This window comes from Streptomyces sp. NPDC007971 (genome assembly GCF_042958635.1).
In the GTDB taxonomy this organism is placed as follows: Bacteria; Actinomycetota; Actinomycetes; order Streptomycetales; family Streptomycetaceae; genus Streptomyces.
This window is the reverse complement of record NZ_JBIBJK010000009.1, coordinates 113,434-168,808: the sequence shown is the minus strand read 5'-3', so window position 1 is coordinate 168,808 and position 55,375 is coordinate 113,434. Positions and strand designations below refer to the sequence as shown.

The 55,375-nt window shown below is 72.0% G+C and carries 53 protein-coding genes and 3 pseudogenes (1 of these 56 cut by a window edge); 30 read left to right on the top strand and 26 right to left on the bottom strand.

The genetic code is table 11. The features are described from left to right. The first annotated feature begins 96 nt into the window (after nt 1-96). From ACFZCP_RS20625 to ACFZCP_RS20615, 3 genes are all read left to right on the top strand, one after another. Nucleotides 97-1,899, top strand: coding sequence for an alkaline phosphatase family protein (locus ACFZCP_RS20625; RefSeq protein WP_391428587.1), 1,803 nt, complete (start codon nt 97-99; stop codon nt 1,897-1,899). Between the two features lie 119 nt (nt 1,900-2,018). Continuing rightward, entirely contained in the window at nt 2,019-3,020 is a 1,002-nt protein-coding gene (locus tag ACFZCP_RS20620; RefSeq protein ID WP_391428585.1) for a phosphotransferase, read from the top strand. A gap of 249 nt (nt 3,021-3,269) precedes the next feature. Next, the gene (locus ACFZCP_RS20615; RefSeq protein ID WP_391428583.1) at nt 3,270-4,841 is read left to right on the top strand and encodes a N,N-dimethylformamidase beta subunit family domain-containing protein; all 1,572 of its coding nucleotides are present in this window, start codon (nt 3,270-3,272) and stop codon (nt 4,839-4,841) included. A 52-nt stretch (nt 4,842-4,893) separates the two neighbouring features. Here the strand turns inward: ACFZCP_RS20615 and ACFZCP_RS20610 are convergent, their stop codons facing one another. From ACFZCP_RS20610 to ACFZCP_RS20600, 3 genes are all read right to left on the bottom strand, one after another. Continuing rightward, a complete protein-coding gene (locus ACFZCP_RS20610; protein WP_362696176.1) occupies nt 4,894-5,082 on the bottom strand; it encodes a hypothetical protein in 189 nt (62 codons plus the stop codon). 182 nt (nt 5,083-5,264) lie between these two features. Next, a complete protein-coding gene (locus ACFZCP_RS20605; protein WP_391428579.1) occupies nt 5,265-5,867 on the bottom strand; it encodes a hypothetical protein in 603 nt (200 codons plus the stop codon). Between the two features lie 145 nt (nt 5,868-6,012). Next, on the bottom strand, nt 6,013-6,633 hold the full coding sequence (locus ACFZCP_RS20600; RefSeq protein WP_391428577.1) for a TetR/AcrR family transcriptional regulator C-terminal domain-containing protein: 621 nt from the start codon (nt 6,631-6,633) through the stop codon (nt 6,013-6,015). 222 nt (nt 6,634-6,855) lie between these two features. Between ACFZCP_RS20600 and ACFZCP_RS20595 the strand changes: the two genes are divergently transcribed. The 6 genes and pseudogenes from ACFZCP_RS20595 to ACFZCP_RS20570 all read left to right on the top strand — a co-directional run bounded on the left by ACFZCP_RS20595 (nt 6,856) and on the right by ACFZCP_RS20570 (nt 14,285). Continuing rightward, nucleotides 6,856-8,373 carry an amino acid permease gene (locus ACFZCP_RS20595; protein ID WP_391428575.1) on the top strand — a complete coding sequence of 506 codons (1,518 nt, stop codon included), beginning with the start codon at nt 6,856-6,858 and terminating at the stop codon, nt 8,371-8,373. A gap of 26 nt (nt 8,374-8,399) precedes the next feature. Next, nucleotides 8,400-9,971, top strand: a complete 1,572-nt coding sequence (locus tag ACFZCP_RS20590) for an amidohydrolase family protein (protein WP_391428573.1) — start codon at nt 8,400-8,402, stop codon at nt 9,969-9,971. 102 nt (nt 9,972-10,073) lie between these two features. Beyond that, nucleotides 10,074-10,167, top strand: a pseudogene (locus ACFZCP_RS20585). Between the two features lie 564 nt (nt 10,168-10,731). After that, nucleotides 10,732-11,535 carry a polyphosphate kinase 2 gene (gene ppk2 / locus ACFZCP_RS20580; protein WP_391428570.1) on the top strand — a complete coding sequence of 268 codons (804 nt, stop codon included), beginning with the start codon at nt 10,732-10,734 and terminating at the stop codon, nt 11,533-11,535. Nucleotides 11,536-11,716: 181 nt separating this feature from the next. Further along, nucleotides 11,717-13,669 carry a PAS domain S-box protein gene (locus ACFZCP_RS20575; protein WP_391428568.1) on the top strand — a complete coding sequence of 651 codons (1,953 nt, stop codon included), beginning with the start codon at nt 11,717-11,719 and terminating at the stop codon, nt 13,667-13,669. 196 nt (nt 13,670-13,865) lie between these two features. Then, nucleotides 13,866-14,285, top strand: a complete 420-nt coding sequence (locus ACFZCP_RS20570) for a pyridoxamine 5'-phosphate oxidase family protein (protein WP_391428566.1) — start codon at nt 13,866-13,868, stop codon at nt 14,283-14,285. A gap of 158 nt (nt 14,286-14,443) precedes the next feature. On the opposite strand, the gene bla is transcribed toward ACFZCP_RS20570, so the two are convergent. Further along, a complete protein-coding gene (gene bla, locus ACFZCP_RS20565) occupies nt 14,444-15,364 on the bottom strand; it encodes a class A beta-lactamase (protein WP_391428564.1) in 921 nt (306 codons plus the stop codon). A gap of 420 nt (nt 15,365-15,784) precedes the next feature. Here bla and ACFZCP_RS20560 point away from each other — a divergent pair, with 420 nt between their 5' ends. Then, complete coding sequence (locus ACFZCP_RS20560) at nt 15,785-16,177, top strand: hypothetical protein (protein ID WP_391428958.1); 393 nt, start codon at nt 15,785-15,787, stop codon at nt 16,175-16,177. Nucleotides 16,178-16,514: 337 nt separating this feature from the next. Here ACFZCP_RS20560 and ACFZCP_RS20555 read toward each other — a convergent pair. Further along, nucleotides 16,515-16,803: pseudogene (locus tag ACFZCP_RS20555) on the bottom strand (ImmA/IrrE family metallo-endopeptidase); the annotation flags it as partial. Nucleotides 16,804-17,178: 375 nt separating this feature from the next. On the opposite strand from ACFZCP_RS20555, the gene ACFZCP_RS20550 reads away from it, so the two are divergent. Continuing rightward, a complete protein-coding gene (locus tag ACFZCP_RS20550) occupies nt 17,179-17,661 on the top strand; it encodes a hypothetical protein (RefSeq protein WP_391428562.1) in 483 nt (160 codons plus the stop codon). A 372-nt stretch (nt 17,662-18,033) separates the two neighbouring features. On the opposite strand, the gene ACFZCP_RS20545 is transcribed toward ACFZCP_RS20550, so the two are convergent. Further along, nucleotides 18,034-18,309 (bottom strand): hypothetical protein, encoded by a 276-nt coding sequence (locus ACFZCP_RS20545; protein ID WP_391428560.1) that lies wholly within the window; start codon nt 18,307-18,309, stop codon nt 18,034-18,036. Nucleotides 18,310-18,392: 83 nt separating this feature from the next. Between ACFZCP_RS20545 and ACFZCP_RS20540 the strand changes: the two genes are divergently transcribed. The 3 genes from ACFZCP_RS20540 to ACFZCP_RS20530 all read left to right on the top strand — a co-directional run bounded on the left by ACFZCP_RS20540 (nt 18,393) and on the right by ACFZCP_RS20530 (nt 21,015). Continuing rightward, on the top strand, nt 18,393-18,950 hold the full coding sequence (locus tag ACFZCP_RS20540) for a hemerythrin domain-containing protein (RefSeq protein ID WP_391428558.1): 558 nt from the start codon (nt 18,393-18,395) through the stop codon (nt 18,948-18,950). Nucleotides 18,951-19,498: 548 nt separating this feature from the next. Further along, a complete protein-coding gene (locus ACFZCP_RS20535; protein WP_362696150.1) occupies nt 19,499-19,663 on the top strand; it encodes a hypothetical protein in 165 nt (54 codons plus the stop codon). Between the two features lie 368 nt (nt 19,664-20,031). Beyond that, nucleotides 20,032-21,015 carry an SRPBCC family protein gene (locus tag ACFZCP_RS20530; protein WP_391428555.1) on the top strand — a complete coding sequence of 328 codons (984 nt, stop codon included), beginning with the start codon at nt 20,032-20,034 and terminating at the stop codon, nt 21,013-21,015. A 218-nt stretch (nt 21,016-21,233) separates the two neighbouring features. On the opposite strand, the gene ACFZCP_RS20525 is transcribed toward ACFZCP_RS20530, so the two are convergent. The 3 genes from ACFZCP_RS20525 to ACFZCP_RS20515 are packed head-to-tail and all read right to left on the bottom strand — an operon-like array spanning nt 21,234 to nt 22,869. Next, nucleotides 21,234-21,599 carry a hypothetical protein gene (locus ACFZCP_RS20525; protein ID WP_391428553.1) on the bottom strand — a complete coding sequence of 122 codons (366 nt, stop codon included), beginning with the start codon at nt 21,597-21,599 and terminating at the stop codon, nt 21,234-21,236. Continuing rightward, nucleotides 21,599-22,273: a hypothetical protein gene (locus ACFZCP_RS20520; protein ID WP_391428551.1), complete on the bottom strand. Its 675-nt coding sequence runs from the start codon at nt 22,271-22,273 to the stop codon at nt 21,599-21,601. The genes ACFZCP_RS20525 and ACFZCP_RS20520 overlap by 1 nt, the downstream gene beginning before the upstream one ends. Further along, nucleotides 22,264-22,869 (bottom strand): sigma-70 family RNA polymerase sigma factor, encoded by a 606-nt coding sequence (locus ACFZCP_RS20515; RefSeq protein WP_391428549.1) that lies wholly within the window; start codon nt 22,867-22,869, stop codon nt 22,264-22,266. The genes ACFZCP_RS20520 and ACFZCP_RS20515 overlap by 10 nt, the downstream gene beginning before the upstream one ends. Before the next feature lie 156 nt (nt 22,870-23,025). Here ACFZCP_RS20515 and ACFZCP_RS20510 point away from each other — a divergent pair, with 156 nt between their 5' ends. The 8 genes and pseudogenes from ACFZCP_RS20510 to ACFZCP_RS20475 all read left to right on the top strand — a co-directional run bounded on the left by ACFZCP_RS20510 (nt 23,026) and on the right by ACFZCP_RS20475 (nt 26,791). Continuing rightward, the gene (locus ACFZCP_RS20510) at nt 23,026-23,517 is read left to right on the top strand and encodes an Asp23/Gls24 family envelope stress response protein (protein WP_391428956.1); all 492 of its coding nucleotides are present in this window, start codon (nt 23,026-23,028) and stop codon (nt 23,515-23,517) included. 80 nt (nt 23,518-23,597) lie between these two features. Further along, complete coding sequence (locus tag ACFZCP_RS20505) at nt 23,598-23,768, top strand: hypothetical protein (RefSeq protein WP_391428547.1); 171 nt, start codon at nt 23,598-23,600, stop codon at nt 23,766-23,768. Further along, nucleotides 23,765-24,172, top strand: a complete 408-nt coding sequence (locus tag ACFZCP_RS20500; RefSeq protein WP_391428545.1) for an Asp23/Gls24 family envelope stress response protein — start codon at nt 23,765-23,767, stop codon at nt 24,170-24,172. The genes ACFZCP_RS20505 and ACFZCP_RS20500 overlap by 4 nt, the downstream gene beginning before the upstream one ends. A gap of 52 nt (nt 24,173-24,224) precedes the next feature. After that, complete coding sequence (locus ACFZCP_RS20495; RefSeq protein WP_391428543.1) at nt 24,225-24,923, top strand: DUF6286 domain-containing protein; 699 nt, start codon at nt 24,225-24,227, stop codon at nt 24,921-24,923. A gap of 29 nt (nt 24,924-24,952) precedes the next feature. Continuing rightward, nucleotides 24,953-25,561 carry an alkaline shock response membrane anchor protein AmaP gene (locus tag ACFZCP_RS20490; protein ID WP_391428541.1) on the top strand — a complete coding sequence of 203 codons (609 nt, stop codon included), beginning with the start codon at nt 24,953-24,955 and terminating at the stop codon, nt 25,559-25,561. Nucleotides 25,562-25,649: 88 nt separating this feature from the next. Next, complete coding sequence (locus ACFZCP_RS20485) at nt 25,650-25,805, top strand: DUF6131 family protein (RefSeq protein ID WP_391428539.1); 156 nt, start codon at nt 25,650-25,652, stop codon at nt 25,803-25,805. 342 nt (nt 25,806-26,147) lie between these two features. Beyond that, nucleotides 26,148-26,426 (top strand): annotated as a pseudogene (locus tag ACFZCP_RS20480) (SpoIIE family protein phosphatase); the annotation flags it as partial. Between the two features lie 20 nt (nt 26,427-26,446). Beyond that, nucleotides 26,447-26,791, top strand: a complete 345-nt coding sequence (locus ACFZCP_RS20475) for a hypothetical protein (protein ID WP_391428982.1) — start codon at nt 26,447-26,449, stop codon at nt 26,789-26,791. A 152-nt stretch (nt 26,792-26,943) separates the two neighbouring features. On the opposite strand, the gene ACFZCP_RS20470 is transcribed toward ACFZCP_RS20475, so the two are convergent. Next, nucleotides 26,944-27,846 (bottom strand): HAD hydrolase family protein, encoded by a 903-nt coding sequence (locus ACFZCP_RS20470; RefSeq protein WP_391428537.1) that lies wholly within the window; start codon nt 27,844-27,846, stop codon nt 26,944-26,946. A 119-nt stretch (nt 27,847-27,965) separates the two neighbouring features. On the opposite strand from ACFZCP_RS20470, the gene ACFZCP_RS20465 reads away from it, so the two are divergent. The 3 genes from ACFZCP_RS20465 (at nt 27,966) to ACFZCP_RS20455 (ending at nt 30,678) form a co-directional block, all read left to right on the top strand. Then, nucleotides 27,966-28,436 carry a flavodoxin domain-containing protein gene (locus tag ACFZCP_RS20465; protein ID WP_391428535.1) on the top strand — a complete coding sequence of 157 codons (471 nt, stop codon included), beginning with the start codon at nt 27,966-27,968 and terminating at the stop codon, nt 28,434-28,436. A gap of 296 nt (nt 28,437-28,732) precedes the next feature. Further along, entirely contained in the window at nt 28,733-29,746 is a 1,014-nt protein-coding gene (locus ACFZCP_RS20460; protein ID WP_391428533.1) for a LysR family transcriptional regulator, read from the top strand. After that, complete coding sequence (locus ACFZCP_RS20455; protein WP_391428531.1) at nt 29,743-30,678, top strand: serine hydrolase; 936 nt, start codon at nt 29,743-29,745, stop codon at nt 30,676-30,678. The genes ACFZCP_RS20460 and ACFZCP_RS20455 overlap by 4 nt, the downstream gene beginning before the upstream one ends. Nucleotides 30,679-30,859: 181 nt before the next feature. On the opposite strand, the gene ACFZCP_RS20450 is transcribed toward ACFZCP_RS20455, so the two are convergent. From ACFZCP_RS20450 to ACFZCP_RS20440, 3 genes are all read right to left on the bottom strand, one after another. Then, entirely contained in the window at nt 30,860-31,366 is a 507-nt protein-coding gene (locus tag ACFZCP_RS20450) for a CBS domain-containing protein (protein ID WP_391428529.1), read from the bottom strand. Nucleotides 31,367-31,699: 333 nt separating this feature from the next. Next, the gene (locus ACFZCP_RS20445; protein WP_391428527.1) at nt 31,700-32,302 is read right to left on the bottom strand and encodes a hypothetical protein; all 603 of its coding nucleotides are present in this window, start codon (nt 32,300-32,302) and stop codon (nt 31,700-31,702) included. A gap of 483 nt (nt 32,303-32,785) precedes the next feature. After that, complete coding sequence (locus ACFZCP_RS20440; RefSeq protein WP_391428525.1) at nt 32,786-33,229, bottom strand: universal stress protein; 444 nt, start codon at nt 33,227-33,229, stop codon at nt 32,786-32,788. A 320-nt stretch (nt 33,230-33,549) separates the two neighbouring features. Between ACFZCP_RS20440 and ACFZCP_RS20435 the strand changes: the two genes are divergently transcribed. Then, nucleotides 33,550-33,762, top strand: coding sequence for a hypothetical protein (locus tag ACFZCP_RS20435; protein ID WP_391428523.1), 213 nt, complete (start codon nt 33,550-33,552; stop codon nt 33,760-33,762). Nucleotides 33,763-33,944: 182 nt separating this feature from the next. Here ACFZCP_RS20435 and ACFZCP_RS20430 read toward each other — a convergent pair whose 3' ends face one another. Then, nucleotides 33,945-34,598 carry a response regulator transcription factor gene (locus ACFZCP_RS20430; protein ID WP_362700196.1) on the bottom strand — a complete coding sequence of 218 codons (654 nt, stop codon included), beginning with the start codon at nt 34,596-34,598 and terminating at the stop codon, nt 33,945-33,947. Continuing rightward, nucleotides 34,595-35,785 (bottom strand): histidine kinase, encoded by a 1,191-nt coding sequence (locus ACFZCP_RS20425; RefSeq protein ID WP_391428520.1) that lies wholly within the window; start codon nt 35,783-35,785, stop codon nt 34,595-34,597. The genes ACFZCP_RS20430 and ACFZCP_RS20425 overlap by 4 nt, the downstream gene beginning before the upstream one ends. 192 nt (nt 35,786-35,977) lie before the next feature. Here ACFZCP_RS20425 and ACFZCP_RS20420 point away from each other — a divergent pair, with 192 nt between their 5' ends. After that, nucleotides 35,978-36,541: a heme-binding protein gene (locus tag ACFZCP_RS20420; protein WP_391428518.1), complete on the top strand. Its 564-nt coding sequence runs from the start codon at nt 35,978-35,980 to the stop codon at nt 36,539-36,541. 192 nt (nt 36,542-36,733) lie between these two features. On the opposite strand, the gene katG is transcribed toward ACFZCP_RS20420, so the two are convergent. From katG to ACFZCP_RS20400, 4 genes are all read right to left on the bottom strand, one after another. Further along, nucleotides 36,734-38,959: a catalase/peroxidase HPI gene (gene katG, locus ACFZCP_RS20415; protein ID WP_391428516.1), complete on the bottom strand. Its 2,226-nt coding sequence runs from the start codon at nt 38,957-38,959 to the stop codon at nt 36,734-36,736. A gap of 47 nt (nt 38,960-39,006) precedes the next feature. After that, entirely contained in the window at nt 39,007-39,444 is a 438-nt protein-coding gene (locus tag ACFZCP_RS20410; RefSeq protein WP_391428514.1) for a transcriptional repressor, read from the bottom strand. A 273-nt stretch (nt 39,445-39,717) separates the two neighbouring features. Then, a complete protein-coding gene (locus ACFZCP_RS20405; protein ID WP_391428512.1) occupies nt 39,718-40,863 on the bottom strand; it encodes an abortive phage infection protein in 1,146 nt (381 codons plus the stop codon). A 161-nt stretch (nt 40,864-41,024) separates the two neighbouring features. Further along, complete coding sequence (locus ACFZCP_RS20400) at nt 41,025-41,504, bottom strand: GNAT family N-acetyltransferase (protein ID WP_391428510.1); 480 nt, start codon at nt 41,502-41,504, stop codon at nt 41,025-41,027. A gap of 347 nt (nt 41,505-41,851) precedes the next feature. On the opposite strand from ACFZCP_RS20400, the gene ACFZCP_RS20395 reads away from it, so the two are divergent. Continuing rightward, nucleotides 41,852-43,066, top strand: coding sequence for an acyltransferase family protein (locus tag ACFZCP_RS20395; RefSeq protein ID WP_391428508.1), 1,215 nt, complete (start codon nt 41,852-41,854; stop codon nt 43,064-43,066). 192 nt (nt 43,067-43,258) lie between these two features. On the opposite strand, the gene ACFZCP_RS20390 is transcribed toward ACFZCP_RS20395, so the two are convergent. From ACFZCP_RS20390 to ACFZCP_RS20370, 5 genes are all read right to left on the bottom strand, one after another. Beyond that, on the bottom strand, nt 43,259-44,173 hold the full coding sequence (locus ACFZCP_RS20390) for an NAD(P)H-binding protein (RefSeq protein WP_391428506.1): 915 nt from the start codon (nt 44,171-44,173) through the stop codon (nt 43,259-43,261). A 123-nt stretch (nt 44,174-44,296) separates the two neighbouring features. Beyond that, complete coding sequence (locus ACFZCP_RS20385) at nt 44,297-45,226, bottom strand: inositol monophosphatase family protein (protein WP_391428504.1); 930 nt, start codon at nt 45,224-45,226, stop codon at nt 44,297-44,299. A 49-nt stretch (nt 45,227-45,275) separates the two neighbouring features. Then, nucleotides 45,276-47,093, bottom strand: coding sequence for an RICIN domain-containing protein (locus ACFZCP_RS20380; RefSeq protein ID WP_391428502.1), 1,818 nt, complete (start codon nt 47,091-47,093; stop codon nt 45,276-45,278). A 113-nt stretch (nt 47,094-47,206) separates the two neighbouring features. Continuing rightward, nucleotides 47,207-48,388, bottom strand: a complete 1,182-nt coding sequence (locus ACFZCP_RS20375; RefSeq protein ID WP_391428500.1) for an FAD-dependent oxidoreductase — start codon at nt 48,386-48,388, stop codon at nt 47,207-47,209. 268 nt (nt 48,389-48,656) lie between these two features. Further along, complete coding sequence (locus ACFZCP_RS20370) at nt 48,657-49,358, bottom strand: SDR family oxidoreductase (protein ID WP_391428498.1); 702 nt, start codon at nt 49,356-49,358, stop codon at nt 48,657-48,659. Between the two features lie 277 nt (nt 49,359-49,635). Here ACFZCP_RS20370 and mdlC point away from each other — a divergent pair, with 277 nt between their 5' ends. Continuing rightward, nucleotides 49,636-51,240: a benzoylformate decarboxylase gene (mdlC, locus tag ACFZCP_RS20365; RefSeq protein WP_391428495.1), complete on the top strand. Its 1,605-nt coding sequence runs from the start codon at nt 49,636-49,638 to the stop codon at nt 51,238-51,240. A gap of 717 nt (nt 51,241-51,957) precedes the next feature. Continuing rightward, the gene (locus tag ACFZCP_RS20360; RefSeq protein WP_391428493.1) at nt 51,958-52,230 is read left to right on the top strand and encodes an acetyl-CoA synthetase; all 273 of its coding nucleotides are present in this window, start codon (nt 51,958-51,960) and stop codon (nt 52,228-52,230) included. A 78-nt stretch (nt 52,231-52,308) separates the two neighbouring features. Here ACFZCP_RS20360 and ACFZCP_RS20355 read toward each other — a convergent pair whose 3' ends face one another. Beyond that, nucleotides 52,309-54,951 carry a glycosyl hydrolase gene (locus tag ACFZCP_RS20355; RefSeq protein WP_391428491.1) on the bottom strand — a complete coding sequence of 881 codons (2,643 nt, stop codon included), beginning with the start codon at nt 54,949-54,951 and terminating at the stop codon, nt 52,309-52,311. 138 nt (nt 54,952-55,089) lie between these two features. Then, nucleotides 55,090-55,375, bottom strand: partial view of a GNAT family N-acetyltransferase gene (locus ACFZCP_RS20350; RefSeq protein ID WP_391428489.1) — the final stretch only. It continues 839 nt past the right edge of the window; only the last 286 of its 1,125 coding nucleotides appear in the window; its start codon lies off the right edge, out of view — the gene reads right to left on this strand; its stop codon occupies nt 55,090-55,092.

Here is a 55,375-nt window from a genome sequence, read left to right as displayed (position 1 = left end):
CGCCCCGCGACGGGCGCAGCATCCGTGCTCGTACGACGCACAGACGTTCTGTCCGGAGGGTAGACCACCATGGCAAGCAGGGGAAGACGAGCCGCGATGCGGAGCCTGGGAGCGCTCGCGGGAGCCGCGGCGCTCACCGTGCTCGGCAGCAACGCGCCGGGGTGGGCGGCAGCGCCCGCCGGAGTGCCGGGCGGGCACTCCTCGACCGCGACGCCGATCAAGCACGTCGTCGTGCTCTTCGACGAGAACATCTCCTTCGACCACTACTTCGCCACGTACCCGAAGGCCGCCAACACCGACGGCACGAAGTTCAAGGCGTCGCGCAACACCCCGAAGGACATCGACACCCTCGCGCATGCCGGGCTGCTGAAGCACAACCCCAACCAGTACGCGCCGAAGCGGCTGTCCCCCGCACAGGCCATGACCTGCGACCAGAACCACTCCTACGGCCCGGAGCAGTACGCCTACAACGGCGGCAAGGCCGACCAGTTCGTGCAGAACACCGAGGTCGACAAGTGCAGCGGCGGCCTGTTCGGTGAGCCCGGCCTGGCGATGGACTACTACGACGGCAACACCGTCACCGCGCTGTGGAACTACGCCCAGCACTACTCCCTGGGCGACCGTTCCTACAGCTCGAACTACGGACCGTCCACGCCCGGCGCCCTCAACCTGGTCTCCGGCAACACGCACGGCGTCGTCTCCGTCGACCCGGTCACCGGCAAGCAGACGGCGACGCCCGACCCGTACGCGGTCAAGTCGCCCGACGCCAAGGGCGTGGGCACGGTCATCAACGACCCCGACCCGGCGTTCGACGACTGCTCCGGCAAGGACCACACCAGCACCAACGCGCTGGCGGCCATGCAGGGCAGGAACATCGGTGACCTGCTCAACTCGAAGAAGGTCAGCTGGGGCTGGTTCCAGGGCGGCTTCCGCCCGTCGGCCGCTTGGAACGGGACGTCCGGGTCGTACGCCAAGTGCGACGCCACGCACACCAACGTGGGCGGCGCGGCCGTGGCCGACTACAGCCCGCACCACAACCCGTTCTCGTACTACAAGTCGACGGCCAACCCGCACCACCTGCCGCCGAAGAGCGTCTCCGAGATCGGCCACAGCGGTCGGGCCAACCACAACTACGACCTGACCGACTTCACCGCCGCCGTCAAGGCGGGCAAGCTCCCGGCCGTCAGCTTCGTGAAGGCCGGCGAGTACCAGGACGGCCACGCGGGCTACTCCGACCCGCTCGACGAGCAGCACTTCCTGATCAAGCAGATCAACGCGATCCAGAGCTCGCCGCAGTGGAAGTCGACCGCGGTCGTCGTGGCCTACGACGACTCCGACGGCTGGTACGACCACGCCTTCGTCGCCCCGCGCAACGGCTCGAAGGACACGTCCCTGGGCTCCAACGGCAAGGCCACGGACAGCCCGGCCTGCCAGAACGGCCCGAAGGCGTCCGGCGGTTACGCCGACCGCTGCGGCCCGGGCACCCGCCAGCCGCTGCTCGTGATCTCGCCCTACAGCAAGGTCAACAAGGTCGACCACACCCTGACCGACCAGGCGTCGCTCACCCGGTTCATCGAGGACAACTGGCACACCGGCCGCGTCGGTGACCACTCCTTCGACGCGACGGCCGGCTCGCTCGCGGGCATGTTCGATTTCCGGCATCCGAACAACAAGCAGGTGCTGCTGAACTCGGACGGCTCGGTCAAGTCCGTCGGCCCCATCAAGCACGTCGCCGCGGTGGCCACGAGCATCACCCCCGGCCCGGCGATGCAGAACACCGCCGCCGACACCGGCACTTCGCAGTTCCCGGCCGTGCCGGTCGGCCTCGGCGTGGGCGCCCTGCTGGCCGCCGGCCTCACGGGCACCTACCTCACGGTGCGCCGCAGGCAGCACTCCTGACCCGCAGCACCGACCGCGTACGCCCCCGGACCGCGTCCGGGGGCGTACGCATGTACGCGTACCGTCGTGACGTCGGAAAATGACTGGTCCTGCCCAGGTGACGGTGGTGGGATGACGTGATGGAGCATGACGCATCGTTCACCGTGGACCGCGGCCGCTACCAGGACGCGAGGACTCCCTGGGACCAGGAGGCCTGGAGGACCGCCGCGCTCGGCTGGGTGCACGACCGGCTCGCCGCACACGGTCTGCGGGCGTCCGGACCGCTGCGGGTCCGGCTGCGGCCGTGGTCCGTCCTGGTGCGGGTGCCCGTGGCGGGCCGGGAGGCCGTGTGGTTCAAGGCCAATCCGCCGGCCAGCGGCTTCGAGGCCGCGCTGACCGCCGCGCTGGCCCGCTGGGTGCCGGAGCACGTCCTGGAGCCGCTCTCCGTCGACACCGGGCGCGGCTGGTCGCTGCTGCCCGACGGCGGCGACCTCTTCCGGACCGTCCTCGAACGTACGGCCGTCGAGCCCCGCGCCTGGGAGAGCCTCCTGGGCCAGTACGCGAGCATGCAGTGCGCCCTGGTCCCGCACGCGCGGGAGATCGTACGGCTGGGTGTGCCGAGCGCGCGGCCCGCGGAACTGCCCGAGGTCTTCGACAAACTGCTCGTGGACAACACGGCGCTGCGGCCGGACGACCGCGCGCGGCTCGATGCGCTCCGGCCCCGCCTCGTGGACTGGTGCACCGAACTCGCGGCCTCGGGCGTCCCCGACTCCCTCGACCACGCGGATCTCCACGACGGCCAGCTGTTCCGCCCGGAACCGGGCCGGTACACCTTCTTCGACTGGGGTGACGCGAGCGTCTCCCACCCGTTCTGCAGCCTGCACGTCACGGCCCGCAGGGCCTGCGAGCGGTACGGGCCCGAGATACTGCCGCGCCTGCGCGACGCCTATCTGGAGCCGTGGACCGGAGCCGGCCGGACGGCCGAGGAACTTCGGCGTGCGGTGCGGCTCGCCTGGCGGCTGAGTGCCCTGGGCCGTGCCCGCGCCTGGGGTGGCCTCTTCCCGGCCGCGCCCGGAACGGCCCTCCTGGCCGGGCAGAGCGCCCGGTCACTGATGGAACTCTTCGAGGAGCCACTCCTGTAGGCCGGTGTGGACGGGCCCGCGACCAGGCCGGGGGTCCCCGGGGTGATCGACTCGGCGCCCCCGGTGCCGCCGGCGTGCCACTCGTACGGAACAACGTCCGGCAGCCGGCCCGCTGCGCCCTCGTCCGCGTGTCCCGCCCGGCCGATCCCTCCCCGTCACGTCACCCCGGAGCCATGGTGCGGTTGCGGGAGGCGGAGCAGCATCGGGAGCCTGGACACAGCATGAACCGGGGCGGATCCGGGAGGTGCAGTGACCCCAGCCCACGGGACTCCACCCCGGCACGGCCACGGCCTGGCCCGCCGGGGCTTCCTGACCCTGTGCGCGGGCGCGGGCCTGGGCGCGGCCGCCGCCTGCACACCGGGGCCGCACCGGGAGGCCTTCCGCCCCTTCGGCGGACAGGGCGGCCGGCTGCGGCCGGAGGCGGAGCGGGACGCACCGGGCACCGCCGACTGGCGTGTCCGCTCGGCCGGGCCGCCCGAGGCGGTGGCCGCCTACACCGACCGGGTGAGCGTGACCCCGGGCCAGGAGTGCGGTCTGCATGTGTCGACCACCGCGTCCTCGTTCCGGGTCTCGGCGTTCCGCGTCGGCTGGTACGGCGGAAAGCAGGCCCGCCGGATATGGACGTCGCCGCGCATACCCGGCCGCACCCAGCCCTCCCCGCGCCTGCTGTCCGCCACCCGCACCGTGCGCGCCGACTGGCCGGCCACCGTAACGCTGGACACCACCGGCTGGCCGGAGGGCGCGTATCTGCTGCGCCTGGAGTCCGACACCGGCCACCAGCGCTACGTCCCGCTGATCGTCCGCTCCGTGGAAGGCACGGGCCGCACGGTCCTGCTGCACGCCCCGGCCACCTGGCAGGCCTACAACCGCTGGGGCGGCTACAGCCTCTACTCGGGCGCCTCGGGTGCCTATGCCGACCGGTCGCTCGCGGTCAGTTTCGACCGCCCCTACGACGGCACCGGCGCCGAGAAGTTCCTGGTCTACGAACGGGCCCTGGTGGTGCTGGCGGAGCGCCTCGGTATCCCGCTCGCCTACACCACCGGCGTGGACGTCCACCGGGACCCCTCGGTGCTGTACGGAGCGCGCACCGTGGTCTGTCTGGGCCACGACGAGTACTGGACGCCCCAGCAGCGGGAGTACGTGACCCGCGCCCGGGACGCCGGCACGAACCTCGCCTTCCTCGGCGCCAACACCTGCTACCGCCGTGTCCGGCTCGAGGACGAGCAGGGCGCGGGCGACCGTACGGTGGTCTGCTACAAGACGTCGTACCGGTCCGACCCGTACTACTCGTCCGCTCCGGAGCTGGTGACCACCGACTACCGCAGCCCGCCCGCCGCCGATCCGGAGTCCTCACTCACCGGCGTGCTCTACGAGGGCTATCCGGTCGATGCCCCCTATGTCGTCCACGCCGCCGATCACTGGCTTTACGAGGGCACCGGCGTCCGGCGCGGCGACAGCTTCGCCCATCTGGTCGGTGTCGAGTACGACCGGGTCACGCCAGCCTTTCCGACCCCCGGTCAGCTGGAGATCACCGCGCACTCCCCCGTTGCGGCCGGCGGACGCCCCAGCCACAGCGACTCCGCGTACTACACGGCACCCGGCGGTGCGGCCGTCTTCGCGACCGGCACGATGCGCTGGGTGGAGGCCCTGGTCGCCGGCACCGGCGAGCTGGGCAGCGACCACGGCATGGACGACCGTACGCGTACCTTCGTCACGCGTACGACGGAGAACCTGCTGCGCACCTTCGCGCTGGGCCCGGGGGCCCGCCACCGTCCGGCGCCCCGCACCAACGTGGCGGAGATGTACGGCGGCACGGTCTGAGGGCGGCGGCCCGGGTCCGGCGTCAGGGTGTGCCGGTCGGCGGCCGCCGGCGTCAGGGTGTGCCGGTCGGCGCCTGGTGCCCCGTGGACCGGAGCAGGTCCCTGCGGGCGTTGTTGCAGATCCGCAGGAGGTGCTTGGCCACGGCGCAGGCCGCGTTGTCGGCATAGCACTGGCGGCAGGTCCGCACGTGCTGGTCGTAGGTGAGACGGGCATTTTCGAACGCATCATCGAGAGAAGACATGGACATCTCCGGGCAGAGCACGCCCTGGGGACGTGCCGAGTTGACTGACTGGTATACCCAGGGCCAAGGTGATCATGTTACTTGCGGTACTGGGAAACCGGCTTCCGGTCACCTGCGCGCGCCGGTGTCCGCACCCTCCGGCGCCTCCCCCGGGAGGTCCGCAAAGACGGCGCCCGGAGGGGTCAGTGGCCGCCCGAGGGCTGGTCGCATCCGGTGTGGTCCGGGTAACCGCCGAAGGCATCCGCCTCGGTCCTCGCGCCCGCCATCCGCCCTTCCACGCAGACCGGGTACTCGTCCACTTCGACGAGGAAGCCGACGCCGGCCGTGCCGTCCTGGTAGGTCTGCACCTGCCCGGCGGAGTATCCGAGCCCGGCCAGGGCCCTGCGGGCGCTCTCGGCCGTGAAGTCCCCGCGCCTGCGCAGCGGTTCGAGTGCCGCCCGGACGCGCCCGACGGCCGCGAGCCCCTGGCAGCGGCGCTTGCCGTGCAGCGCGAAAGGCACCATGAATCCGTGGTTCTCGGCGTAGTGGTCGGTCGGCGGCGCGGTGGGGCTCGGGGTGTGCGACGACGGCCGCGGCGTGGGAGTGGGGCTCTCACCAGGGCACGGGAAGTCCGTCGGCGTGCTCGGCGTCGCCGCTGCGCTCGGCGTCACCACCGCGCTCGGTGAGGCACCGCCCGCACCGGCGTCGTCGCCTGAGTGCTTCGTCCCGCAGCCGGTCGCCAACGCGGCCAGCAGCACCACCGGCAGCAGCGCGAGCCGGCCCCGCGCCGTCCTGATCGTTGTCATGTCCCGGATCCTGGCCGATCCACCCGGCCCCGGTCATGAGTATCCGTACTCATCGCGGGAGCACGGCGGACTCATCGCGGGAGCATGGCGGCCGGGCCCGGCGCGTGCGGCCCGAGCGCGCCGCGGACATCCGGCGACAGGCACCTCAGCCGGCGGCGGCCCGGTGCTCGCACAGTTCCCGTGCGTGGTTCATGACGGCCGTCAGGCCCACTTCGAAGGCACGGTCGGCCCGGCCCTCCCCGACGGCGGCGAGCACCTCCGCCAGGCGCGGCGTCGGGGTCCGGTCCGTGAGCTCCCACATCGTCTCCGGTGCGGCGAGGTCCAGGGCCGAACCCAGCACCAGGTTCTCCAGCGCGATGATCAAGGGCATGACCTCGGTGCGAGCGAACCCGGCCGCCAGCAGGAGGCTCACCGCCCGCTCGTACTGCTCCAGCACGCGGGGCGCCCGCACGGGCGACGTCATCAGCAGGGGGATCGCGCGCGGGTGCGCGGCGAACGCCGCACGGTAGGAGCGGGCCCAGGCCTCCACGGCCGCGTCCCACGGCGCACGGTCGAGGGTCCCGGGGTCGATCGCGCAGGCTATCCGCTCGCGCAGCAGCTCCACGATGCCGTCCCGGCCGTCCACGTGGTGGTACACGGACCCGGTCTGCACACCGAGCCGCCGGGCGATCTGCGGCACGCTGAAGTCCCCTGTCTCGTCGATGAGTTGCAGCGCGGTGGCGGTGATGCGCTCGCGGTCGAGGAGCGGTGTGCGCGGCCGTCCCATGGTCAGCGATCTCCCTGAGGTCTTCCCGGATACCCGACGGCAGGCTACATTGCGAAAACCGAAAGCCTTTAGGTTTACGGCTCCGGGCGCCGGCCATCCCCCGTGTACGCCCGGGCACGCCGGCATGGGCCCGCCCACCCCGTTCACGGCCCCGACGCCCGCGCACCCGGCCGCCCCACCGCTGAAACACCCGCCCGTCCGCCGCCAGAAGGGCTCCCCCGCATGTCCGCGACCCCCTCGCAGCTGCCGGACGAGGAGAGCGAGGAGCAAGCGTCGTCCGCCGCGGCCACGCTCCGCTCCGGCTCCCTCGGCACCGCCGACATCGCCTTCTTCGTCGTCTCCGCGGCCGCGCCGCTGACCGTCATGGCGGGCGTCGCTCCCCTCGCCATCCTGCTGGGCGGCATCGGCGCCCCCGTCGGCTACCTCCTCGCCGGCCTGACGCTCGCCGTCTTCTCCGTCGGCTTCACCACCATGAGCCGCCACATCACCAGCGGCGGCGCGTTCTACGCGTTCATCACCCGGGGCCTCGGCCGCCCGGTCGGCATCGGCGCCGCGCTGCTGGCGCTGATCGGCTACAACGGCATGGAGATCGGCGTCTACGGCCTGCTCGCCTCCACCACCCGGGACACCCTGCACGCCCTGTTCGGCACCAAGGTCCCCTGGCTGCCCGTCTCCCTGGCCGGACTCCTCGTCATCGGCTACGGCGGCTTCCGCTCGATCGACTTCGGCGCCAGGCTGCTCGGCATCCTGCTCGTCGCCGAGACCGGGATACTGGTCCTGCTCGCGGGCGGGGTCCTGGTCAGGGGCGGCGCGCACGGCCTGTCCGCCGCCTCCCTGGCCCCGGCGCACGTGTTCGTCCCCGGCACGGCCGCCGTCCTCGCGTTCGCGTTCGCGGCGTTCACCGGCTTCGAGTCGACGGTCATCTACCGCCGCGAGGCCCGCGACCCCGAGCGCACGGTGCCGCGTGCCACCTACCTGGCCGTCGGATTCCTCGGCCTGTTCTACGCGTTCGTCGTCTGGGTGGCCGTCCAGGCCTTCGGCGACGACCAGGCCGTCCGCGCGGCGGGCAAGGACCCCGCCGGCCTCTTCTTCACCGCGATCACCACGTACGTGGGCGGCTGGGCGGCCGGCCTCATGCACCTGTTCATCATCACCAGCGTCATCGCCTCCCTCCTGTCCTTCCACAACGCGATCAACCGCTACGCGCTCGCCCTGGCCGAGGAGGGCGTCCTGCCCCGCGCGCTCGGCCGCATCCATCCCCGTCACCGCTCCCCGTACCTGGCCGGCATCGCCCAGACGGTCCTCGGAGCGGTCGTGGTCCTCGCGTTCCGGGCCGCGGACGCGGACCCGTACCAGCATCTGCTGCTGTGGGTGAACACCCCCGGAATGATCGGCCTGTTGCTGCTCCAGCTGCTCGCGGCGATCGCCGTACCGTGCTACTTCCGGCGGATCGCGCACCAGGAGGGCAGCCTGCGCACCCTGGTGGCGCCCGTCGCCGCCGCCGTCCTGCTGACGGCGGCGATCGTGCTGGTGGTCGGCCACATCGACCTGTTCACCGGCGCGTCCCCGGCCGTGAACACCCTCCTCGTCGTCGCGGCGCCCACCGCCTTCCTCCTCGGCCTCCCGCTGGCGTGGTGGCTGCGCCGCAACCGCCCCGGGGTGTACGCGGCTTTCGCCACCGAACCCGTGGAATCCGTCGGAGACGCGGGAGCCACCGGAACCGCCGGAACCGTCGAATGACCGCCACCCGTAGAGGAGTTGCCTCCATGCCTGCTGCCGACCTCGTTCTCACGGGCGCCCACGTGCGCACTCTCGACCCCGGCCGCCCCACCGCCACGGCGGTGGCCGTGCTCGACGGAACGATCACCGCGGTCGGGGAGGCTGCGGACGTACACGACTGGCGCGGGCCGGGCACCGAGGTCGTGGATCTGGCCGGGGCCCATCTGATGCCGGGGCTGGTCGACGCGCACAGCCACCCGGTGTGGGGCCTGGACATGGCCACGGGCACGGACCTGTCGGCCGTGACGGACCTGGCCGGGCTGCGGGCGGCGCTCGCCCGGGCCGAGCGGGTGGACGGCTGGGTGGTCGGCTACGGCCTGGACCACAACGCCTTCGAGGGCCGGGCCGTCCACCACGACCTGGTGGACGGGGTGCTCGACGGCACACCGGCCTTCCTGCGCCTGTACGACGGGCACTCGGCACTCGCGGGCGGCGCGGCCCTGGCCGCCGCCGGGGTGCGCGGGCCGCGCGCCTTCGCCCAGCGCGCGGAGGTCGTGTGCGACACCGAGGGGCGGCCGACGGGTCACCTCGTCGAACACGCGGCGATGGACCTGCTGACCGGCGTCGTGCCCCGGCCGCCGCACGCCGAGCGGCGCGCGCGGTTGCTGGAGCTGCTGGCCGCGATGGCCGCCACCGGGCTCACCGGCGCCCAGGTCATGGACGGCGGCGGCCTCGACCTGGTGGCCGAGGTGGCACGGGAGACGGTGCTTCCCGTGCGCCTGCGTTTCGCACCCTGGTGCATGCCCGGTGCGGACGACGACGCCCTGCGCGAACTGATAGGGATGCAGGGCCGGGGCGGCCGGCACTGGCTGGTCGGAGGGGTCAAGTTCTTCATGGACGGCACCGTCGAGGGCGGCACCGCCTGGCTGGAGCACCCCGACTGCCACGGCCGGGGCACGGACGCGTTCTGGCCGGACCCGCACGCTTACACCGCGGCCGTACGCACCCTGCACAGGGCCGGCGTGCGGACGGCCACACACGCCATCGGGGACGCGGCCGTGCGCCACGTCCTGGACACCGTCGCCGCGCTCGGGCCCGGCGGGCGCGGAGCCCACCGGATCGAGCACATCGAGACGGTCCCCGACGAACTCCTGCCCCGATTCGGCGAGTTGGGTGTCGCCACCTCGCTGCAGCCGCCGCACACCGGCTACACCCGGGCGGACGGCACCGACGAGTGGTCCCGCCGTCTGGGCGCCGACCGCGCGGCCCGCGCATGGCGACTGCGGGACCTGCGCGAGGCCGGGGCGACGCTCGCCCTCGGCTCGGACTGGCCCATCGCGCACTACGACGTGCGCGCCGTACTGGCGACGGCCCGCAGCCCCAGGGGCGCGGCGGCGCAGCGGCCGGGTCTCACGGCGTTGCAGGCGCTGGAGGGGTGCACCACGCACGCGGCCGCGGCGGCCGGTGAACAGGACGTCGCCGGGCGCATCGCACCCGGCTTCCGTGCGGATCTGACGGCCCTGGCCGTCGACCCGGTGCACGCATCCGTGGACGAACTGGCCGATGCGCCGGTCGTGTTGACCGTGACGGGCGGCCGGGTGGTGCACCGGGCCGCCTGACGGAGCACGCCGCATGTCGTCAGCGGCGCATCAGCTCCCCGTCAGCCCCTCCTGCCACTCTCATACATGTGAACGGCACGGGAAACCGGAAGCCGGGATCGAGGAGAGGTGCCCGGAGTGGCTGATCGGGGACCGAAGAGCACGTCTCGAGGTCGGGCCCCTGGGGCCCACGCAGGTTCGAATCCTGCCCTCTCCGCTCATGGCCCGAGTGCGGCGCAAAGGGCACGCGCGCGGCGGAAAGCACACCCGCTTCTCGCGGATCCTGATTGCGCGGTGCGCGACCGATCGAAGCGGCCGCTTCCCCGCGTCGGGTAGACGTACTTTCCGCCACTTCCATGGAAGCACTTCGGTCACGACATCGCGAGGGCCGGGTGCGGATCGGCGGGTGGTCCGGGCCGCCTCACCCCGTCTCCAAGGACCACGGCCATACATCCCGGGCACCAAGGACCACGGCCCTACATCCCGGGCACCAGGGCCATGCGTCGCAGGCACCACGGCGCAGGCCGTGTCACCGGCGTCCACCGGGGCTTTCGCGGACCCCTTCGGGAGCGGGGCCCGGCCGCAGGAGCCGGTCCGGCTCTTCCCCGGGAGGTTCGGCGCCTGCCTGTGCCCCGGGCTCCCTGGAGGTAGCGTGACCAGGAGAGGGGAGTCGTGGACGGCGTCCATGCGGGGATGCGGCAAACGTCCGCGCGGGACGCGGTAAACGTCCGTGGGGGGCGCGGGAGACGTCCGTGCAGGGATGCGGAAGAGACGAGGCGTCATGGCCGACAGGACGACGGATGAGCTGTCACGCAAGGCGTACGAGAAGGAACTGCTGCGCCTGCAGGCACAGTTGGTCAAGCTTCAGGAGTGGGTGCGGGCCGAGGGCGTCCGGCTGGTCGTCGTCTTCGAGGGACGGGACGCGGCCGGAAAGGGCGGCACCATCCGGCGGGTCGCGGAGCATCTCAACCCCCGTGTCGCCCGGATCGCGGCGCTGCCCAAGCCCACCGAGCGTCAGCGCACCCAGTGGTACTTCCAGCGCTACGTCGAGCATCTGCCGGCCGCCGGGGAGATCGTCCTGTTCGACCGCTCCTGGTACAACCGGGCGGGCGTGGAGTACGTCATGGGTTTCTGCACCCAGCCGGAGTACCAGCGGTTCCTGCGCCAGTGTCCGATCTTCGAGCGGATGCTGGTGGACGACGGGATCCTGCTGCGCAAGTACTGGTTCTCGGTGAGCGACACGGTGCAGCAGGAGCGCTTCCGGCGCCGGCTGGAGGATCCGCTGCGGCGCTGGAAGCTGTCGCCGATGGACCTGGAGTCGATCACCCGCTGGGAGGCGTACTCGCGGGCCAAGGACTCGATGCTGGTGCACACCGACATCACGGAGGCTCCGTGGTACGTCGTCGAGAGCGACGACAAGCGCCGGGCCCGGCTGAACATGATCGCCCATCTGCTGGCGTCCGTCCCCTACCACGAGGTGGCGCCGCCGGTGCTGGAGCTGCCGGAGCGGCCGCCGTCGACCGGTTATCAGCGCCCGCCGCGCGATCTGCAGACGTACGTACCCGATCACTCGGCGAACCTCTGAGCACCACCACCGAAGCCGGCGAGGTCAAACGGTCGATCCCGGCCCCGTTCGGGGCAGGTCCGGTCTCACTGCGGACGCCCTGCGATCGCTGCCCGGCATGACGCGACAAGGCAGGGCGGCGGAGCCCGGCATGCGTTGGGATGGCCGTCTCTCTTGCACGCGCGACACCGCGGGGTGGCCCATGAACACGTTCGCAGACGAGGCGCCACGGCCGGCGGACCCGGTGGTCCTGGACCGGTGCCCCTGCGGCTCATCGCTGTCGCAGGGCGCCCCCTCAGCAGCCGAGGAACGTTTCCGCGGCCTCCTGGAGGCGGCGCCGGACGCCATGGTGATCGTCGACGACACCGGCACGATCCGGCTGGTCAACGCCCAGACGGAGGCCCTGTTCGGCTACCGGCGCGAGGAACTGCTCGGCCGGCCGGTCGAGCTGCTGGTGCCCCACCGGTTCCGCACCGACCACACCCGGCACCGCGACGGTTACGCCGCCAACCGCCAGGTGCGCCCCATGGGGGCCGGACTGGAACTGCACGGGCTGCGCAAGAACGGCACCGAGTTCCCCGTGGAGATCAGCCTGAGCCCGCTGGAGACCACCGACGGGCTGCTGGTCTCCGCCGCGGTGCGGGACGTCAGCGACCGCAAGGCGGCCGAGGCCCGCATCAACGAGCTGGCCGCGCTCGTGGAGTCCTCCCAGGACGCCATTCTCGCCAAGACCCTCGACGGCTACATCACCTACTGGAACGCCGCCGCCGCACGGCTGTACGGCTACAGCGCCGAGGAGGTCATAGGGCGGCACGTGTCCCTGCTCGCCCCCGACGAACGGCACGACGACATCCGCATCCTGCTCAAACGGCTGCGGCACGGGGAGAAGGTCGAGCACTTCGAGACGCTGCGGGTCACCCGGACGGGGGCGATGCTCGACGTCGACGTCACGCTGTGGCCCACCCGGGACGCCCGCGGCAAGGTGGTCGGGGCGTGCGCGATCGTCCGGGACATCAGCGACCGCAAACGCGCGGAGGCCGAACTGACCGCGCTGCTCGAACAGCAGCGGCACATCGCCCTCACCCTGCAGCGCAGCCTCATGGGCACGCCGCCCGCGATCCCCGGACTGGCCACCGCCAGCCGCTACCGGCCCGCCACCCAGGGCGCGGGCGTCGGCGGCGACTGGTTCGACCTCATCCCGCTGGGCGCCGGACGGGTCGGCGTCCTCATCGGCGACGTGATGGGCCGCGGCCTGGAGGCGGCCGCCGTCATGGGGCAGCTGCGCTCGGCGGCCCACGCGCTGGCCAAGACCGAGATGCAGCCCCGCCGGCTGATGCAGGCCCTGGACACCGTCGTGACCGACCTGGACGTCCCGGACCAGCTGGTCACCTGCTGCTACCTGGTGATCGCCCCGGACGCCGGGACCGTGACCGTGTGTTCCGCCGGGCATCTGCCGACCCTCGTCGTCGGCCCCTGCGACGGTGTCCGCACGCTTCCCACACCGGTCAACGCCCCGCTCGGCGTCGGCGGCATCCTGTACGAGCAGTCCATGACCGGCATAGAGCCGGGCGCCACGCTCGTCCTGTACACCGACGGCCTGGTCGAGACGCCCGGCAGCGACATCGAGGTACGGATCTCCGAACTCACCGCGGTCCTCGACACCTGTCTGCCGCGGTCGGCGGGACTGGAGGCCGCCGCCGACCGCGTGCTCTGCGCCCTGCTTCCCGACGCCGAGGGGCACGACGACGACGTGACCCTCCTGCTGGCCCAGCTGCCTGAGGCCCCGCCCGACGCCGTCACCACCGAGCTGCCCGCCACCCCGTCCTCCGTGCCCCAGGGCCGTGCCTTCCTGCGCCGCACCCTGGCGGCATGGGACTGCACCACCACGGGCGAGGATGCCCTGCTGCTGCTCTCCGAGACCCTCACCAACGCCGTCCAGCACGCGCACGGCCCCGTCGGACTGCGCCTGTGCCGGACCCCCACCGACCTCACCATCGAGGTCAGCGACCGCAGCCCGCACCTGCCCCAGCCCCGGCTCGCGGCCAAGGACGAGGAGTCCGGCCGCGGTCTGCTCCTGGTCCGCAGCCTCGCCGAGAGCTGGGGGGTACGGCCGACGGACGAGGGCAAGACCACCTGGTTCACGCTGAAGCTGTGAGGCGTGGCGGGCGCCGGTGGCCACGCCCGGCCGACCGGTGACACGGGGTCAGTCGTGTGCCGGACACGGCCTCTGCCCGGGCGATGCCGGCCTGCCGGGCGGCCCTTTGCAGGGACACAGCCCCGAGACCGTCCCGGGACCCGGGTAGGGCCGATCGGCCCTACCCGGCCCGCGCGCACGCGCAGACGATGGCCAGATGGTCACCGACGACGGCTTCCGCGCACTCGACAGGCAGGCGTGTCTGCACCTGCTGGCCAGGGTGCCGGTGGGCCGCGTCGTCTACACCAGGCAGGCACTGCCCGCGGTGCTCCCGGTGAACTTCTGCCTCGACACGGACTCCTCGGTGCTCGTGCGCACCTCGGCCGGTTCGGATCTGGTGCGGGCCGTCGACGGTGCCGTCGTCGCCTTCGAGGCGGACGCGTTCGACGCGACGGCCCGCTCCGGCTGGAGCGTCGTCGTCACCGGCCGGGCCCTGCTCGTGACCGACCCGGCCGAGCACGAACGGCTGTCGCACAGCGGTCCCACGTCGTGGAGGCCCCTCGGGAACGGCGTCTTCCTGCGGATCGAGCCCGCCGTGATCACCGGTCGGGAACTGGCGGGCGTCCACGGCGGCTGAGGCGCATCAGCCCCCTGTCACGGCGCGGCACGACGGGGCGGGGCACACCCCCTGGCGGGCGAGGCACGTCGGGCGGGGCAGGGCACAGGCGGGCGGGGCAGGGCACGGCGGGCGGGGCGGGGCAGGGTACGGCGGGCGGGGCGGGGCACAGCAGGGAACTACTCGCCGGGAGCAAGGGTGCGCGCCACGACCCGTGCCGCCTCGGCGAGCAGCGCGTCGTCCACGGGAGCGTCCTTGGCTTCCTTGGAGGACAGCACGGCCAGCAGGACCGGTGTGTTCCGGGTCGTCCAGGCGACGCCGACGTCGTTGGCGGTCGCGTAGTCGCCCGTACCGGTCTTGTCACCCAGGACCCAGCCCCGCGGCAGACCGGCGCCGAACCGTTTGGCGCTCGTGGTGTTGCCCTTCAGCCAGGTGACGAGCTGCTCACGGTCGCCTCCGTGCAGGGCCCGCCCCAGCGTCAACTGCTCGAAGCTGCGGCCGATCGCCTCCGGGGTCGTCGTGTCGCGCAGGTCGCCGGGGACGGCGGTGTTCAGCTCGGGCTCCCACCGGTCGAGGCGGGTCACCCGGTCGCCGAGCGACCGGAAGAACCGGGTCAGACCGTCCGGGCCGCCGATCTCGCGCAGCAGGAGGTTGCCGGCCGCGTTGTCGCTGTACCGGATCGCGGCCGCACACAGGTCTCCCACCGGCATACCGGTGGCAAGGTGCTCCTCGGTCCTCGGCGAGTTCGCCAGGATGTCCCTCGGCGGGTAGTGGACGACCCTGTCCAGCGGTGCGCTGTCGCCGTGGTCGCGCAGGACGGCCGCGGCCGCGAAGGCCTTGAAGGTCGAGCACATCGCGAACCGCTCCCCCGCACGGTGCGTGAGGGTCCGGCCGGTGCGCACGTTCCTGGCGTACACGCCGAGCCGCGCGCCGTAGCGCTGCTCCAGCTCGTTCAACTCGGTGGACGGTTCCGGCGCGCCGGATCCCGGGGCCGCCGACGCGGCCGGCGCAGCGGCGGCGGAGGCGAGGGCGGATCCGGTGGTGAGGGCGAGACCGGCCTGGATCAGGCGGCGGCGCGGCAGCGGAGTGGCACTGGTCATGTGCAGGTTTCTCCCAGGTCGTGCGTCGTCGGCTTGGTGGATCTTCGACGAGGACAGCGAAACAGCCGCACTCCGCTCATGTCCAAGAGTGAACTTTGAAGGCGCCATAACTTATTGATATGGGAAGTCGCCCCTTCGGCCTGCGGAAACACCGGATCACGCCGCCTGAGTCAGCGCCAAGCCAGTACGGTGCCGGGTCAGCGCGAGAGCCGAGATGCCGGAGATGTTTCAAAGGCTGTGGCCCTATGGCCTGGCCCCGGACGGTACGCCGACGCCCCGATGGCAATAGTCCACGCGCTACCGGGCGGAGCGGCGCTGACGATTGATCGAACCGGAGCTGACGACTGCCGCCGCCCACACCGGCACGCCTTCCGGTCCACCTGCCATGGTGCAGCTTCCTGAACCGCCCCTACCAGGTCGATCAACGCCGCGGGGCAACCGACGAGAACCCCCTCACGACGTACAGCGTCGTCCGCCGGGCGGGGGCTGGCGCGTCCGGCCCGCGAGCATGTCAGCGAGACGACGCGGCAGCTGATCGGGGCCTTCGGGGACACGCCGGTCATAGTCCTGGGCCGCCGCAGTGACGTGCTGGCGTGGAACCGCACCGGTCACACGCTGTTCGCCGGGCACCTCGACCCTCAGAGCACCGAGCATCCGGCTCAGCGGCCGAACACTGCGCGCCTGATCTTCCGTGACGCCCACATCCGCGACTTGTACGAGGACTGGCGGAGAAAGGCGCGGGACGTGGTGGGACGGCTACGGATGGCCGTCGGCCGGCACCCCGACGATCCGCTGCTGGCCGCGCTGAGGTGAACTGGTGATGCACAGCCCGGAGTTCACGGCCATGTGGTCCGAGCACAAGGTTCGGGCCTGGGACGTCGCGATACCCACCGCGGCCTCGCCCGAACAGGCTCGTCCGGCGCGCGCGAGGTCCGCCTCCTAGCGGCCCGATCCACGTCCGGTGACATCGCCGGCTTCCACCGACACCCGCCACAGACGCCGACTACGGGCTTGCCGACCACCCCGCCAAGGCCGGCACCTTCCACGTCGCCGGAGCCGCCGGCTATCCGATCACGGGCGGGAACCGAAAGTGGTACGCAGACCTGGCCGCGCTCGCGACGACGGAGCGCTCAGACCACCCATTGTCCTTGGCGATGCCGAGGCGGGCCAGGGCATGGGCCGTCGAGCCGGGCGGGAAGTCATCGGCTGCCGGCCGGTCGGGATCCTCGCCGTGTTCCAGCAGGGCCAGCTGGGTGGCCCTGCGGAAGGCTCGCTGGCCGGGACGCAGTCGCGAGGACAGATGGAGCGTGCGGCTTCTCCCGTCGAAGTGATGCAGTCGGTCGCCCGGCTCGGCAGCCAGACGGATGCCGTGCACGTCTCGCGGTGAGGGCGCCTGTGACCTCACCCGGCCGAATGCCGATCTCCTCGGCCAGCCGCTTGCCCGGCGCTTCGATGCGCCTGAAGGCGCCAGAACAGGGTGTCGAGGGACGGGAAACGGCCGCGTGCATTCAGTGTCCGGGGAGGGGAAGGTGAGACCCTGTTGCCTCGATGGCGACAGAGACCAGGAGGTTTGGACATTGGCGCCAACCGGTCGCTGTGGGGCTTGGGTCAAGCATCCGCGGCACGAGCGCCGCGGTGAGGCCCGGCTACCCGCCGTACTGGCGACGCTCGTCGCGATCTGTCTCTACTTGTTCCTGCCGCAGCAACTCCTGGTTGCCCCACGCTATGTACTGCCTGGGCTGGAGCTACTGCTTCTGATTCCGGTGGTCGCGATCAACCCCAGGCGCCTCACCCGGCAGACCCGGACCTTCCGCGTGCTCTCTCTCACGCTCGTGCTCGTCATCGCGGTGAGCAATCTGACCGCCCTGGGATTCCTCATCCACCAGCTGGTCTACGCCGATGTCAAGGACGGCCGGTCGCTCATGGTCGCGGCGCTACAGGTCTGGCTGACCAACATCATTGTGTTCGGTCTCGCCTTCTGGGAGTTGGACCGTGGTGGACCTGTCCTGCGCACCCAGCTGCCACGCACCGACTTGCCGCTGGCCGACTTCCGCTTCTCCCAGGACGAGAACGAGGGCACGGTCCAGGAGGTGGCCGACGGCTCCAGCGGTACGTCCGACTGGGTGCCGACCCTGGTCGACTACCTGTACGTCTCCGTGACCAACTCCACCGCATTCAGTCCCACCGACACGATGCCGCTGTCCAGCCGCGCGAAGCTGCTGATGAGTGTGGAGAGCATCTCGGCCCTGCTGACTTCTCTCCTGGTCATTGCGCGCGCGGTGAGCATCCTCCACTAATGGTCGCCTGAGTGCTCGCGCGTGCGCGCCGGACACGAACCGGCGACGTCACACGGGGCCCAGACAGCGAACGTAACGACGGTGAAAGCAGGCCACCAGTCTCCCATCAGGCCAGAGGAACTCGCGGCAATGAGGCGAGAGAATGGCCCGGGTCGTCGAAGACTGCGCCCCGGCGCCGCCCTCCTCAACGTCTCTACGGGGAATGCCGCCGCAGAGCGGTGCCGGCGCGGGTCGCTGCCGGGGACCGGGACGCTTCACCCGGTTGCTCGTCGGATGGGGCCGACGCACCAGGCCGCTTGAGCCCTGCGCCCTCTTGTGGCAGGAAGCCGCGGCCGTTGAGAAGGTGCCGGAAAGAGACTCTCCGGGTTGCTGTCACCGCTGCGTGCGTTGGTCCGTCAGTGCAGTGAAGCCGCCGATCGGGCCGATGTGAAGGAGTGCAGTCATGACGGACACCTCGATCTCCCGGATGCCGAACCCTGCCGAGTTCGTGCCCGAGCCGAACGACATCAGAGCGGCTCTGTTCATGCGGCCCGCGGTGTCGTACCGGGTCAGCAGCAGCGGGTGGATGCAGGCAGGGGTGTGCCCCCGGCCGTGGAAACCGCTGGTGCTCAGTAGGCGTCCGACCGGGTGGACCACACGCAGGTCCACGGACCGTCACTCCGGAGTGGGGCAATGTCTGCTGGACGGGCCGGACCCGGCCCTGACACGACCCAGCGAGAGGCGGATACGCGATGGGGCATGGCGGAAATGTGCTCGAGGAGCTGATGGCCGACCACCGGGAGGTCGAGGAGTTCTTCGGCCGGATCGAAGCTATGACCAGGGGGCAGGAGCTGCGTGATGTCGTGGACGAGGTCACCATCGAGCTGGTGCGTCACTCGGTCGCGGAGGAGGAGTACCTGTATCCGGCGGTGCGCGAGTACCTCGAAGGCGGTGACCGGCTCGCGGACAAGGAGATCGCGGATCACGGCCGGGTCGAGCAGCTCCTGAAGCAGTTGGAGAAGACGCACGCCGACGACTCCCAGATGATGTTGCTGCTACAGCAGCTCATGGACGAGGTGACCGCCCACGTCCAGGACGAGGAGAACAACCTCTTCCCCATGCTGCGCCAGGCGTGTTCCCCCGAGGCGCTCGACGAGCTCGGGGACAAGGTCCGCCGGGCCAAGGCCATGGCCCCGACCCGTCCGCACCCCTCCGCCCCCGACACCCCGCCCGCGAACAAGCTCCTCGCCCCGGGCGTCGGCCTGGTGGACCGGGCCCGCGACTTCATCACCGGCCGCGGCAGGTCCTGACCCCGCACCGCCGCGCGCGGGCGGGACGGGCTCCGGGGCGGACCGCACTCGTTCGGTCCGCCCCGGAGCCGATGCGGTTTTCCCTCTTTCCAGATCGGCTGCCAACGCTGGTGCGCCACGAGGGGGGCGGCACGGTTCGGCGAAACAGCTACGCGGGAGCGATCGGCTTGACGCTGGCGACACCCGTCTCCGGCTTCCTCTCGAGGAGTAAGCGTCGAGAGTTGTGGATCGCTGGACTTTGACGTTTCGGGCTGAGTTGCGATCGGGGCTACTGGTGGCGCAGGGTGGAACAAGCTGAGCTGGGTCTCGATGGCCTTGAAGCCTGATCAGGCGCCGCTGAGCCGGAAGCGATCAGGCCGTGACTGGCTGTGCCTCCTGGGCAGCCCGCGCGTCCTAGGCGTTCAGGACGGCATTGTTGTTCTCCTCGGACCAGGCGCCGATCGCATGGCCTCAAGACTGTAGCCGTCTTGGTTCACCGGTGAGGGCTCCGATGCGATTGTGTGCGCTGGGGTGCCATCAGAATCCGAACCGATGAAAGGGGCGAGGTCATGAGTACCCCCGAAGAGAACGACACCCCGCAGGTTGACGAGGAGACGAGGAAGCGGTCCGCGGAGCAGCGGAACATCACCGCGCCCACCCCGCCGGACGTGCGAGCCAAGGGCAAGGACGACGACGAACCCGAGCCTCCGCCAGCCGAGACTCAAACCCCGTAAGAGTGCGGCGGGCGCTCACGGTGATGGCGCCTGCCGCTGAATGAGCGCGCCCAGCAGGGGCGCTGAACGCGCCCGGCGGCGCAACGCCCAGGCGAACCCCGGCATCAGGCACCGAGTCCAGCTGTCCTCCGGCCTGCTGCCCGTCATCTGCGCTCATGCGTCACATGCTGTGAGTGCCTGCACCCTCAGCGTTCAGTGTGGGTGTGGAGGCGGGGCCCGCGACAGACTGTCCCGATCATACGGCGCAAATCCCGCGGTCGACGGTGCAGCGTCGCCGGAGCGCGGCAACTGCGGGCCGGGGCTGCCCCGGGCGTTCGGTGTTCCGCATGCGGCTGCCGGTATCGAAGCCCAGACTGGGAAGGGGCGGAGTGATCAGAGCGGCTGCCGGCCGCTGCCGGACGAAGAAGGCACGGGTCGCCTTCGCCGCAGCGACCTACCTGGCCGGCCGCCGGTTCGGTCTGGAACCACAGCAGCTGCTGGCGGAAGGGATCGAGAGGCTTCGTGAACTTCCTCAGTTCGCCGACCTCAACGAGCAGCTGCGTGGCGAAGTCCTCGATGCCGGACGCAAGGCCATGAGCGCGGTGGCCGACCGCAAGGAAGTCCTCGGCTCCGGCGAGGAAGACCACCGCAAGGAAGACCACTGCCCGGAAGACGGCGCCGAAAAGGCGGGCGACAAGCTGGGGGAGATCACCGAAGGACTCACCGGCGTCGTGGAGAACGGCGGCGTACTCCCCAAAGCAGGTCTGAGGATGCTTCAAGGTGACTCACCGAAGTTCAGCAGCTTCACCAAGGGCGTCCGCAGCGTGTCGAAGGGAAAGGACACCGAGAGCGACTGGAAGGTCAAGGTAGGCCCGTCGACCCGCGGTTGGAAAGCCACGGTCCAGGAACAGGTGCCGGACGAGCGCATCGCGTGGACCTCTGAGGGCGCCAAGGGCACCACACGCGGCTGCGTCAGCTTCCACGAGTTGACCCCGACCCTGACGCGCATCGTGCTCGTGGTCGAGTACTACCCCTCGGGGCTCTTCGAAAAGACCGGCAACATCTGGCGAGCCCAAGGGCGTCGGCTGCGACTGGACTTCAAGCACTTCCAGCGCTACGTCACCCTGACCGACGAGGAACCGGAAGGCTGGCGCGGCGAAATCCGTGACGGCAAAGTGGTCCGCACCCACGAGGAGGCCATCGAGGAGGAGGAAGAAGAAGCCGAGGACACCTCTGCCGACGACGAGTACACCGATGAGGAAGAGACAGAGGACTACCCCGAAGAGGAGGAAGAGGAAGACGAGGAAGGCGAATACGACGAAGAGGAAGACGAGGAGGCCGAGGAAGACGAGGGTGAAGAGGCGCGCCGGTGATCTTCAACGCACGTAAAGCGTGCGCCTGGCGCTGGCACCTGGCCCGTTGAGGCGAAGAGGGCTACTCCTTGTGACCAGTGCGCGGTCGGTGAGCTCTTGAACGACACAAAATATGGTTGCCCTCGTCAAGCGAAAGCACGCACACCATGTCTGCGCGTGATCCGACATCCCGGCCGATCACACCGCTGACGGTTCGAGGGGCCGTCGCCGCACGGCGCTCATGCCGCGTCGTACTGGGCGGCGATGCGGGTCACCGTGACGGTGACGGTGACCGGCTCCGTGGCGGGGAGGTGAGAGATGACGGCGGTCCGCACCCGGTCGTGGACGTTGCGGGCGATGTCCAGTGCCCGTCGGCCCTCGGCCAGGACACAGCGCACCTCGATGTGCCATCCCGAACCGTCCGGCGCCCGGTCGGCGCGGATGCCCGCCTCGGGCGGCGTGCGGTGAGGCGTGGTGTCCGTCCGGGTGGGCGCGGCTGTCGCGAGGCGGTGGGCGAGGCGGGGTTGCAGGCCGGCCACGCCGGGAACCGCGAGGGCTGCCTCGGCCGCGACGCCACGGAGTGTGCCCGTGCCGACGGTGGTCATCACGTACCCCCACCGGTCGGGAGGCCGGGGCCGAGGGGCGGCGGCCACGGTTCCAGTACGTCGACCACGGTGATGTCGACGGCCGTCACCGCCAGACCCAGGTCCTGTCCGGCCGAGTGGAAGACCGATCGGCGTACGTGATGGACGCGCTCGGGCAGCGGGCGGTCGAGGGCGGCGGCCAGGGTCATGGTCACCCGCACGTCGGTGCCCTCGCCCGCAGGTGTGAGCCGGCAGGTCGCGGCCCTGGCACCGGGGACTGTGTCCGCGGCCTGCCGCAGTACCTTCGCCGCGGTGCACTCGGCGATCCGCAGGTCCCGGTCCGGGTCGGCCAGGGGCAGCAGCCGCCCGAGCCGTACCTCTGCCCTGACGATGTTCATGACGCGGTCGGCGAGTGAGTGGAGGCCGGAAGTGTCCTCGGCGCGCAGCGCCCGGGTAGCCGCGTTCACCGCGGCCAGTCCCTCGACGGCCTCGCGGCAGTAAGGGCAGGACGCTGTGTGCGGGTCCGCCGTCGGTGCCTCGTCCTGCGCCTGTTCCCAGACCCGGCTGAGCAGTCGGCCGCAGGGCAGGACCTCATCACCCGCGAACAGGGGCACGTCGGCGGCGGCCGGGCCGGGGCTGGACCCGTCGGCTCCGGGCGGTTCGGGAGGTCGCGTGTGCGGGTGGTCTAGCGCCATGGGCCCATCGCCTCCTGCAGGGACCGGCGCGCCCTGAACAGTCTGCCGCGCACCGTCGGCTCGCTGGTCCGCGTCACCTGGGCTATCTCCTTGTAGGGCAGCCCCTGCACTTCCCTCAGGATCCAGCAGACCCGTTGCCCGTCGTCCAGCTCGGCGAGCGCGCGGGTCAGGGCGGCGGTGGCCGCGTCCTGCTCGGCGGACCGGGCGGGCTGGCTCCAGGCGTTTCCCGCCGCGGGTTCGACGACGGTGTTCAGGGAGAGGGGCGGCGGCCGGCGCCGGCGCATGGTCAGACAGCGGTTGACGGTGATCCGGTACATCCAGGTACGGAACTCCGCGCTGTGGCGGTATTCCGGCAGACGCCGCCAGGCGCTGACGAAGGCGTCCTGAACGGCTTCTTCGGCGTCCTGGGGGTTGCCGAGCATGCAGCGGGCCAAGGCAAGGAGTGGCCGGCCGTGCCGTCGGACGAGAACGGCGAAAGAGTCCTCGTCGCCCTCGGCCGCCCGTACAGCCAGCAGCCGGTCCGGCACGTCGCATTCCGGTAGATCGCGTTCCGGTAGATCGCGTTCCGGCGGTGGGAAAGCAGTGCGTTCGATCATGGCGCTCCCCGCGCAAGGCTCGGACCGTCCGGGTACCCGATGGGCAATACGTGATGCATGTCACATTCGATGCGCGTGAGGAATGCTCCGCCTGATATGTCCAACCTTTTGACGGGCACCGCACCGGCGCCCGACCGACCGATCGAGGCGACCGCCATGACGGACAACATCACCAGTGTCGGCGGGGGCAGTCGGCCCGAGGCGGGCGTGAGCGCGTTGAAGGGCCGTACCGGGGCCGGGGCTCCGGCAGAGACTCGGGGAAGGACCACGATCGCGGACGGGGTGGTGGCCAAGATCGCGGGCATGGCTGCCCGTGAGGTACCGGGCATCTACAACCTGGGAGCAGGGATGGCCCGCGCCTTCGGCGCCATGCGGGAACGCGTCCCCGGCACGGGCGGAGGCGGGGCCGTCACGCGGGGGGTGAAGGTCGAGGTCGGCGAGCGGCAGGCCGCCGTGGACCTGGACGTCGTCGTCGAGTACGGCGTCTCCATCGTCGATGTCGCCGGCGGCGTACGCACCAATGTCATCAGCGCCGTTGAGCGGATGACGGGACTGGAGGTCGTCGAGGTGAACATCGCCGTCGACGACGTCCACCTCCCCGACGACGAGGAGGGGCAGAACGAACCGAACGAGGGCCGCGTGCGGTGACCGCTGCCGTGACCACCGCCGTGCCCTCGGGCCGGAGCGGGTGATCACGGCGGGAGGCCGCTCGCGAGACGGGTGAGTGCATGATGAACACAGCGACGGCGGGCCTCGCGGCCGGTATGGCCCTGGGCTTCGCCGCTTACTTCGGCGGCTTCTGGGCATTCCTGCTCGTTCTCGTCCTGGGCGCGGTGGGGCTGATCGTCGGCCTCGTCGTGCAGGGCGACCTCGAACTCCCTGCGCGGAGACAGCGATGAACACCCGGCCCGGCTCCCCCGACGACCGGGCGAGCCCGCCGGCACCGGCTGCCGGCCTGCCGCCCCCGGCCGAGCGCGGCGCCACCGTCATCCCGGACAGGGTGGTCGCCCGTATCGCCGCCCGGGCCGCGCGTACGGCCCAGTCCCGGCGCGCCGCCCTACCGCCCGACCGGGACGGGCCAACGGCACCCCACGCCTCTGCCGCTGTCCGTACCGGATCGGTGCGCCTGCACCTGACCATGGACCTGCCCTACCCCTCCGATATCCCCCGGGTCTGCGAGCGGATCCAGCGCGACGTCGCCGAACGGGTGGCTCAGCTGACCGGCTTGCGGGTGGGAGAGGTCACCCTCACGGTCCGACGGCTGGCGACCACCGCCGACGCGAACCGGGGACGGGTCCGGTGAGCCGCCGCGCGGCCGGGGCCGCCGGTCACACCACGCAAGAAGGAGGACCGGAATGACACCCGACCCGGACCCTCCCACCCGCAGCTCCGCACCCTCCGCGCGCCCTGCCACCGTGCCGCTGGCGACGGAGCCCGAGGAGCCGGCAGAGCACGGTCCGCCCGAACACGACGCGCCCCCACCGGACTTGACGGCCGGTGAGCACGGCGGCGGGCACCGGACACACCGCCCGTGGTCCGCGCGCCGCCTTCCAGCCGCACTGGTCGCCTTGGTGGTTCTCGTGGGGGCGGGCGCGGCGCTGATCGACGTCGTTGCCGTACGGGCGGGACGCCCTGCGGCAGCCTGGCGCCGGCACCTGGCCGACGAACTGGCCACACGCCCCGTGGACGACGTGTGGATGCTCACGGGAGCCGCCGTGGCCGCCGCCGTCGGCATCTGGTTGATCGTGCTGGCCCTCACCCCCGGCCTACGCCACTGGCTGCCCCTGCGCTCCCCCGCGCCCGGGCTGCGGGCCTCCCTGGACCGAGACGGTGCCGCCGATCTGCTGCGCGACACCGCCATGCGGGTAGCCGGAGTCAGTAAGGCCCGCATCCGGGTGCGCCGCCACCGCGTCAAAGCCCGCGCGGACGTCCGCTTCCGCGACCCCCACCAGGTGAAGGACGACCTCACCACCGCCCTTGACCACGAGCGCGACCAGCTCGCCCTCGCCCGCCCTCCCCGCATCGTCGTACGGGTACGGCAACGCACCCACTGACCGAAACCCCCCGGACCGGAGCACGCACCATGACGCCGCGACCCGTACTCAACCGCAGTCTGCTGGCCCTCGCCGGACTGGTACTGCTCGGCGGCGGTCTGCTGATCCTCTTCGCCGGACTCGACATCTACCGGCGACACGATCTGGTCCCGCCCACCGGCTGGCCCCTGACCACCCCGGACGACGTCCTGCTCGGCTCCGCCGACCGGGCCCGCTGGAGCAGTCAGGGCTGGTGGTGGTGGCCCGCGGTCATCGCCGCCCTCGCCCTCGTCGTCCTGCTCGCCCTGTGGTGGTTGCTCGCCCAACTACGCCGACGCCACCCCGGTGCACTGCCCGTCGGCGGAACACCCCCGCAGCAGGGCGTCGAACTGCGCGACGGCGCGCTCAGCGACGCGATAGCGACCGAAGCCGGTGCCCTGCCGGCGGTCGAGCACGCCGCCGTACGCATCACCGGCCGCCCTGCCCACCCCCGCACCCGCGTCGCCCTCACTCTCACCCCTCAGGCATCCCCCGGCACCGTCCTCGGTGTCCTGTGCGAGGGCCCGCTCCGAACCGCCTGTCGGTCGACCGGCACCCCTGGCATGCCCACCGAGGTCCGCCTGCAGGTTGCCGGCCACAAACCGCACCGCGCGGAGTAAGGAGGAGACCGACCGTCCCCGAGTCCACCGCCCTTGCGCTCTCTCGCAGTTCACAGGGACGCGGGCACCACTCCCCAAGGGAGAGATCATGATCGTCCTCGGCATCATTCTGCTCGTCGTCGGCTTCCTCACCGGGATATCCATCCTGTGGACCATCGGGATCATCCTGCTGGTCGTCGGCGCCATCCTGTGGATCCTCGGCTCGATGGGACACGCCGTCGCCGGCCGACGCCACTACTGGTGACCAACCCGCGCGGCCCGCCGCCACCGATCCCCCGGGACCGCCGGCAGGCCGCGGACGCCTGCGCCGCAGCGAGGCGCTGCGGAAAACGCGGCAGTCACCGGGCGGCACACCGGAGCACGCACACCGGGGCAGCGGCCTGCTCCGCCGAACTGCGCCTGCGTATCCTGTCGGCGCAGCGCCGGTCCACGCAGAAGGTACTGGACACCGCGCGGGCCGCCGCCGAGCAGGCCCGACGCGACGCGGAGCGCCTGGAGCACGAGGCCCAGGCCGATCTCGACCGATCTTCCCGTGGCCGACCATGTCGAGATCAGCGCCCTGTATCAACCGGCCGCGAACGAGAACATGATCGGCGGAGACTGGTACGACGCCTACCACCTGCCGTCCGCTCCGTCCGGCGGACCACCCTCTCTCATGATCACGGTGGGCGACATCACCGACCACGACATGCACGCCGCAACCGTGATGGGGCAGGTCCGCAGCATGTTGAGACAGGCCACCCTCGATCATCCGCCCTACAGCCCCGCCAGAGCTGTGGCCGCCCTCGAAGTGGCGTGCTCCATCCTGACCATCGAGGCCGGCGGCACGCTGGTCCATGCCCGCCTCGCCCCCGTCCACGACGGTCCTCGCTGGGACCTGACCTGGTGCAACGCCGGACACCCACCGCGACTCCTGCGCCCCCCGACGCCCACGTCGCTCTCCTCACAGAGCACGACATCCTCCTGCACCAGAGCCTCGGAGGGTTCCACCGCACCGACCACCGGCGCACACTCTCCCCGGGCTCGACCCTCCTGCTCTACACCGACGGCGCGCAGGGCGGACTCGCGGTCGGCCAGGCGCTGGGCCCGCCGCCGGAGCTCGTCGTCGGTCACCTCGTCGGGGACGGGGAAGTCGGTGTGGATCTCGCCCGCGCCGAACGGCGAAGGGCGCAGCAGCAGGGATTCTTGCTGCCAAGACAGCGGGCTGAGCTTCCCTCGGCTCGCGGGTGACCCTCGGGACGCCGTACGCGCCGTTCGACTCGCCGTGGATCTCCTCGACCGCGCGCCCAGGGCCTCGTCGTCAAGGTCAACCGGATCGGCACCTCACCGAGACCCTGGCCACCGGCGCGCCACCGCCCACCGCGCCGGCGGCACCGTCGTGGTCAGGGTGCCTCGATGCCGGATCGGTCGGACTTCACCTGGGCGAGGGCCCGGTCCGCCTGGGCCAGCAGGGCGATCTCGGCCGCTACTGCCGCGGGGGCAGCCGTGACGGTGACGTGGGCGACGTCGTCCAGGCTCGGGTGGGTGCCGACACGCACCGCCCGTTCGGCGTTCCGCAGCAGATCGACGTCGTTGATGTCGTTGCCGAAGGCCACGTATTCGCTGATCCCCATGGACGCCAGGGCCTCCCACTTCGTCGTCGCCGCCGGGGCGACGTCGACGATCGCCTCGTCGAGGTGGTGGTTGACCGTCAGCCCGAGTCCGCGTCCTGCCGCGGCGAATCCGGCCATGTCGGATGCGCCGACGACAAGAAACTTCACGACCTCGCCCAGCTCGGCGACATCCACCTTGCGCGCCAGGTTGCCCTGATCGACCCGGCCCACGATCGGGTGGTCCGCGGGTCCGGTGTACGCATAGTCCCAGGGCCCGTCGGCCAGGTAAGTCGCGTTGTACCGCTCGACCACTTCCATCAGCGCGGCGAGCCCGGAAGGGCCGAAAGCAGCCCGGGCCCGCACCTGGTTGTCGATCGAGACGAGACTCCCGTTGCCGCCGATCAGCGTGGCGGCGGGGAAAGCTCCGTCAAGCACGGGCAGGAGGTCTCGAACGGGTCGCGCGGACGCGAAGACCACGTGGTGTCCGAGGCGTTCACACACACCGATCGCCGTGAGAATCCGGTCGTCAATCGTTCGCCCGTCGAAGCAAAGCGTGCCGTCGACGTCGAAAACGATGGTGCGGGCGCGGAGGTTGACCATGATCGGATCGTATCCCCCGCGTGACTGCGCACGATCGGCAATCCGGCTGAGCTCGCTCGCATGGTGCTGCCGGCGAGTGCGCGTGGGGCTCAACACCGGCCTCGCCAGTCGTGTGACAGGCCGGAGTTCTCTTTGGGCCTCGCAGACCGGCAACGCAGGAGTTCGCCGCCACCCACCTCACCGCATCCGGCCGTGCCGCCGCACTCCTGCCGATGGCCGACGCGTCCCCGGCACACCTCACCGCCGACACCGACGTCCTCCTTGTCGCGAGCACCTTCAGCGACAGCGGCGCCCCCGACAACGGCGCCGACTTCTGGCAACCTGTCTCCGGCCCGGACGCAGGGCAGCTGGAAGGGCTCCGCTGTGCGGTCCTCGTCTTCGGGGACTCCACCTACGACGACTTCTGCGGCCACGGCCGCCGCCTCGACGAACTCTTCGACGCCCTCGGCGTCACCCGCCTCCGTTCCCCGAACCGACTGCGAGCCCGACTTCGAGGAGCCGGCAAAGCAATGGCTCGGCCTCTCTCGTCGCCGAGTGGCTCGCTCCGACCGGCCTCGACCCAGACGCAGAAGTCGACCGCGGCGACGGCGCGCCCCTCCCCTCAAAGAGGCGCTTCGCACCCGCTTGGACATCGCCCGCATCTCCACCGACGTGCTCAAGTTCGCGACGGACCGCACCGGTAGCAACGACCTGAGGGCGTCTGCTCCCCCTACCTCACCCACCGCGGACGACGGCCCCGTCACGGCCATGCCATGCCATGCCATGCCATGCCATGCCAGAAACGGACCGCACAACAGATCAGCACCGGCCCAGCACGGGACGGCTTTCCTGGGGTGATGGCAGGTGCTTACAGGTCAGCACACAGTCAGCGCGGGTACTGCCAGAGCCCCGGCCCATTCGGGGGTTCTAGCGCTGTGACCTGAACATTTGCCATCCAGAACGATCGCTGCCAGGTGGACGCTACAGATAACTTATTGATATGACTGGTCGGATGGATCTCCTCGCGCACCTGGAGGCGTACGTCGCGACCGTCGACGAGGCGAGCTTCTCCCGCGCGGCCGACCGCCTCGGGATCGCCCAGCCGCTCCTCAGCCGCCGCATCAAGACACTGGAGGCCCACTTCGGGGGCCTGTTGTTCGACCGTTCACGGCGGCAGGTGGCGACGACCGAGCTGGGCATGCTCCTGCTTCCCTACGCGCAGGACGTGCTGGACCGGGCCGAACGGCTGGGGCAGGCCGCCCGGTCCGCCCGGCAGGCGCAGGTGCGCGCCGTCGGAGTGCCCGCGCACTGTGCTCCGGCCGCGCTGGCAGGCGTGATCCGTGCCGGTACCGAACACGGGATCACCCTCGGCGTACGCGAACTTCCCCCTCAGGAGCGGGTGACGGGGCTCGCCGACGGTTCGCTCACCTGCGCGCTGGTGCGTGTCGCGCCGGAGCAGGGCGCGTTCCGGGTGCCGCTCGGCCTCGCGTCCGCGCCGCCTTCCGATGCCCGGGTGCCTCAGGGCGCCGAACCCCAGGGACGATGGCGACGCGCGGTGCACCTGGAGGACCTGCGGCCACGGCGGAGCCGTGCCACGGGCGGTGAACGGGCCGCCGCACTGCCCCTGCTGATCCTGACGGAGGACGAAGTGCCCTACGCGTACGACAGGTTGGTGCGTGCCGCCGCCAGATCGGGGCTGCCGGAGGGGCTGATCCGGTCGGCCGGACCGGCGGCCACCGCGCTCGCCGAGACGCTGGCCGGCCGGTCGATGCTGCTGTGTGCCGAGCCGTTCGCGCGGCAGCACGGGGCGACGTGGACGCCGCTGGCCGATGCCTCGCTGCACCGGGGGTACGACGTGCAGGGGACGCGCCGGCAGCGGGGCGCGCAGGACGTGCCCGACTGGCTCGTCGCCTCGCTGGCGGGGGCGGCGGGCGCCACGAGCGCCGTACCGGATCCCCGGCGGACCGGGGCACCGGGCGAGGACGCCGCGGCACGGCTGGCGGCGCGCGGATGAGCGCGGAACCGGCCCACCGCCCGGCCTGCGTCGCCGGTGACGGCGCGCTCCTCGACGTCGCCGAGGCGATCGCACGCGACTGGGCGGCCCTCGGGGTCCGCGGCTCCTTCCTCGCCCGCAACATCGACTCCGGCGAGCACCTCGGCTTCGACGTCGACGAGCAGCTTCCCCTGGCCTCGGTGGTGAAGGTCCCGCTCGCCCTGGCCGTGCTGGACCGGATCGCGGCCGGGGACCTCGATCCGGCCCACCCGGTGACCGTCGACCCGGCCGGGAGCAGCGTCGGACCCACCGGACTGGCCGCGTTCCGGCATCCGGCCACCGTGGCCGTCGGGGACCTGCTCCTGCTGATGCTGTCGGTGAGCGACAACGCCGCGGCCGACGCGCTGTTCGGTCTGGTGCCGGTGGCGGAGGTCGATGCCCGCCTGCGCGCGTGGCGTTGCGACGGCATACGGGTGCGGCACCGCATGAACCACATGTACGAATGCGCCGCCGGTGCCGCCGGCAACGACTTCTCCCTCGCCCTGGAACTGGCCGTACGGGACGAGCGGGCGGGACGGCACACCATCGAGACCCTGGATCCGGCCCACGCCAACCTCGGCTCGGCCGCGGCGCTCGTGGACCTGTTGCGGCGGGTGTGGCGTGACGAGATCTCCCATCCCGGTGCGACGGCCGAACTCCGCCGCCTGATGGGGCATCAGGTCTTCACCCAGCGACTGGCCGGCGAGCTGCGTGCGGACTCCCTGCGGCTGAGCGGCAAGACGGGCACGTTCCTGCACCTGCGGCACGAGATCGGCGTGGTGGAGGCCGAGTCCGGCGACCGGGTGGCCATGGCGGCGCTCACCCGTGCCGACCGGCGGGCGGGTCTGGCGCCGGACATCGACTTCGCGATCGCGAATGGTGCACGGCAGGCGTTCGAGGCACTGCGGGGGTGAGGCGGCAGGATGCCTTGAGCCACCGCACGGAGACGGTCACCGCACGGGCGTCGGCACGGTGGGGCGAACGGACGGTCAGCCGGTATGTCGGTCCAGGGGGCGGGCGCCTCAGGAAATCGGTCGGCTCAAGGGATAGGTCCTATGGGGTGGGTCCTATGGGGTGGGTGCTATGGGATGGGTGCTATGGGATGGGAATGCCGCGTTCCCGTTCTCCTCGGCGCGGCGGCAGCCCCGGCAGCGTGGCCCGCAGGTGGGGCGGACGGGGCGCGTCCTGAGCCCGCCCGGAGCGGTGGTGCAGTCCCGCGGCGGCGGCGACGAAGTCCAGCGCGGTGAGCAGTCCCGTCAGTCGCCCGCGCGGGTCGGTGACCGGCACCGCGTCGATGTGCTCCTCCGTCATCACCGCCGCCGCGCGAAGCATCGAGTCCTCCGCATGGACCGTGACCGTACGGCGCCCGTACACGAGATCACGCACGTGCCGGCGGGACAGGGTCGACGCCGGAGCGGCACAGGCGACGGCCAGCTCGGTGCCTTCCAGCACTCCGGCACAGCAGCCGTCCTGGCGCACCACAGGCAGCTGGCGCTGGCCGGAACGCTCCATGACCTCCCAAGCCATCAGCAGGGTCTCGTCCTCGCTGATCGAGTACGGCGCCTCCTTCATCAGGGCGCCCACCGAAAGCCTCTCCTCCATGTCTGCCTCCTCCTCGCCGTCGGCCGGACCCCGGACCGTGGCGAGGCCCTTACGCAGGCCGGCCGGGGGCACGTCACGTGATCCGCCTCCTCCCGAGCACCCCAAAACGGCGCCCGGTGTCAACGGCGTCCGAGGCGTCTGCCTCCCCCCACGCTCGTCCGGACCGGGTCGCCTGTCTTGAGCTGGTGAGGCCAAGAAGGGGGGCCGTTGGTCCCTCTTCACGGACGGGCCCTCGGCCGGCCCCTCCGCACGGCCGGGCCCTCCCCTGCGGCCGAGACCAGTGCCGAGCCGACGGGTGCGGGACGCGCCTTCGAGCCCCGGCCCGTACGGCGATCAGCCCCTGCCGCCGCTCAGGTTCCGCCACTCGGGCCCGACCCGCTTCCATTCGTCGTCCCATTCGGCCAGCCGCCGCCGGACGAGCCGGGCACGGACCAGCCAGCCCGTGACCCACACGGTCGTGCCGGCGACCTGCGCCACCAGGACACCGGCGAGGACCGTCTGCAGCAGGCCCTCCGCGCGAGTGGTGGGCGCGGAGACGATCCGGCCCGTGCCGTCCGTCCACACCATGACCGGACTGCCCGCCGGTGCGCCCGGGTGGACCTTGGCCCGGTCCGTGTGCACGGTGCCGTCCTTGGCCGTCCAGCGCACGGTGGCCCACACCTGGCCGTCGTCGTATCCGCCGTCGGCCGGCGCGGCCTTCGCCGGGCCGTCGGTGACCACGGCGGACACCGCGTGCTCCTGGGCCCGCCGCGCCGAGAGGGCCGAGTCCATGGAGTGGGCCGCCGCCTGACCGGCGAACACCGCGCCCAGCAGGGCGAGGATCCAGGTGGCCAGCACGATCCAGGCTTCGACGACGTCGCTGTGCCGCTTGAGGGGGTTGGGCCGCCACCGCCACAGCCGCACCCGTGCCACCGTCGTGGGAGGTGTCCGTCTCATGGTCACCGCCTCCTCTCGCCTTCCGGGCCGAGGTCCGGGTGACGGGGCGGACCGGACGCCCCTCACCGCGCGTCCACCACGACGGTCACGGCTCGCACGAGGCAGGCGGCGAGCGGCACCAGAGCCGTTTCATGGATCCGGCCCGTAAGCGTCACTCCACCATCGTGCACCCCGATCCGGATAACCGCCGTCTCGGTCGCGGAAGGGCTGCGCACAGCCCGTCCCGTCCTGCGGGAGGGGGGACCGACGGCCCGTCGGGAGGGCCGATTGGCACTGGAGAGGAAGGGCACTCGTGCGCCACAGTGGAGACAGGAGCGGCACCGATCCCCCGCGGTGTCGCTCCGCCTTGATCCCCGAAGATGACGCCCATGATCCTCGACGCCCCTCCGGCGCCCGGACTGCGCACGCGCACGATCAGGACTCACCGGCCCGCACCCTCACGCGTCTACGGCCGGTACGATCACGAGTCCCCGGCCCGTACGATCATGACTCCTTGGCCCGTACGATCACGACCGGACAGCTCGCGTGGTGCGAGACGTGCTGGCTGACGGAACCGAGCAGGGCGCGGGCGAATCCGCCCCTCCCCCGGCGGCCGACGACGAGGACCTCGGCTCCCTCGGCCGCCCGCAGCAGGACCTCGGCGGCGTTGCCGTGGGCCAGGCGGGCCGTGACCGCTCCGGCCTCGTCGGCACCGAGCACGTCGGCCAGTTCCTGCCGCATCCGCTGCCGGGCGTCCTCCTCGTCGACGTCCATGTCCACGGCGGGCCCCGACCAGCCCTGCAGGCCCGGCAGTTCCCAGGCGGCAACCGCTTCCACGGTGCCGCCGACGAGTCCGGCGTAGCGCACGCCCCAGCGCAGGGCCTCGTACGAGGAGGGCGAGCCGTCGACACCCACCACGACCCGCCGTTCGGAGACGTCCCTGTCCATGTGTCCCACCTCTCCTGCGGCTCTCGCGCCACCCGACCCGTCGCCCCCTCGTCTCCACGCTGCGCGAGCCCTCGGCACCCCGCCACCGATGAGCCTCCGGGGGCATGACGGACGGCCACCCGTCGGCACGTGCGGGCGAAGCTCCGGCGAGTGTCCTCGGTGGCGTTGCGGTCACCTCTCATGCGGCGGGCCGCGGGTTCATGCTGGAGGAGGAGAAGAACCGTCGAGGAGTGAGTGATCATGCATGGGCGCACGGGCGACGCACGGCGGGCCGGCGGCCGGAGCGCGGCGCCGCGGGAACACCGCCGCCGGGAGGAGCGATGAGCAGGCGCGCCAGGGTCCGGCGCCGGGGCGGACGCGCGCGCGGCGGCGACCGGCTGCCTGCGCACGGCACTGCGCGGATCCCCGCACCGCGGCCGACGGCCGCTCCTGCGCGGCCGGGAACCCGCGGCTCGGCCGGCGACTGGGTCCTGCTGCCGGGCGGCACCTGGCGGCGGGTCGAGACGATCCGGGTACGCCACCTGTTCGGCTGACGGACGATTGGCAGCAGACAGCAGACGGCTGACGGCTGACGGCTGACGGCTGACGGCTGACGGCTGACGGCTGACGAACGCCGGGGGCGACCTCTGCCCGGCCGACGACGCCAGGGGACGCCTCTGCCCGGCCCGCCCCGGACGAAGCAGGCTGAGGCCCGGCCATGAGACTGGTGGCCGTCTCAGGGCAGGAGCCGCTGCTCCTTCGCCACGGCCACGGCGCCCGCCCGGGTGTCCACGCCGAGTTTGTCGTAGATGCGCCGCAGGTGGGTCTTGACCGTGGCCTCGCTGATGTACAGGGCCCGGGCGATGGCGTGGTTGGGCAGGCCCTGGGAGAGGTGGGCGAGGATCTCGCGCTCGCGCGGTGTGAGAGCGGGGCGGGGGTTGCGCAGACGGGCCATGACGCGGTCGGCGACCGGGGGTGAGAGAGCGGGGCGGCCCTGCGCGGAGGCGTGGATCGCGGTGAAGAGGTCCTCGGGGCGCTCCGCCTTCAGCAGATAGCCGGTGGCGCCGGCCTCGATGGCACGGGTGACGTCCGCGTCGGTGTCGTACGTCGTCAGGACCAGGACATGCGGGGCCGGTGCGAGGGTGCGCAGCCGGCGGGTGGTTTCCACGCCGTCCATTCCGGTGCCCAGGTGCAGATCCATCAGGACGACGTCGGGCGTCGCCCTGCGGGCCAGGGCCAGCGCCTCCTCACCGCTTCCGGCCTCGCCGACGACGTCGATGTCCGGCGCGCTGTGCAGGAGTGCCAGCAGTCCGGCGCGCACGACGGCGTGGTCGTCGCAGACCAGGATGCGGACGGGACGGCTGCCGGTCGGATCGGGTGTGCCGGTCATCTGGGCTCCAGCGGGATCGCGGCCGACAGGGCGGTTCCTTCGCCCGGCGCCGACTCGATGGTCAGGGTGCCGCCCAGCTGGCGCAGGCGGGCCCGGATGGCAGGCAGGCCGTGGCCGCGTTCCCCGCCTTCCGGGGCCGTGGTGGTGTCGAAGCCTCGGCCGTCGTCCGTCACGTCCAGGACGATCTGGTCGTCCAGACACGTCAGGGTCAGGGTCGCCGTCGTGGCGCCGGCGTGTTCGCGGACGTTGGCCAGGGCGCCCTGGGCGATGCGCAGCAGGGCCGATTCGACGGGGGCGGGCAGCGCGGCGGGCGGGGTGCCCTCCGTGTGGACGCGGACGGTGAGCATGGGCGTGGTCTCGCGCTCGGCGACCGCGCGCAGGGCCCGGAGCAGGCCGTCGCCGTCCGCGAGGTCGGCGGGGGTCAGGTCGTGGACGAAGCGACGGGCCTCGGCGAGGCTGCGTTCGGCGATCGTCGCCGCCGTGCGGACATGGTCGCGGGCGGTGTCCGGGGCGCTGTCCCACAGGCGGTCCGCGGCCTGCAGGAGCATCCGCTGGCTGGACAGGCCCTGGGCGAGGGTGTCGTGGATCTCGCGGGCCAGCCGCTCGCGCTCGGCGAGGGTGCCCTCGCGGCGCTCGGTGGCGGCCAGGTCGCGACGGGTGCGGACCAGATCGGCGATGAGGGCGTCACGGCGGGCCGACTGACGTTGCATGACGACGTAGACGGTGGTGGCCACGGCGGCCACGGCCGGGGGCGCGAGCAGCACGTTGGGGTCCGGCCAGCCCGCGAGGCTCAGCTGGGCCGCCACAGCGAGCGCGGTCAGCAGCGCCACCAGCGGGATCGCGGCGCGCGCCGGGAGGGTGCGCAGGCCGGTGTAGAAGAGCGGCACGGCGCACCAGGCGAAGCTCGGTGCCAGGACCACCAGCAGCGCCCACGTCGCCACCACCAGGCCGAGCCAGGTCAGCCGGCGCAGGGTGGGGCGGGGTCCGAGGACCGGACCGAGCAGGTACAGCACCGCCAGCAGCACGGAGAGGCCGATGATCCAGGGGGTGCGGGGGCCCTCGGCGTGCCGGGCGAGGTAGCGGGCGAGGGAGGCGGCCAGCAGCACGAAGAACGCCGTGTGCATGACGACGGTGAGGGCACGGGTGTCGTCGCGTTCGGGCGTGGCCACGGGTGGCTCCTCCCTCATCCGGTTCCCTCTCATCATCGCGCTGAACTGGGCAAACACCCTCCATTGTTCCCTGGCCCGCAGCCTCGGGGGTCATCCGATCGGATGACCCCCGAGACCACCGATCCGTCGAGGGGGAGCCGCCGGATCCGGGCCGAGGATCGGTACGGGAGCCAGCCGGCCCCCGGATTCCGTGCCAGAAGGGTGCTCGTCATGCCGAGCCGCAAGAAGCCGTCCCGCCGTACCCGTGTCCTCGCCGCAGGCGCCGTCCTTGCCGTCGTGGGTGCCGGGGTCGTCGGAACCGTCGCCGCCAGTGCCGCCGATTCCGCCGGTACGACGCCGGCCGCTGCCGTGGCCGCCCGCAGCGGGAACCTGACCGAGACCCGGCACCTCACCCTCGACGCGGCCACGAAGGCGGCGCAGGCCGCCATGGACACCGCCGAGAAGGACGGCCGGCAGGTGTCGGTGGCCGTCGTCGACCGCAACGGCAACACGCTGGTCACCCTGCGCGGCGACGGTGCCGGCCCGCAGTCGTACGAGTCCGCCGGGCGCAAGGCGTTCACCGCCGTGTCCTGGAACGCTCCCACGTCCGAGCTGGCCAAGCGGCTGGAGCAGGCGCCGGCCCTGAAGGACATCCCGGGCACGCTGTTCCTCGCGGGCGGCGCTCCGGTCACCGCCCAGGGCGCTCCGGTGGCGGGCATCGGCGTCGCGGGCGCCCCGTCCGGCGACCTGGACGAGCGGTACGCACAGGCGGGGGCGGCGGCGCTGGGCCGCTGAGGCCCACGCCTGCCACTGCCACTGCCCCGGGCGCGGCCGCGACCAGTGCCGCTGCCCCTGCCCCTGCCCCTGCCCCTGCCCCTGCCCCTGCCCCTGCCCGGAAATAATCCCGTACTCGGCGAAGGCGTCCGGGCACGGCGAAGGCGTCCGGGGCTGCCCATGCGGGCCGCCCCGGACGCCTTCGGGGATGGATCAGACGAGGTCGAACCGGTCGAGGTCCATGACCTTGGCGAACGCGGCGACGAAGTCCTTCACGAACTTCTCCTTCGCGTCGTCGGAGGCGTAGACCTCGGCGAGCGCGCGCAGCTCGGAGTTCGAGCCGAAGACCAGGTCGGCACGGGTACCGGTCCACTTCACCCGGCCCGTGGCGGCGTCCCGGGCCTCGAAGGTGGTCTGGTCCTCGGACGTCGACTTCCACGTCGTGCCCAGGTCGAGCAGGTTGGCGAAGAAGTCGTTCGTGAGCGTGCCGGGCCTGTCGGTGAGGACACCGTGCTGCGAGCCGGCGCGGTTGGCGCCCAGGACGCGCAGGCCGCCGACGAGGACGGTGGTCTCGGGGGCGCTCAGGGTGAGCAGGTTCGCCCTGTCGAGCAGCAGGTACTCGGCCGGCAGGCGGTTGCCCTTGCCCACGTAGTTGCGGAAGCCGTCCGCGATCGGCTCCAGCGCCGCGAAGGAGTCGGCGTCGGTGTGCTCGTCGGTCGCGTCGACGCGGCCCGGCGTGAAGGGCACCTCCACCTCGTGGCCGCCGTCCTTGGCGGCCTTCTCGACGGCGGCCACACCGCCGAGGACGATCAGGTCGGCCAGGGAGACCTTCTTGGCGCCGGAGGAGGCGTTGAACTGCTGCTGGATGCCCTCCAGGACGCGCAGCACCTGGGCCAGCTCGTCGGGGTCGTTGACCTCCCAGCCGCGCTGCGGCTGCAGGCGGATGCGGGCGCCGTTGGCACCGCCGCGCTTGTCGCTGCCGCGGAAGGTGGACGCGGACGCCCACGCGGTGGAGACCAGCTGGGACACGGTCAGGCCCGAGTCGAGCAGCTTGACCTTGAGGGACGCGATGTCCGCGCCGTCGATCAGTTCGCCCTCGCGCTGCGGCAGCGGGTCCTGCCACAGCAGCGTCTCGGCCGGAACCTCCGGGCCGAGGTACAGGGACTTCGGGCCCATGTCGCGGTGGGTCAGCTTGTACCAGGCGCGGGCGAAGGCGTCCGCGAACTCCTCCGGGTTCTCGTAGAACCGGCGGGAGATCGGCTCGTAGATCGGGTCGAGCTTCAGCGAGAGGTCGGTGGTGAGCATCGTCGGGCGCTGCTTCTTCGACGGGTCGAAGGCGTTCGGGACGACCTCCGGTGCGTCCTTCGCCACCCACTGGTTGGCGCCGGCCGGGCTCTGGGTGAGCTCGTAGTCGTACTCGAAGAGGTTCTTGAAGAACCCGTTGCTCCACTGGGTCGGGGTGGTGGTCCAGGTGACCTCGAGGCCGCTGGTGATGGCGTCCTTGCCGACGCCCGTACCGTAGGTGCTCCGCCAGCCCAGGCCCTGCTGCTCCATCGGGGCGGCCTCGGGGTCGGCACCGACGTTGTCCGCGGGGCCGGCGCCGTGGGTCTTGCCGAAGGTGTGGCCACCGGCGATGAGGGCGACCGTCTCCTCGTCGTTCATCGCCATGCGGCGGAACGTCTCACGGATGTCGCGGGCCGCGGCGATCGGGTCCGGGTTGCCGTTGGGGCCTTCCGGGTTGACGTAGATGAGGCCCATCTGGACCGCGCCGAGCGGGTTCTCCAGCTCACGGTCGCCGGTGTAGCGCTTGTCGTCCAGCCAGGTGGTCTCGGGACCCCAGTAGACGTCCTCCTCCGCCTCCCAGACGTCCTCACGGCCGCCGCCGAAGCCGAAGGTCTTGAAGCCCATCGTCTCCAGGGCGACGTTGCCGGTGAGGATCATGAGGTCGGCCCAGGAGATGCTCTGGCCGTACTTCTTCTTGACCGGCCACAGCAGACGGCGGGCCTTGTCGAGGCTGGCGTTGTCCGGCCAGCTGTTGAGCGGGGCGAAGCGCTGCTGGCCGGCGCCGGCGCCGCCGCGGCCGTCGCTGATGCGATAGGTGCCCGCACTGTGCCAGGCCATACGGATCATCAGCGGGCCGTAGTTGCCGAAGTCGGCGGGCCACCAGTCCTGCGAGGTGGTCAGCACCTCGGCGATGTCCCGTTTCACGGCCGCGAGGTCGAGGGCCTCGAACGCCTCGGCATAGTCGAAGTCCTCACCCAGCGGGTTGGCCACGGCAGGGTTCTTCGCAAGGATCTTCAGGTTCAGCCGGTCCGGCCACCACTGGCGGTTGCCACCGCCCTGGGTCGGGTGCGGGGCACGCCCGTGCGCGACGGGGCAGCCGCCGCTCCCCTCCTCCGACTCCGCGTCTGCGACGATCGCGTCGTGGTTCTCAGTCATGGCAATCCTTCCGAACGTGACGGAACTCGGTGCTCAGGAACTGGTGCTCAGAAACTGCGGCCGGTGGAACAGTCGGGGCAGGTGCCCCAGTAGACGACCTCGGCCTCCTCGATCGAGAAGCCGCGGTCGTCGGACGCGGTCAGGCAGGGCGCATCGCCGACCGCGCAGTCGACGTCGGCGAGGGCACCACACGCCCGGCACACGACGTGGTGGTGGTTGTCGCCGACGCGTCCTTCGAACCGGGCGGGGCTGCCGGCCGGCTCGATACGGCGTATGAGGCCCGCCGCGGTGAGTGCGTGCAGGGCCTCGTAGACGGCTTGCAGGGAGATATGACCCACGCGGTCGCGGACCCCGGAGGCGATCGCCTCGACGCCGAGGTGGTCACCGTCCCGGACGGTCTCCAGCAGCGCGACGCGGGCGGCTGTCACGCGCAGGCCGACACCGCGCAGCTCCTCGGCGGTGCTCGGAGTCTGGGATGCGGTCATGACGCCGAACCTACCCTCATAAACACGAGGGATTCAAGAAAACGAACCATGCAATTCTGGCCTCGTGCCGCCGACCGGTGTTCGCCCGTGCGCAGCTTTGCCCCGCACGCGCATGGCCGAGCCCGGCCCGTGTTCGGCCGGGGCCGACGGGCCGGGCTGAGGGAACGGGGCGCGCTGACACGGACGCATCATGCGGCCGCACCGACCGCCGTGCCGCGCGCCGAGCCGGGGGATCCTCCCAACGGGTGAGCGCGATGCTCCGGGACCGGCCGGTCAGCCGCGGGCCGCCTCCCTCGCGTACCGCCGGGCCAGGGCGTGGAAGGCCTCCTTGGGTTCCCAGTGCCAGCCGGCGGCGGGGTCGAAGGGGCGCTTCTCGATGGGCTTGGTGACGGCGTAGCTCGCCATGTCGAGGTCGTGGCGGGGGTCGCCGGGCCGGTGCGGTGCGTCGGGGGTGACGAACTCGAACGCCATGGCCGCGTACAGACCCATCGAGGTGAAGACGTCGAGGAGCTGCATCAGATAGGCGGCCTGCGTCCGCTCGCTGCGGATCAGGTCACCCTTGATCTCCTGGGGGTCCTTGTCGCGGTCGACGACGTCCCAGCCCATGCCGGCGGTCTCGGGGGCGCCGACGTAGGCGCAGGTCCCGAACTCGGTGATCGCCAGCGGCTTGCCCCATCGCAGGTAGCGGCGCAGCTCCCGCACGTAGTCGGCGCGGCGGGGGAAGTAGGCGTAGTAGTCGATGCCGACGATGTCGAAGAGTCGCCAGTCGACCTGGTCCTCCTGGGCGGCCGCGTAGGCGAGCCGGCCGCGGAAGACGGAGCGGCCGACCGCCGCCGCCCTCGCCGTGAAGCGGTCCAGGCGGTGCTGCATCCTGACGGGGTCGACCTTGCCGTCCATCAGGTTCTGGATACGTTCGACGACCGTGTCGCCCGGGACGATGCCCGGCACGAGCAGCCAGAACTCGCAGCCCACGCTGAGGTCGACGCTCGCGCCCTGGCGGCGCAGCCGTTCCGCGAAGCGACCGGTCTCGGCGAGGTGTTCCAGGGTGTCGCGCTCGGAGGCGTCGGCGAGGGTCGGCTGGAGCCAGATGTGCAGGCCGCGCTCCGCGGCCTCGGCGGCGGTGGCCGTCAGCCGTTCGACGCCGTCGCCGGTGACGTCCACCGTGTCGGCGTGCAGTTCGTCGCGGATCACACGGATGTCCCGGCGCATCCGTGCGGTGTGGAAGCCGGTGGCCGGTGTCTCGCCCTCGCCGACGGTGTAGACGACACCTCGGTGGCGCAGTCCGTGGCGCTGCTCGGCCGCCGCGGCCGTGCCCGCGGGCAGCAGCGTCGCGGCGAGCCCGGCGGACGCCGCCCCGGCCAGGAACTGTGCGCGGTTGATTCCGTTGGCCCGATGCGTACGGTCATGGATCCTCTGCATACGGCCACCCTGGCGTCACGGGCCCTGCCGGCGCCGTCCCCCGATGGTCTACGGCCGAGCGCCGAAGGGAGCGGATCGGGCGGCGAAAGTCGCGGCCGGTGGCGCGGCCGGCCCCGGGATTCGGCCCCCGGCCGCACGACGGGACCGCGGCGGGCCGGGCGTCAGGGCCGCTCGCGCTCCACCCGGGGCGGGAGGGGAAGCCGGAAGACCATGCGGTCGGTCCCGGGGCCGTCGTAGTCGTGGACGGGTCCGGTGACCGTGAATCCCAACGCGGTGTGGAAGGCGACGGAGCGCCGGTTCTGCGGCGAGGTGACCGCCTTCACCCGAGTACGGTGCTCCGCCGCCGCCAGTTCGAAGAATCCCTGGTAGAGGCGTCTGGCCAGCCCTTCCCCACGGGCTCGCGGCGCCACCCCGACGAAGTGGACGTACGCGGTGTCGGACTCCGCCGGGGACATCAGCCCGATGAGGAACCCGGCGAGGCCGACGCCGTCCTCGGCGATCAGGCTGGTGCGATGGAAGTGGTCCAGGAACAGCCGGGGCAGCACCGAACGGATCGGCCGCTCCCACCATTCGTCGACCACCGCGATGATGCGGTCGTAGTCACCCGGTTCGGCAGGCCGCACGCGCGCTCGCTCGCTCATGATCACGAATCATCGCAGCGCGCTCGCCGCCCGTCCACGGCCGAAGGCCTCCGGAGGACGGGCACGAAGGGCTTGAAGGACTTACACGGCTTGCACGGCTTGCACGGCTTGACGAGCATGTCGTATTCGCGCCCGGAAACGTCTACTTCGCCCGGTTCCGGCGCCGGGCGGGCGGTCAACAGGCCCCGTCGCTCGTACGGGTGCATCGCGTCGGTCCGTCCGTGGCATAGCGCGGACCGCGTCGTTCGGCAGCAGTGTGATGTTTGCACATTGATGTGATTGAGACGGGCCGAACGGGCAACGCTCCCCTTCATGCTCCACGCGAAACTCCTGCGGCAGGTGATTGGATGACGACGGCGACGACCCGGGCGAACCGGACGCCGCCCACACGGACCGGCACGGCCACTTCTCCGGGACGGTCCTCCCCGACCGCCGCCCTGCCCTCCCTGCCGTCCCTCACGGGGCTGCGCTGGATGGCTGCCCTGCTGGTGTTCGGACTGCACGTCAACAACTTCGGCTACTTCGGAGGCGGCGCCGGGCGCATCGTGTTCTGGGGATTCGGCGCCGGTGCCACGGGAGTGTCGTTCTTCTTCGTGCTGTCCGGTTTCGTGCTGACCTGGTCGGCGCGGCAGCAGGACCGCGCCTTCGCCTTCTGGCGACGGCGCATCGCGCGGATCTACCCGGTGCACCTGGTCACCCTGGCCGTCGCACTCCTGATGACGCTCACGCTGACACACCAGGGGAACCCGACGCCCCGGCAGACGCTGGCCAACGCCCTGCTGTTGCACTCCTGGTGGCATCCCTGGTGGCAGACGCTGAACCCGGTCAGCTGGTCGCTGGCGTGCGAGGCGTTCTTCTACGCCTCCTTCCCGCTGCTGATCCTGCTGCTGCGCAAGCTCGGCGCCCGGGGCTCCACGGTGCTGGGCGGGGTGTCGGTCGCGGCGGTCCTGGTGCTGGCCTGGGCGGACGCCCACCACTGGCTGACCCAGTCGCTGTACTCCTTCCCCGCCGCCCGCCTCCCCGAGTTCGTGCTGGGCGCCGTGACGGCCCGGCTGGTACTGGTCGACCGATGGCGCGGGCCCGGCCTGGAGGCGTCGCTGGCCCTGGCGATCATCGGCTACTTCCTGGTCCCGCAGGTCACGCCCGGCTATTCCGCCACGGTCTGCACGCTCGCCGGGTTCACCCTGCTGATCCCGGCGGCGGCCGCCGCGGACCTGCACGGGCTGCCGTCCCTGTGGCGGCACCGGTGCCTCGTGCGTCTGGGGGAACTGTCGTTCGCCTTCTACATGATCCATCTGCTGGTCCTGCGCGCGGGCACGAACCTGCTGGGGACCAAGCCGCACTTCGGTGTCCTGGCGGGCGTGGCGGTCACGGGCATCGCCTTCAGTCTGTCCCTGGGGCTGTCCTGGGTCCTGTACGAGGCGGTGGAACGCCCGGCCAGACGGCTGCTGCTCCGCCGCCGGGCGGCCGGCGGGTCCGGCCGGCAGCTGGAGTCGGTGCCCTCCAGCCGGGTGGCACCCGCCCCGGGCGCCACTGAACCGGCCGGTCGTACACGCGACTGAGCAGGCCGGTCGTTCGCGTGACTGAACAGGCCGGTCGTTCACGCGACTGATCCGGTCGGCCGTTCGCGCAAGACCGAGGTGATCACGCGCCGCCAGCCCGCTCCGCGGCGGTCGTCGTCCGGCCGGGGGGCGCCGAGCAGCAGGGGGTCGGCCCGGGCGAAGGGCCGCGAGGCCTGTCGGCAGGTCCTGGGGCTACGGCTGCAGGGCAGGCGTGTTCCTGATGAAGCTGTCGAACCCCGCCGGGGGGCGCCCGAGCAGCTCGGCGAGGTCGTCCGTGGCCCGGTCGTACCGGTTCTCGGCGTGCAGCCGCGCCATCGTGGCGATGTGGTCGAAGACGTGGGGCGGCAGGCCCAGCTTCTTGAGGTCGTGTTCCAGCCACTCCTCGTACGGCACGTCGACATAGGTCACGGCACGGCCCAGAGCGGCGGAGAACTCGGCCGCGACGGCGTTCATGTCGCGGGAGTACGCCCCGGTCAGTTCGTAGACCCGGCGGGACGGTTCCGTCGGGTCGAGCAGGAGCCGTGCGACGGCCTCCGCCACATCGCCCGCGGCGACCGGCGAGGTCCGGGCGGAGCCGAAGGGGAGGCGGATCGTGCCGTCCCGCAGGATCGAGGCGACCGCGACCTGGGCGAAGAGCGGATTCTCCATGAACACGGTGGGCCGGACGTGGACCGCCGGGGCGCCGGACCAGTCCAGGACGTGCTCGGCCAGCCAGTGCAGCCGCTGGTGCCGGGACTCGCCGCTGCTGGTGAGGTCCATCTGCGAGACCGTCATCTGGGACATGCTCACCAGCAGGTCGAGGCCGTCGCCCTCGCGGACGGCCGCCGCGACCGTCGTCGAGGCCTCCAGGTACGCGGGTGACACGCCCATCCCGAAGTAGGCCCGGCGGCAGCCCGCCAGCGCCTCCACCACGTCGGCGCCGCGGGTGAGGTCGCCGACCACCACCTCCACGCCGGCCATGGCCCGCAGGGCCGAGGCCCGTTCGTCGTCGTGGTGCACCAGTGCCCGGACGGGCACGCCCTGCTCCCGCAACCGGTCGAGGACCGTTCGCCCGACTCCGCCCACGGTGCCGCCGACGCCGGTGACCAGCACGGGGTGAACATGCACGGCGATCGCCTCCTGCCTCCGATACCGGAACATCCGGTCCATTCGGGACGATCCCACCCTAAGCACTGCCCACCGGCTCACCTGCGCAGCTGGCGCCGTGCGGCGGCGAGGAACACCACCGGCCTACGGGCGCATCCGGTCCCCGGCCATCGCCAGCAGCGCGGCGTGCGTCTCCTGGTCGGCGGCCACGATCAGCCCGCCGGCACCCGTGTGCAGGGGCAGGCCGTCGATGCCGGTCACGGTGCAGCCGGCGGCCCGGCACAGGGCGATGCCGGCCGCGAAGTGGACACTGTCGCGCAGGTCTCCGTCGGTGACGTACGCGGCCCGGCGGCCCGCGGCCACCCAGGCCACCGCGAGGGTCGTGGAGACCACCCGGGGCCGGAACCGCCGACCGAAACCCGGGTCGGCCAGGAGGCGCACGGCACGGAAGCCGGGGGCGTTCGGGAACGGCGGGTCGAGGTTGACGTCCACCAGGGCGGATTCCGCCGAGGGAACCAGATCCTCGTCCGTGTCGCCGAGCCGGACCCGGGCCTGCTGCCCGTCGGTCCAGAACACCTCGCCGCTGAACGGGTCGGCGGTCGCGGCCGCCGTGATCTCGCCGTCCACCCGCAGAGCCACGTTCACCCCCACCAGCATGTTCCGCACGGCGTAGTTGAGGGTGCCGCACAGCGGGTCGACCAGCCATCGGCGCGGCGCCGCAGCGCTGCCGGTGCTGCCGCTCTCCTCTCCGGTCACGGCGTCGTCGGGCCGCGCTCCACGCAGCACGTCGACGATGGCCTGCTCCGCCGCGAGGTCGGCGGCCGTCGCGAAGTCGCCCGCGGACTTCTCGAAGCGGGCCAGTGAGCCTCCGTACATGGCGCGTACGACGTCCGCGCCCGCCCGGGCGGCCCGCAGGGCCAGTTGGGCGTCGGACTCCTCGTGGGACTGCCCGGTGGGCTGCCCGATGGAGAGCCCGGCGGACTGCCCCGTGGGCTGCCTGTTGGCCTCCCCGCCGGACTCCCAGCCGGACTCCCCGTCAGTCTCTCCGTCGATCTCCCCGTTGCTGAGCTGCATGCGGCCAGCATAGGAGGCGGGCCCGCGCGGGCGGCGGGCCCGGGTTCGGCTATGGCCTGCGGGCCTTGCCGGTAGGGGTGAAGGACAGGCTCTGTTCGGCCGCGGTCCGGCCACCCCCGACCGAACTGCCACTCCTGTCGGTCCAGTTGCGTGGCGCGGTGGTCTCCACACGATGGGCCGTTCCCTGGGACAGCGCGAGGACGAGACCGCTGTAGCGGTTGACGAGACGGCAGGAACCGTCACCGGAGGCGCTGCGGATCACGAACCACTGCTGGCCGGCCGCGGGTCCGCCGGCCGGTGCCGCCGTGAGGGCGGGCCGGGCGCCCCAGGCCCTGCCGCTGGTGGAGGCGGAGTTGACGCCCAGCAGACGCCCGCTCGCGGCGTTGGCGACGGTGAAGGCGCCGTCGCCCGTGGGGGTGAAGGTCCACGACTCCCGGGCGGAACCGCTGGGCGACGCGAGCGAGGTCGTGGCGGAGCCACCGGAGGCCTGGGCGAGGACGCGGCCCGTGCCGGAGGTGATGCGGTAGCGGCGGGTGGTGTCCACCGGCGGGGCGGCGCGGCGGGCGGAGTCGACGGTGACGTCGACGTATTCGCCGGAGGCGTCGTGGGAGCAGCCGAAGGCGCAGTAGGAGCGGAAGGTCCTGCCCACGACACTCGAACTGGTGCGGTTGGCGGGGTCGAGGAACCAGCGGTACCAGGAGGCGTTCGTGTAGCCGCCGGTGTCGCCGATCAGGCGCCACTTCTGGGAGGCCAGGTCGTCGGTGGCGTAGAAGTACTGCGGTGAGTCGCCGCTCTGGTCCACGGCCTGCGGTTCGCCGATGTACAGGCCGAGGTAGGCGTCGTAGGTGATGTTCATGACGAACAGCGGTGAGGTCGGGGGCATCGTGCCGGCCGCGATCTGCTCGGCGGCGGTGCCGGCGTTGGCCGGGTCGTACTCGCCGGACACGGGGGTGTAGCCGGTGGGGTGGTCCGTGTCGACGGGAACCATGTTGCTCTCCCGGCCGCCGGTACCGGGCTGGGACCAGGTGCCGTCGTACCACTTGCGCCAGGAACCCGGCGCCATCTTCGCGGAGATCGGGGAGCGGGCGACGTGCTCGTAGAACGCCTTCCAGCCGCCGTTCTTGTCCACGATCCGGGAGCCGTAATACACGTAGAAGTAACCGGAGGCGGTGTCCGCGAAGAGGCGCTGGTCACCGTCGCCGTAGGAGTAGGTCTGGTGAGGGAAGGCCGTCGTGTCGCCACGCTTCGTGCTGTACGGCGACGTGATGACGTGGTCCTTGATGGTCCAGGTGTGGCCCCGGTCGGTGGAGACCGCGTAGTCGATGGCGTCGTAGTGCAGTCCGTCGCCGAAGGGCTGGGGGGTGAACTCGTTGTGCACCAGGCCGTACCAGTCACCGGTGTCGGGGTCGACCCACACGCCCGACAGGTCGCAGTAGTTCTTCTGGGCGTAGCCCGAGCCGGCCGGCGGGTACGTCGCCTCGCGGCCGGTCGGGCTGTTGTTGCACCGCCAGGTGGTGTCGTCGTTGCGGTCGTCGGCATTGGCGGGGTCGACGGCCTTGCTGAGCGCCTTGTCGAAGGTGGCGCTGTCGAAGTCCTTGCCGGTGTAGAAGTCCCAGATCCGCGGGTCCTTGGCGCCGTAGAGGGCGGCGGACTGCTGGTAGTGGAAGGTGCCGTCCCGGTCGAGGTACGGGACGGCGGGGGTGTCCGTGGGGTGGGTGAACGGCACGGGTGTCCCGACGGTCACGCTGTAGGCGGCGTCGGTGGTCGCGGAGACAGCGGGGGCCGGGGCCGCGGTGCCGCTGCCCAGGGCCAGGGCCGAAGCGACGGCCGCGGCCATGGCGCCGCCTGCTCTGCTCAAGAGTCGCACGGGTGCTCCTTGGTGCCGAAGGGCCGGTTGCACCCGAACGATCCGGCCCGGCGGTTTCCCCCGGCAATGGACTCCCCTGCTCCGCCTCTTGCACTTTCGCGGCGGCGCGCGGGTCAGCCCGTGGCGTCGGCCTCGGCGGACAGCGGTACGTCCCAGGCCAGTTGGCGGATCAGCTCGTCGTCCGGGCGCCGGGCGCCGGGACCGGCGGAGGCGTCGCGCGAGGGAGTGTGCGTGCCGCGGGAGATGCCGCCGCTGACGCTGATGTTGTGCTCCGTGCGCGGGCGGCGGTACTGCTCGTAGAGGGTGAACGCGGAGTGCGGATCCGGCGCGTCCCGCAGGCACTTGGCCAGGACGACGGCATCCTCCAGGGCCATGGAGGCGCCCTGCCCGGTGGCCGGGGACGCTGCGTGGGCCGCGTCGCCGACGAGCAGGACGCGGCCCGTGTGCCAGGCGGTGCCGAGCGGCATCTCGGTGGCGTTGGTGACCATGATGCGGTCGGCGCAGGCCGCGACGATGTCGGCGGCGGGGGTGGAGTCCTTGCGCAGCAGGGCGAGAAGCTCGTCGCGGCGGTCGGCGGCGGTGCGGTAGGCCGGTCCGTCGGTGGGCAGCGGCTCTCCCCCGATGCGGGCGAACCAGTACGTCTCCCGCTGCGGCGAGACCGCGAAGCCGAAGGCGGACTCACTGCCGCGCACCATGGTGATGGTGCCGGTGGTGTCGGTCACCGGAGCGTCGTGCACATATCCGTAGAAGACGCGCTGGCCCGCGTACCGGGGTTGCGGGGCGCGCCCGAAGATCTGCCGGCGCACGGTGGAGTTCAGTCCGTCCGCGCCGATGAGGAGGTCCGCCACCGCGCTGCTCCCGTCGGCCAGGTGCACGGTGACGCCTTCGGGGCCGTCCGTCACGGACACCAGCCGGGTGCCGTGGCGCACGGGTATGCCGCGCCGGACGGTCTCCGCCTGCAGGGCCGAGTTCAGCTCGCCGCGGCGCAGGCAGCGAAAGCGCAGGGCCGGGTCGTCCGCCTCGCCCAGCGGGGCCCGGACCGCCTCGGATCCCTGGCTGTCGAGCAGGCGCAGCGAAGTCAGCGGAAAACCGATGGCCGTGACGGCGTCCGTGGCGTCCAGTTCGGCGAGGGCCCGCATGCCGTTGCTCGCCAGGGTGAGGAAGGCGCCCAGGTCCTCGGCCGCGTCGTGATGCGCCTCCAGGACCGTGACGTCGAAACCCGCCTTGTGCAGGCCCAGCGCTGCCGCCGTGCCCGCGATTCCGCCGCCGACCACCAGGACGCTCGTCGCCGCCATCCCTGTCACACTCCGCTCCCGCCGTCGCTGTTGGCTGCGTCCATCTAAGGGCAGTGCCGGTTGCGTGGAGAGTGGCGGGGGCCGAGAACCGGACACGGGAGCGGGGGTCCGAGGAAGGCGGCGCCCGAAGAAGGCAGCGCCCGAGGAAGGCAGCGCCCGAGGAAGGCAGCGCCCGAGGAAGGCGGAAAGGTGGTGCGTGTCCGGTTCCCGGCCGGATCGTGCCGGGCCCGGCCGCGCCTGCCCGCCCGGCGGGTCCCGTCCTCGGGCGCTATGCGGCGAGCTGCTGGTACATGGCGGCCACGTCCTCGGCGAGGGCGCCCTTGGCCCAGCGGGTGAGGTCGTCGCCCAGTACCTCGTACGCCCCCGCCTCGACGCCGTCGAGCGCGGCCACGGCGATGTCGTGGGCGTTCGCCTTCGGCGCCTCGATGCGCGCCGTCATGTCCGTGTCGACGTAGCCCATGTGCAGCCCGGTGACCTCGATTCCGCGGGGCCGCAGTTCCAGGCGCAGGCCGTTGGTCTGGGACCACATCGCCGCCTTGGTGGAGCTGTAGCCGCTGCCGTCGGAGAACCAGGAGAGCACGGAGTGGACGTTCAGGATGTGACCGCCGCCGTTGCGCTCGATGACCGGTGCGAAGGCGCGGGTGAGCAGGAGGGGGCCGTAGTAGTTGATCTCGAACTCCTGGCGGATGGCGTCGAGCGGCGCGTCCAGCAGCCGGGTGCCGGTGGCCACTCCGGCGTTGTTGACCAGCACGGTCACGTCCTGCGCGCGCTCGGCCGCGGCCGCGACGGAGGCGGGATCGGTGACCTCCAGGGCGAGCGGTACGGCGTCGGGGTGCGTGACGGTGCGCGGGTCGCGGGCGGTGGCGTAGACCTTCGCGGCGCCGCGTGCGTACAGCTCCTCCACCAGCGCCTTGCCGAGGCCCCGGCTGCCGCCGGTGACGAGGGCTACGGAGTTCGCGAGTGCGGTCATGACAGTCTCCAGACAGGTGAAACCGATCGGTTTCCCACATCGTAAACCGATCGGTTTCCTCCGTCCAGCCACTCCCTGCACCCACCGCCACGCCTACGCGCTTCTCGAAGAACCGACGGGTTTCTCCGGAGTCCGGCGCAACCACCCGTCCGGATGTAGCGATCATGACAACGAGGGGTAGGCATGCCCCATGGGCTTGTGCCGGCTGCTCGGCCAGCTCCTGAACACCGGCCTGGGTGGCTGTCGAGAGGCGGCTCATCGGCTCAGGGAGGTCCTCGTGACGGCAACGGTGCGCGACGCGGTCGTCCGGTTCCTGCGGGACACCGGCATGACCACCGTCTTCGGCAACCCGGGCTCCACGGAGCTGCGCATGGTCCGCGACTGGCCGGACGACTTCACCTACGTGCTCGGGCTCCAGGAGTCCACCGCGGTGGGCATGGCGGCCGGACACGCCCTCGGCACCCGTGGCGCGGCCTTCGTCGCACTGCACTCGGCCGGCGGGCTGGGGCACGCGCTCGGCGCGGTCTTCAACGCCTTCCGCGACCGCGTGCCCCTGGTGATCGTGGCGGGCCAGCAGGCGCGCTCGCTGATCCAGCTGCGGCCGTTCCTCGGCGCCGACGAACCGGCCCTGTTCCCGCGCCCGTACGTGAAGTTCGCCCGGCAGCCCGAGCGGGCCGAGGACGTGCCGGCCGTGCTCGCCGAGGCGTACCGGATCGCGATGACGCATCCGCGCGGGCCGGTCTTCGTCTCCGTGCCCGAGGACGACTGGGACCGGCGCGCCGCACCCGTCGTGCCACGCACGGTGCACTCCGCGTTCACGGCCCGGCCGGAGGTCCTCGCCGCGCTCGCCGACCGGCTCGGCGCCTGCGCGCGCCCGGCCCTGGTGGTCGGCCCCGGCGTCGACGACGAGGACGCGCTGGACGAGGTGCGGGCGCTGGCCGAGCGGCTGCGCGCCGGGGTCTGGATCAGCCCGCTGTCCGGGCGCTCCGGGTTCCCGGAGTCGCATCCGCTGTTCCAGGGTTTCCTGCCACCGGTCCCCGGGCCGCTGGCCGCGCGGCTGGCGCCGTACGACGTGGTGGTGGCCCTGGGTGCGCCGTTGTTCACCTACCACGTGGCGGGCTACGGACCGCTGCTGACGCCGGACACCGAGCTGTTCCACCTGGACTGCGATCCGGGCCAGGCCGCCTGGCTGCCCACCGGCACCAGCATCGTGACGACGCTGCGCCCCGCGCTGGCCCGGCTCGCCGCACTGCTGAAGGAGGCGGACCGCGACCCGCCGCCGCCACGGCCCGCACCCCCGGCGGCCCCCGGCAAGGGACCTCTCACCCCGGAGCTGTTCTTCGACCTGCTGCGCCCACGGCTGCCGCGCGACCGGGTGCTCGTCGAGGAGGCGCCCAGTCATCGCGACGCCCTGCACGCCCGCGTGCCGGTCGACCTCGGCGGGGGCTTCCTCACCACGGGCAGCGGGGCTCTCGGCTGGGGCCTGCCCCTCGCGGTCGGCCGGGCGCTCGCCGACGGCCGCCGGGTGCTGTGCGTGGTCGGCGACGGCTCGGCGCTGTACTCCGTGCAGGCCCTGTGGACCGCGGCCCGGCACGCGGCGCCCGTCACCTTCGTCCTCCTCGACAACGGAGGGTACGGGGCCGTCCGTGCGCTGGGCCGCCGGATCGGTCTCACGCACGTCCCCGGCACGGACATCCAGGGCGTCGACTTCACGGGCCTCGCGCAGTCCTTCGGCTGCCCTGCGGCCCGCGCCGAACACGCCGCCGAGCTGCCGGCCGCCCTCGACCACGCCCTGGGCCGGGACGACGACGCGGGCCCGTTCCTGCTGCACGTACGGGTGACCGGCAGCGTCGGCACCCTCTACGAGCCCTGGGCCGGGTGAGCGATGCTGCGCCTCGGCTCCGTGAGCCGGCGCTACGGCGACCGTCCCGTCCTGGACGGCATCAGCCTGACCGTGCCCGACAGCCAACTGCCGTGCGTCGTCGGTCCGTCCGGCTGCGGGGTCCACACTGCTGCGCACCATCGCCGGGCTGCTGCCCGCGCACGAGGGCACGATCAGCGTCGACGGCACCCGGGTGACCGGCGTACCCGAGCGGCTCGCCGTCGTCTTCCAGGAGTACGGCCGCTCGCTGCCGCCCTGGCTCACCGTCCGCGACAACGTGGCCCTGATTCGTGGTTCTGCGCACCAAGGCGGGACGAGCGCTGCGCAACGACGCGTGAGGGCAGGGCATCCTGGTGGCGTAGGTCGAACCGGGGAGGTGCCGGCATGCGGTGGTGGACCGGGGTGTGGGCGATCGCCACGGTGGTCGTGCTGCTGGCCGGGTGCGACGCACCGCGCGGCGAGGGTGCGGGCGCACGCACGGGCGCGAGCGGGAGCCGGACCGGCGGCACAGGGCCGTCGGGGGGCGCAAGCACAGGCAGCCGGCCGTCGGAGGGCGGGAGCGCGGGCACTGGTGCGTCGGGCGGCAGCTCGACTCGGCCGTCGCCCTCGGCCCACACCGCTTCCTCGCCGTCGGCCTCACCCTCGGCGGGCCGGTGCGCCGCGGGACATGTGGAGGTCGCCGTCTCTCCCGGTGACCCGGTCCGGCGGAAACTGTGCGTGCGGCCCGGGACGGTGGTCACGCTCGTGCTGCGCCCCCGCGCGGACGACAGGCGGTGGACCGGGGTTCGGAGTTCGGCCCCTGCCCTCGTCGTGCCGTCCGGCTGGCGCCCGGAGCCGGACGGCACCGCACGCACCACCCTGCGCTGCGCGGGCACCCGGGGCGGTGCCGCCCGGGTCACCGTCGCCGCGAAGGCACCCGACGTGGCAGGTGCTCCTCAGGGAGTCTTCGCGCTGGACGTGAGCGTGGTGCCGTATCCGCAGAACGGGTGACCCTTTGGCAGAGGGCCACCCGTTCCAGGCTGGACGGACCGGTCATGGCCCACCCGTTCCCCCAGCCGCACGGGCCGGTCAGTCGAGGTCGCGCAGCCTGATGGCCTGGATGCCCCGGCCGTGGGTGGCCGCGTACAGCATGCCGCCGTCCGGACCGGCCTTCAGCTGGAGCACGGCGACGGCAGGGAGCCGGCCGACCCGCTCCCACTTCGTGTGGCCGGGCGCGCGGAGGACGACGCCGAGATCGGTCGCCACGGCGAGGCCGCCGTTCGCCGTCACCAGCACGGAGTCGGCCGGCACGTCGGGGAGGTTCGCCGAGATGTCCTTCCAGGTGGTGCCGCCGTCCGTGGACTCGAAGACATGGCCGACGCCCGCGCCCGGGCCCTCGGTCCAGTGCCGGGAGAAACCGTTGACCGCGAGGAAGACGTGGCCGGCGTTCTTCGGGTCGACGGCGAAGCCGCTGAGGTAGCGGTTGGGTACGGTCCCCTCGACGGGCAGGCTGATGTCGTGCCAGCCGGTGCCGTCCGCGTTGCCGACGGCGATGCCGCGGGCGAAGCCCTGGTTGTTGCACGGTCCGCACCAGGCGGCGTAGATCTTCCCGCCGGAGGCCGCGACGGCGGTCGCGACACGGCCGGTGCCGAAGTCGTGCACGCTGGTCCACTGCGCACCGCTGCGGATGGCGTAGCCATGGGTCTGCACCCAGATGTGACGGCCACCGGCGATCCAGGTGTTGCCGTCCTTCAGGTCGGTCGCGAGCGGGGCGATGAAGCGGGCCTCGCTGGTGGCGTTGTCGGGCGGGGCGACGCCGTAGGAGGTGGCCTTGTTCGGGTCGGTGGCCCAGCTGCCGTCATTGACGGCGCAGTTCTGGGTGACCTGGACGGCGAGGTAGACGTACTCCTGGGCGATGTCGCAGCCGTTGGCGGGGTCCGTGAGGGTGTCGCCGCCGTCGCCGCCGAAGTCGGAGCCCATCACCTTGTCGTCACCGCGCAGGACGGACTGGCCGTTGTCCTGCAGGCCGCCGGTGACGGACAGGCCGCCGTGGTCGAGGTCCCTGCCGATGCCGACGGAGTAGTACTGGAGGGTGTCGATGGTGCCGTCGTTGAGGGACGTCCAGTCGGTGGCGTGTCCGGAGGCGTCCTGGGAGCCTTCGACGGGGCGCTTGTAGACGCCTCCGTCGTTGCCGACGTACACATAGGACCTGCCGTGGAAGCGCCCGATGGCGACGCCGTGCTGGTCGGAGTGGGTGGTCTGATGACAGTCACCGGTCTGCCTGGAGGGGTCGATGCTCCAGCAGGAGAAGGGGAAGTTCCAGTACGGGCCCACGGTGGACCAGGTGCTGCCGCCGTCCTTGGTCTCGTAGACCTCCTCCAGACCGGCGTACAGGTGCTGCGCGTCGCTCGGGTCGACGGCGAGGAACTGGTTGTACCAGGCCTGGACGCCGGGCATGTATCCGGCCGTGGTCAGGGCCGAGTTGTCGGCGGCGAGCCCCTTGTAGTCGGCGATCTTCGTCCACGGTCCGGTCGGTGAGCCGGACTTGGAGACGTAGATGCCCTCCAGGCCGCTGTCCGGGTTGGTGCCGAGTTGCTCCGGGGACTGGTCGATGGCGTAGTAGCGGGAGCCGTCGGCGGAGCGGGCGAAGGTGACGTTGCCGACGTTGTCGGCGTCGGCGGGCAGGTCACCGAGACCGCTGGTGATCCGGGTCCAGGCGCCGTTCACCTCGGTGTAGAAGCCGTTGTAGTCGTCGCCGCTGCGCCAGCCGACGGCGAGGACGACCTTGGACGGGTCCTTGGGGTCGATCGCGATGTCGTTGGCGATGTTCTTGTACGGTGCGTCCGGGTCGTCGGCCTTCGAACCCTTGGGCAGGAAGTCGGGGTTGGGCGCGAACTCCAGCTTCCAGGGACCGCTCAGCCGCTTCGTGGAGTGGCTCCACACGCCCTCGCTGGTGGCCGCCCACACCTTGCCGCCGCCGAAGCGCAGCTCGTGGATGGTGATGCTCTCCAGCTCGTCGCCGCCGACCCGGCGGCGCGGGGAGAAGGTTCCGTGGTGCGGGTGGGCCAGGACGTAGACGCCGCTGCCGAGGTAGGCGTCGGAGTTGGTGGTGGCCTCGCCGGTGCCCAGCCACAGCCGGCCGGCTCCGTCGAGGGCGAGGGCGCCGGTGGACTGCGCGGGAAGCCGGTCGCTGATGGGCTGCCAGTGGCCGCCTCCGGTGCGCGAGCGCCATACTCCGCCGCCGGCGCTGCCCGCGTAGACGTAGCCGTCGTCGTCGGCCGCGAGCGCGGCCATGCGGCCGGTGACGTCGCCGGATCCGCCGCTGGAGTTGGAGTCGATGTCGCGGTAGCGCGGGTCGTCGGAGTCGTACCGCAACCCGGTGACGTGGCGCCATTTGCCGCCGGTCTGCGGGAGTCCCTGCAGACCGCTCCAGGCGGCGCCGTACGCGCCCGGCGCCACGACACCGGGCGAGGTGCGGGCCTCGGCGTACTGGTCGGCGCCCTCGGCGATCTCGTCCGCCTCGTTGCCGTCGTCGTCATCGGCCTGGACCCGCGGGGACTCGGCTCCCGCCGACTGGTGGCGGGCCTTGGCGAGTTGACCGAGCGTACGGACTCCGAAGGGGGCGGCGCCGCCGCGTCCGGAGGCGGTGGACGGGGGTATCGCGACGAGCGCGGCGGACGCGGTGAGCGCACAGACGGTGAACCACCGTCTTCTGCGGATGGGCAAGGACACCAGGACCTCCCAGGCGGGCATCGACTCTGCCGACGCAGGAGACCCGACCACGCGGGCGTGGAAACGTCCGCCACTTGACCCACACTTGACACGTACCTGCCAGTAGTTGCCCGTCCGGTCCGCGTCGCCCCCCGCCGCTCATCCCGCGCGAGGGTCGCGCAGCGGGGCTGCGGCGGCACCCGCCCGCTCCTGGGTGCGCAACTGCCCGACCGTCTTGAGCAGACGGTCGGCGGGCCGGCGCAGCCGGGGATGGGCCAGGACCGTGTTCCGCAGGCCGCGCACCGGCCGTCGCCACAGCCGCTGGGCCACCGCCACGGGGTGCGGGCGGGCGGCGAAGCCCTCCCCGACCCGCAGCTCGCGGGTCTTGAGCCAGTCCTTGTACTCCTTGTCGCCGCGCCCCAGGTCCACCAGGGTCACCCCGTGC

Coding starts and splice junctions, on each gene's coding strand:
- ACFZCP_RS20625 (WP_391428587.1), top strand. CDS start 97: ATGCGGAGCCTGGGAGCGCTCGCGGGAGCCGCGGCGCTCACCGTGCTC.
- ACFZCP_RS20620 (WP_391428585.1), top strand. CDS start 2,019: ATGGAGCATGACGCATCGTTCACCGTGGACCGCGGCCGCTACCAGGAC.
- ACFZCP_RS20610 (WP_362696176.1), bottom strand. CDS start 5,082: ATGTCTTCTCTCGATGATGCGTTCGAAAATGCCCGTCTCACCTACGAC.
- ACFZCP_RS20605 (WP_391428579.1), bottom strand. CDS start 5,867: ATGACAACGATCAGGACGGCGCGGGGCCGGCTCGCGCTGCTGCCGGTG.
- ACFZCP_RS20600 (WP_391428577.1), bottom strand. CDS start 6,633: ATGGGACGGCCGCGCACACCGCTCCTCGACCGCGAGCGCATCACCGCC.
- ACFZCP_RS20595 (WP_391428575.1), top strand. CDS start 6,856: ATGTCCGCGACCCCCTCGCAGCTGCCGGACGAGGAGAGCGAGGAGCAA.
- ACFZCP_RS20590 (WP_391428573.1), top strand. CDS start 8,400: ATGCCTGCTGCCGACCTCGTTCTCACGGGCGCCCACGTGCGCACTCTC.
- ppk2 (WP_391428570.1), top strand. CDS start 10,732: ATGGCCGACAGGACGACGGATGAGCTGTCACGCAAGGCGTACGAGAAG.
- ACFZCP_RS20575 (WP_391428568.1), top strand. CDS start 11,717: ATGAACACGTTCGCAGACGAGGCGCCACGGCCGGCGGACCCGGTGGTC.
- ACFZCP_RS20570 (WP_391428566.1), top strand. CDS start 13,866: ATGGTCACCGACGACGGCTTCCGCGCACTCGACAGGCAGGCGTGTCTG.
- bla (WP_391428564.1), bottom strand. CDS start 15,364: ATGACCAGTGCCACTCCGCTGCCGCGCCGCCGCCTGATCCAGGCCGGT.
- ACFZCP_RS20540 (WP_391428558.1), top strand. CDS start 18,393: ATGGGGCATGGCGGAAATGTGCTCGAGGAGCTGATGGCCGACCACCGG.
- ACFZCP_RS20535 (WP_362696150.1), top strand. CDS start 19,499: ATGAGTACCCCCGAAGAGAACGACACCCCGCAGGTTGACGAGGAGACG.
- ACFZCP_RS20525 (WP_391428553.1), bottom strand. CDS start 21,599: ATGACCACCGTCGGCACGGGCACACTCCGTGGCGTCGCGGCCGAGGCA.
- ACFZCP_RS20520 (WP_391428551.1), bottom strand. CDS start 22,273: ATGGCGCTAGACCACCCGCACACGCGACCTCCCGAACCGCCCGGAGCC.
- ACFZCP_RS20515 (WP_391428549.1), bottom strand. CDS start 22,869: ATGATCGAACGCACTGCTTTCCCACCGCCGGAACGCGATCTACCGGAA.
- ACFZCP_RS20510 (WP_391428956.1), top strand. CDS start 23,026: ATGACGGACAACATCACCAGTGTCGGCGGGGGCAGTCGGCCCGAGGCG.
- ACFZCP_RS20505 (WP_391428547.1), top strand. CDS start 23,598: ATGATGAACACAGCGACGGCGGGCCTCGCGGCCGGTATGGCCCTGGGC.
- ACFZCP_RS20500 (WP_391428545.1), top strand. CDS start 23,765: ATGAACACCCGGCCCGGCTCCCCCGACGACCGGGCGAGCCCGCCGGCA.
- ACFZCP_RS20495 (WP_391428543.1), top strand. CDS start 24,225: ATGACACCCGACCCGGACCCTCCCACCCGCAGCTCCGCACCCTCCGCG.
- ACFZCP_RS20490 (WP_391428541.1), top strand. CDS start 24,953: ATGACGCCGCGACCCGTACTCAACCGCAGTCTGCTGGCCCTCGCCGGA.
- ACFZCP_RS20485 (WP_391428539.1), top strand. CDS start 25,650: ATGATCGTCCTCGGCATCATTCTGCTCGTCGTCGGCTTCCTCACCGGG.
- ACFZCP_RS20465 (WP_391428535.1), top strand. CDS start 27,966: ATGGCCGACGCGTCCCCGGCACACCTCACCGCCGACACCGACGTCCTC.
- ACFZCP_RS20460 (WP_391428533.1), top strand. CDS start 28,733: ATGACTGGTCGGATGGATCTCCTCGCGCACCTGGAGGCGTACGTCGCG.
- ACFZCP_RS20455 (WP_391428531.1), top strand. CDS start 29,743: ATGAGCGCGGAACCGGCCCACCGCCCGGCCTGCGTCGCCGGTGACGGC.
- ACFZCP_RS20450 (WP_391428529.1), bottom strand. CDS start 31,366: ATGGAGGAGAGGCTTTCGGTGGGCGCCCTGATGAAGGAGGCGCCGTAC.
- ACFZCP_RS20445 (WP_391428527.1), bottom strand. CDS start 32,302: ATGAGACGGACACCTCCCACGACGGTGGCACGGGTGCGGCTGTGGCGG.
- ACFZCP_RS20440 (WP_391428525.1), bottom strand. CDS start 33,229: ATGGACAGGGACGTCTCCGAACGGCGGGTCGTGGTGGGTGTCGACGGC.
- ACFZCP_RS20435 (WP_391428523.1), top strand. CDS start 33,550: ATGAGCAGGCGCGCCAGGGTCCGGCGCCGGGGCGGACGCGCGCGCGGC.
- ACFZCP_RS20430 (WP_362700196.1), bottom strand. CDS start 34,598: ATGACCGGCACACCCGATCCGACCGGCAGCCGTCCCGTCCGCATCCTG.
- ACFZCP_RS20425 (WP_391428520.1), bottom strand. CDS start 35,785: ATGAGGGAGGAGCCACCCGTGGCCACGCCCGAACGCGACGACACCCGT.
- ACFZCP_RS20420 (WP_391428518.1), top strand. CDS start 35,978: ATGCCGAGCCGCAAGAAGCCGTCCCGCCGTACCCGTGTCCTCGCCGCA.
- katG (WP_391428516.1), bottom strand. CDS start 38,959: ATGACTGAGAACCACGACGCGATCGTCGCAGACGCGGAGTCGGAGGAG.
- ACFZCP_RS20410 (WP_391428514.1), bottom strand. CDS start 39,444: ATGACCGCATCCCAGACTCCGAGCACCGCCGAGGAGCTGCGCGGTGTC.
- ACFZCP_RS20405 (WP_391428512.1), bottom strand. CDS start 40,863: ATGCAGAGGATCCATGACCGTACGCATCGGGCCAACGGAATCAACCGC.
- ACFZCP_RS20400 (WP_391428510.1), bottom strand. CDS start 41,504: ATGAGCGAGCGAGCGCGCGTGCGGCCTGCCGAACCGGGTGACTACGAC.
- ACFZCP_RS20395 (WP_391428508.1), top strand. CDS start 41,852: ATGACGACGGCGACGACCCGGGCGAACCGGACGCCGCCCACACGGACC.
- ACFZCP_RS20385 (WP_391428504.1), bottom strand. CDS start 45,226: ATGCAGCTCAGCAACGGGGAGATCGACGGAGAGACTGACGGGGAGTCC.
- ACFZCP_RS20375 (WP_391428500.1), bottom strand. CDS start 48,388: ATGGCGGCGACGAGCGTCCTGGTGGTCGGCGGCGGAATCGCGGGCACG.
- ACFZCP_RS20370 (WP_391428498.1), bottom strand. CDS start 49,358: ATGACCGCACTCGCGAACTCCGTAGCCCTCGTCACCGGCGGCAGCCGG.